The following is a 57,671-nucleotide window of genomic DNA, read 5'->3' as shown; positions in this document are numbered from 1 at the left end:
TCGAGATCCGCCAGACGAAAATGCTGATCAGCCGCCACGGGGGGCAGACCGTCTTCGAGCGCCTGCAGGTGGCTCAGCAGCACACTCAGGGAAATCGGGCAACGGAGTTGATCGGTGCCCGGTACAGGCGCTGGCAGGGGCGGACGCTGGGCCTCGTTGTAGAGGAAAAGCACCGGCACCTGCATGCCGGCATTGCGTACGCCGTGAAACACGTCGCAGCTGGTCATCCCTCCCAGATCCCCCGACTCCAGCACCACCACATCAAAGCGATCACGCTGCAGTTTCTGCATCACCCCCACCCCCGAACTGGCCCGAACAATACACATACCAGCCGCCATCAGCCCCTGCAGGGTATAGATATCAAAACAGCTGTGATTCTCTCCAATCAGTATTTTCATATCAGGTTCCTACAGCGCTTATAAGCCGGGAGGCCAAGGCGCTTACAGGCCGGGAGGCCAAAGCGGGCGGGCTGTTCAGGAGTGAATGACAGCGTCACACAACCACTTACGGCAGAACCAAAAAGGTTTACCTGACGCTGTTATATGCAGCACACATCAGAATGGAGCAAGTTTTCAGACGGGTCGATATTCCTTTATCCCTTCCTACCCTCTGGTTTGCGGAAACATTTCGTTATGCCAAGATAGCCGCTTTCTCACACCCTCCGCGACTCTGCTATGGATCGTCGATATGGATATATTGCAAGCTCTGGTGCTTGGCCTCGTTGAAGGCATCACTGAATTTCTGCCTATTTCTTCGACTGGCCACCTGATTATTGCCAGCCAGTGGCTGGGCATGGATCAGAATGCCGAAAACAAAGCCTTTGAGGTCATTATCCAGCTGGCTGCCATTCTGGCCGTGACCGCCAACTACGCGGACAAGTTCACGTTCAGACACGTTGAGCTGTGGAAGAAGGTGATTCTGGCGTTTATTCCCGTAGGCGCCGTGGGTTTCCTGTTCAGCAAGCAGATCAAGGCCCTGTTCTCGCCCGAGATCGTTGCCATCATGTTTATCGTCGGTGGTATCGTCTTTCTTATCGTTGAACGCTTCTATAAGGAAGAACGTGCCACAGTAACCCTGGCCGAACTCCCTCAAGGATTGCTTATTACCTATAAAGAAGAACGCGCCACGGTGACCGATGTGGAAAACCTCAGCTACAAGCAGGCCCTGTGGATAGGTATTGCGCAGGTGTTTGCCCTGATTCCCGGCACCAGCCGTGCGGGGTCAACCATTATTGGGGCCATGCTGGTGGGCCTGAGCCGCAAGGCCAGCGCCGAGTTTTCTTTCCTGCTGGCCTTGCCGGTGATGCTGGCAGCCAGTGGTTATGATTTGCTCAAGCACTATCATGAGTTTGCCGGCGAGTCCTTTATGCCGTTGATCGTCGGTTTTATTGTGGCCTTTATCAGCGCCTATATCGCAATGAGGCTGTTTATCCGCTTTCTCGCGCACTTCACCTTCGTGGCCTTTGGTATCTACCGCATCCTGTTCGGCGCCCTCCTGCTGCTGGTGATGTAACACTCACCACACAAACAGCAACAGCCTCGCAATGAGGCTGTTGTTGTTTTAACGCCGTATAAATATATCGCGTTAAGACGCCTGAGCGACTGCCGGTGCATAACTGCGGATCACATCCGCATCGGTCAGGAAGCATTGCTTGCTGCCAATCAGCGTGGTGAACCCTGCCCGCTCCAGTCGCTGCCAGACCTGCAGTTTTACCGAGGCCAGCCGCAGCCGAACCTGCCGCTTGTCGAGATAATGGTACAGCTCCGTCAGCATCTCGATGCCAGTGGCATCAATGTCGTTGATCCCGCCACACAGGATCACCACCTCCCGGGTTTCAGCATCAAGATGATCCAGTACAAAACTTTCCAGCGCTGGCGCCGTGGTGTAGATCAGCGCCGAATCGATACGCACCATCAGCACCTGCCGCTGCAACCGGGGCAGATCACAGCGCTGCCTGTCTCTGAACACCCGGTCTTCCGCATGCAGGCCCACTTCCATGATGCGTGGACGGCTGCGACGGTAAACCGAGATAAGCATGGCCAGCAGAAAGCCGGACAGCACACCCCAGTGTAAATGAGGCACAGAGATCAGGGTGGTGACAAAGGTGACGCCTGCCGTCAGCGCATCTTCAGGGCTGCTCTTGCCCAGTTTCAGGAACACAGCAAAATCCAGCAGGTTCAGTACCGGCACAATGATGACCGCGGCCAGCACCGCCTTGGGCAGCAACGCCAGCGGTCCGGTGAAAAACAACAGGCTGACCGCCACACAGACAGCGGCAAAAATCGACGACCAGCCGCTGGTCGCTCCGACGTACAGATTCAGTGCCGAACGGGAGAACGAACCACTGATAGGAAAGGCACCAAAGAAACCACTGGCCACCTTGGCCAGCCCCTGGCCGATCAGCTCCTGATTCTCATCCCAGCGCTCCCCGCGCTTGCGTGACAGGGTGCGGGCACTGGACATGGCTTCGGTAAAGCTTACCAGCGCGACAATCAGGGCCGCCGGCAGCAACATGCGATGCTGATCAAAGGTCAGCGCCTGCGGCATGACCAGCGATGGCAGGCCGCTGGGCAAGACACCGACAATAGCGCCCCCCTCGCCAGCAAAGCCGGTCAGATAACTGATCAGAATGCCCAGCAAACAGACGTAGAGCACCGCTGGCTGCTGCGGCAACCATTTCTTGAAACCCAGCAGAAAGACAAATGACCCTGCGCCGATGGCAAGCGTCGTTATGGTCGTCAGATCCAGCATCAGCAGGCTGGATACCCATTGCTGCACATGAGGCAGGCTCCATCCCCCTTCGATACCCAACAATGCCGGTAACTGGGACGAAATGATGATCAGCGCCGCAGCGTTGATAAACCCTTTCAGCGCCGGGAAGGAGACAAAGTTGGCAATGGCCCCCAGCTTGAAGGCGCCCAGGGCAAACTGAATCAGACCGGAATAGATGGCCAGCCACATGGCTGCCGTCACCCACTCTGCCGAGCCCGGCGTGCCCATATTCTGCAATGAGCCAAAGGTCAGCAGCCCGGTCAGGGCGACCGGCCCCGCCGCCAGTAACGACGAAGAGCCCCACAGCACACCGATGATGGAGGGGATCATGGCCGCATAGAGCCCGGTTTCCGGTGGCATTCCCGCCAGCGTGGCGTAGGCCACCGCCTGCGGCACCAGCACCAGCCCGACACTGAAGCCCGCTCTGGCATCGGCAAACATCGCCCTGGGCGTGGGCCGGGCCCAGCGCAAAAAGGGAAAGTAACGCGCTAACGACATGCTTTTAACCTATGCAGTGGCACGACTGACGGGGAACGGGCTATTACCGGAAGACTCTGGCCATCACTGCCAGATCTATATGGACATAAGGTTATAACCAAAGAGGCAGGGGCAGTATAAACAGCCAGAAAGGAAAATGGTTGAGAAATCCTGATAAGCCTTATCAATCCATCGTGTTTCCATCTTGACCATGAGGCAGTGACCTCACTACCCTTCTGATTCCCCTGAGGAATAGGTAATGCCCATGCTGCTGGAAGGTCTGGAAACACTGGAAGTGCTGGCACGCGAGGGCACCATGAGCCGTGCGGCCACCAGGCTGTTTATCACGCAGTCAGCGGTCAGCAAGCGAATCGCCAACCTGGAACATCGTCTCGGCAAGAAGCTGATTGAGCCGGATGGCCGGCAGGTACGCCTGACGGCGGATGCCCGTGCCCTGCTGCTCACCGTGGCGCCAACACTGGGCGAGCTGAAAGGATTGCTGTTTGATCAGCTCAGCACCGTCGATACCACCGCGCTGCAGATTGCCGCATCGGAGACGATCCTGACGGCCTATATTGGCCCTTTCCTGCAGGATTATATGCAACAGGATGCCCACCTCAGCTTTGCCAGCCATCACACCCCCATCATCGTTGAACGGGTACGCAGTGGCGATGCCGTGGTCGGTATCGGGGCAGGGCAAATCAAGATTCCACCGGGGCTGAGCCATCGTATTCTGATGCAGGAGCCGCTGATTCTGGTGCATCACCAGCCACCGGATTACCGCCAGCGACTGGCCTGTCTGAGCATTGACCTGAGTATTCCCAGCAATCGCCATCTGGAACCGCTGTTGCTGGAAGCAGGGCTGGACCCGGTGATGCAGATGAACTCGTTCTTTGCTGTGGCCCATATGGGTCGGCTGGGCCTGATGCCTGCGGTGATTCCACTGGGAGTGGCCGACATCATGCAGATCCCGGCCAGCCAGCGATTTGCGCTGCCTATTGCGATTGAGCGCCCCATCAATCTGCTGTTTCGACCCAGTGTCTATGAGCGCCCGCGGGTACAACGTCTGATCGATTGTCTGCAGGCCCATTTTGCCCGCAGCCAACCGTCTCAGTTAAAAGAAGGGATATAACAACCAGAATTGACCGCGGAGCGTATAACTGAAGAGCATATGGCTGCAGCAAGTACGCCCCGCCGCAGCCAGTCCCGTTTTCTACACCGGCAGTACTGCTTTCAGACCGGCACCAATCCAGGCAAACCACTCAGGATGTCCCTGCCATAGCAGGCGGGCACACATCACCAGCGACACCGTCACCAGCAACGGGCGAATCAGCTTCACCCCTTTGGCCACTACCATCCGCGACCCCAGACGCGCGCCGAGAATCTGCCCGACCGCCATGGTCAGGCCCACCGTCCACAGCACCTTGCCACCGATAATGAAGAACAGCAGTGAGGCCATGTTGGAGGTGAAGTTAAGCAGCTTGGTATGGGCCGTCGCCTTTGCCATCCCCAGCCCGGCCAGTGCCACAAAGGCCATGGCGAAGAAGGAGCCGGTTCCGGGGCCAAAGAAACCATCGTAGAAACCCACCCCGGTTCCCACCAGCAGTGCAAAGGCGTTGTGGCTCAGGCGGCGATGGCTGTCGCTGTCACTGATACGAGGGGAAAACAGGAAATAGCAGGCAAAGCCCACCAGCAGATAGGGCAGAATCCGGCTCAACTGGCTGGAATCAATCTGCTGCACCAGCAATGTGCCCAGTGCGCTACCGACGAAGGTACAGATGACGGCCCACTTCATCGAGGCCAGATCAATCATGCCGCGTTTGAGGAAGTACAGCGTGGCCGCAAACGAGCCAAAACTGCTTTGCAGTTTGTTGGTCGCCAGCGCCATGGTCGGTGGCACCCCTGCCGCCAGCAATGCCGGAATGGTGATCAGCCCGCCGCCACCAGCCATAGAGTCAATAAAGCCAGCTACCAGAGCAACCAGCGCGAGTACGATCAGGGTGGTAATTTCCAGTTCCATTATTGCCGTCCAGGTTCAGAACGGCGGCAAGCTTAACAACTTGTCCGGGCGGACAAAAACGAAAAGAAGGCACAGGACTGATTCCCTGCAGGAATGATTTTGACTTGCCTCCATACCGGCCTCAGCGCTGAACAACCAACGCAGGAAATGGATCTGTCATCATTGTCTGCAAGACTATTTGCCTGCACGAACACCTGACTTCCCCTGCGTGAGCACTACGCCATGTCTGACTCATCAGCACACTACCAGCCTATCTCCTGTGATCTGCACGACTATCTGGAAATCGCCTGCATGCGCGGCTACGTGCTGCTGGTCGAGCTGACCGATGGCAGCCGTTTTGAGGCAAGGGCCATTACCACCATCGTCAATGCCGACAAGGAAGAGTTCTTGCGCCTGCGCGGCGCTACGGGAGATCAGGATATTCGGCTGGATCGGCTTGCCGCCATCACACCACAGGCTGCCAATGCCGGATTTGGGCGCGTGCGACTGGCAGGCAGTGTCTGCCAGTTTTAGCAGCGGGAAGACTAAACGGCGTCAGGCTGCTGCTCCGGTGCCGCCTGAATAAAAGCATCCAGCTGATTGCAGTGGTGATAGATGTGCTGCATACGCGGGTAGGACGCCATGTCCAGTCCGAACCGGTAAGCGTTGTACAGCTGCGGGATAAGGCAGACGTCTACCATATTGGGCTGTTCACCGCCGGCATAGGTCGTGTCAGATAACTGGGCTTCCAGCACCCTGAATCCCTGATGCAGCCAGTGGTGATACCAGGCCGTTTTTTCTTCATCGCTGCGCCCCAACGGCCCAACCAGATACTTGAGAATGCGCAGGTTGTTCAGCGGATGGATATCACAGCTGATCTCCATACACAGGCTGCGTGCCTGTGCCTGCTGCCAGCTATCGTCGGGATATAACGGTTTCTGCGGATAGCACACCTCCAGCCATTCCAGAATCGCCATGGACTGGGTCAGGATGCGACCATCCCCCAGCCGCAGTGCCGGTACCAGCCCCTGTGGATTGACCTGCAGATAGGCCTCGCTGCGCTGCTCGCCCTTGAGCAGGTTGATCGGGGTGATGCGGTAATCAATGCCTTTCAGATTCAGCGCGATGCGCAGGCGATATGCCGTCGATGAGCGGAAATAGCTGAATAGCTCCAGGTCAGCAGCCACGGTCTGCATGTAACCGATCTCCCTACAATTAGTTTCACTTAAAACTTATTTTTAGTTTCGCGTAAAACTATCTCTAAAGCGGTCAGGGTGCAAACACAACACGCAGCCCGGCAGCTATGGCTTTTTAGTCACGGCAAAATTGTCACGGCAAACCCTGCGATCAGAGTCCGCTGCTTATCGGAGAAGTTATCATCCGAGATCAGCAGCAACAGGTACTGACCATCATCCAGCCTCGGGCCCAGTGCCAGCCCTTCAAAGTTGTCCAGCGGCACGTTGAGATCGTCTGCCAGATCAGCCACCAGCCTCTTACTGGCGGGTACAATTTGCTGGTTGCCCCTGATGCTTTTCAGCGTATTGATGTCGGTCGCCCCCGCCAGAGACACCTCGTACAGACGAATCCGGTTGCCCGCGCCTTTGACGTAAGTGCGTTCCAATGCCAGCAAAGTACCCTGATTGTCCAGTGCCAGCATGTCGGCAAGACCGATGGAGCCACCGGATGCGGAAGCTCCCGTGGGCGGAATCACCGGATCGATGTCGTAACGGAACTGATGTAGCAAACGGCCATCGGCCAGCGCATATTGCAGAATACGCGCCGGGCTGCCATGGGCCTGGGTAGACTCCTCCCCGTCCTGTTTTAGCGCTGTTTCTGTCGCCGAGTAGAGTGTGGTGCGGTCAGGTGTGACCGTCAGGCTTTCAAAGGCGTCATTGTTACGAATTCCCTGATTAAGACGGTCAAACACCGATGCCGGCCAGAACATCGTGGGCATGGGCAGTGACTGTTGCCAGCGCCCCTGCAGGTCGTAACCGTTAATAAAGGGAGCAATCTGGCGGATGCCATCCCCCTCTGAGGACACATAAACGCGATCACTACCGGTCAGCGCAATGCCTTCCGGGTCCAGCGCATTTTCTGCGTAAGGCCTACCGTCACGATCAAGCAAGGTGGTAAAGCGCTGCCACTGCACACTGTCATCCGTCAGCCTGCCATTGAACAGCTGCACCGTGAAGGTATAGAAGCGCGCTGGCTGGCGCTCACTGCGGTCATCACTGATAGCAACAAAATGCTGCTGCTCGGCAGACCAGCTCAGGCCGGACAGCCCTCCGATGGTGGTGCCCTGAAATTGTGTCAGATAAGGCACATGGGCCTGCCCCAACGGCGTGATGGAGGTAATACTGGCCGCCTGTGCAGAGGGGGTGACCATCAATATCAGGCAGAGTGAAAAGCCACTGGCCAATCCTGAGACAACAGGTATCCGTTTAGCGCTGCGCAATTCAAGTCTCATTGAGACACCTCCGTAGTTTCCCCACTCCAACGCTCACCGTTATCAGCAACGTCTATGGCCAATCTAGCAGATCGTGGTAACGGGTGTGTGTCAGCGATTACGCCCCTGCATGCTGAGCTGCAATATTCTGGGCGGCTCAGAGCAACAAGAAAATTCAAAACATTTCCACAAATTACAAAAGACTTACATTTTGACACTATTTATACTCGCGCTACCGAGCTAAGAACCGCTCTCTTTTGACACATGGAAGCTGCAATGACTCAAGATGAATTTGAGCGACGTGTTACCGCGCTGGAAAAGCAGGCTCAAGCCAACCCATCAAGCTACAAACTACGTGTATTTTTGCTGGCACTGGCAGGCAATGCCTACTTGCTGGCCATTTTAGCGTTCCTGCTGGTAATGACTCTGGCTGTGGCCCTGTCAGTTGCCAAACTGCACCTGATCGGAGTGAAGCTGCTGATTATTGTCGTGCCACTGTTATGGCTGACGCTGAAGGCCATGTATATCAAGGTACCTCGCCCTCAGGGAATGGAAATCAGTGCGGCAGATGCACCAGAGCTGTTCGCAATGATTGACAGCATTCGCATCGCGCTGCGAGCACCTCGCTTTGACCACGTGCTGGTCACTGATGACCTGAATGCAGCCGTTGCGCAATCTCCCCGTCTGGGCATTTTTGGCTGGTATCGCAATTACCTGATTCTTGGGCTGCCACTGATGCATGCCCTCACGCCGGAACAATTCAAGGCGGTTCTGGCCCACGAATATGGCCATTTATCAGGTGGCCACGGCCGTCTGGGCAATTGGCTTTATCGGTTACGGTTGCGTTGGAGTCAGCTGCTAAACCAGCTGGAAGATGTGGAAGGCTGGGTAACCTACTTGTTCAAGCCTTTCCTGTCCTGGTTTATCCCCCGCTTCAACGCCTACTCCTTTCCGCTGGCTCGGGCCAATGAGTACGAAGCTGATGCGGTTGCCGCCCGACTAACCTCACCTGCCACCATGGCTCAGGCGCTGACAGGTGTACAAGTCGCCAATAGTTATATGCGTGAACGATTCTGGCCAGACATCCACCGACAGGCTGAGCATACGGCCTATCCTGCCGCACAGCCTTTCAGCGAGTTTGGCTTGAGCATCAGACAGCAGCTGACATCAGACTATGAAGGTTGGATTGCGGACAATTTGCGCCAGCAAACCACGTTCGACGATACCCATCCCAGTCTGCAGGACCGACTTCAGGCATTTCAGGCGACAGCCCAGTGGAGCCCGCCAGCATCCGGAAACAGTGCCCTCGAGCTGCTTGGGGCAATGAAACAGCCGTTACTGGATCACTTTGACCAGCAATGGAGCACCGATGTAGCAGCGCATTGGAAAGAACGCTTTGAGACAGTCCAGGAGGCCAGGCAACAGCTGGCCACACTGAATCAGCGTATGAGTGATGGCGAGGTGCTGAGCCCTCAGGAACTTTATGATCGCGCCCAGCTGACTGCTCATTATGAGAGCGATATGGCAAGTGCGATTGCACAACTGCGTACCCTGAATGAGCAGTTGCCTGATGACCAGCAAGTCGCTTTCGCCCTTGCTCAATGGCTGTTGCGCACTACCGAGGAACAGGGTGTTCAACTGATGCATGAGGTCATCGACAAGGATCCGGAGTACATGATCGGTGGCTACCGACAATTGGCGCAGTACTTCTGGCAACTGGGCCAGCATGAGGTTGCTGCCGATCTGTATGACAAGGTCAGACAGCGTGAGCATGATGAGTATTTCGCCCACAAGGAGCGAAATCAGCTGCATGTCAGCAGCACCTTCCTGCCCCATGAACTGGGGGAGGCCAGCATTGCCGACCTTCAGCAACGACTGCGTGAAATTGAAGGTCTGACCGACGCCTTTCTGGTCCGTAAAAAGGTGTACTTCTTCCCTGAGCGCCCTTGCTTCGTACTGGGATACAAGGTTGCTACCAAGTTTGGCCTCTACGATAAGAAGCTGGCACTGTCGGTACTACAGCATCTGCAAGTCATGGACTTTCCCGGCGAGGCCATCCTGATCCACGTCGAAGGTGACAACAAAGCCTTTGCCAAACAACTCAAAAAAGTCGCGGGCAGTCGTCTCATCTGACTGGCAATGATGACAAAAGGCAGAGAGGTACATATCGGTACGCTTCTCTGCCTGATTTCTTCTCTTCCCTCTCTTCGCGTTTTATAGAATTACTCCCCCTTACGCTCCAGCCCTACATCCTTCCACAACACTCTGGGGATATGCCGACGCAGCAGTAGTTCACTGACCTGCGGCTGAGCCTGTTGTCGCCGCAGTCGCAGAAATCCCAGAGCGCACAGCACACTGCTGATGGCGGCGGCAATAAAGGTAAAACCTACGTCGAACAGCACCAGCGCACTGCCCAGCACAACAGCGAGAATTTCACAGGCCACTGTCAGGCTGCGGTACAGCCCCATGGCCTGCCCCTGCTGCTGTGCTGAAGCGGCTTTGGATACTGCCACCGAAGTGGCCAGCTCGCCGATCGTCATGCCGATGCCAGCGGGCAGAAAGGTCAAGGCCAGACCCCACAGGTGTTCAGGGAAGATAAACAGCAGTACGCCCACCGCCATCACCCCGTGCCCGACAATGCCCAGTGTGGTGTTGTCAAAGCGACTCGCCATACGGCTGCCAAGCCAGGAGCCGAACATCATTGGCAGGCTGACCAGTACCGCACAGTGAGCAAGCTCCACCGGTGAATAGGTGAAGCGGTCAACCAGCCACATGTTGAAGTAGGTGAAATACAGCTGCACGGTGACATAGCTCAGTACCGTGAGGATAAACAGCGGGCGCAGATGCGCGGCGATCAGCAGTTGCCAGTTGCTGTGCTGAATCGCTGGCGGTGTATGCCCGGTGACACAGGCAGCAATATCGCGCGGACCTTGCTGTAATGTCAGCTGCGCAAAGAGCGCATTCAGTAATACCAGCCCGGCGGCAAGCCAGCCCACCATACTGAAATCACCGGTCCAGCTAGCTACATAACCGCCGATGATGGGGCCGACGACCCAGCCCAGATTCATGGCAATACTGAGCAGAGCAAAATGACGCGGCCTTTCCTCATGGCTGCTGATATCCGCCGCCATCGCCTGTGCAATGGCGATATTGCCGCAGAACCAGCCCTCCACCATCCGTCCCAGCAGCATGACAGCCAGCGAATGCTGCGCCATACCCAGCGCCATCACGCCATAACCGGCGGCAACGCCCGTCAGTGACAGCAGCAACATGCGCTTGCGCCCGTAGACGTCCGAAAGGCGCCCTAACCAGGGTGCGCCAAATAACTGCAACAGCGGATAGATACCGATCAGCACCCCGAGCCAGATTTTCCTTTCCACATCCGTCACGGACAGGTCAAAGAAGCCGGATTGCGGCTCCAGCAACAACGGGGCAAACACCGGGGAAGGCAGGCTGAAACCCGCCACAGATAAAAATACCGTGACAAACAACACGGCCATGGTGGGCGAGATCAACAGGCGCCGATACCCGCGTACAAGCTCATTGGCAGGCGATGACGCTGATTGTGGTGCTGGCATGGATGGGCTCCTTCATCCAGTACTGACAGATCATGGTTACCCGCTCATTGTCTGGGCCATTCTGGCCCGACAGCGGAAACCTTCCAATTAAATAAAGCAAATTGTTTATTTAATAGAACCAGCACCCACGATTAAGTAAAGCGTTTTCTTGCTTTAATATTTCCCGATCACCATAATGCCCCCATACGTCATGGCACCGGGAGTCCATCATGTCCGCTACCCTCAAGCTGGAACCCTTACTGAAGATGCTCGATAGTGGCCGTGACTCGCCACTGTTACGCATGAGCATTGCGCTGGCACTGCAGCAGCAAGGTGACCTGAACCTTGCCCGTCAGCATCTGCAGGCGGCACTCGACGCCGATCCGCAGTACGCTGCTGCCTGGCGACTGCTTGGCCTGCTGGCCATGGAACAGCAGGACCATCAGACAGCTGAACAAGCCTTCAGCACCGGGCAGGAGGCAGCCGCACAGCGCGGTGACAAGCAACTGGAAAAAGAACTGACGGTACGCCTGAAACGTGTGCGCAAAGCGATCGCTGATGCTGCTACACCGTCCTGATGCAGCCCCCCCATCACACTGGAAAGCGAGTCCCCATGAGTACAGACCATGCCCTGCCCCCTCAGGCCAGCGACGAAAAAATCATCTATCTGCTGAAAACGCAGGGGGAAATGAGTGCAGCTGAGCTGGCCGAACGGCTGTTGATGACGTCCATGGGCGCACGCCAGCATCTGCAGGCACTGGAGCAACAGGGGCTGGTGACCTATACGGATCGGGCGGAAGGCCGCGGTCGCCCACGTCGCTGCTGGTTTCTGACCGATGCTGCCTGGCAGCGCTTTCCTGACCGGCATGCCCAGCTGACCGTCACCTTGCTGGACAGCATCAGTCAGCTGTTCGGCGAAGCCGGTCTGGATCAGCTGATCAGCCAGCGTGAGAGGGACAGCGAAGCTGATTACATCAGGGCGCTGGCGGAATGCACTGATCTGGAAGCTCGTTTGCAGGCCCTTGCCCAGCGGCGCAGCGAAGAAGGCTATATGGCGCAATGGCAGGCCGAGCAGGACGGCAGCTATCTTCTGACTGAGCATCACTGCCCGATCTGCGCCGCGGCCAGCCGCTGCCAGCAGTTCTGCCGCTCCGAACTGGAGCTGTTCAGACGCCTGCTGGCTCCCGCCCGGGTGGAGCGCAGCCAGCATTTACTGAGTAACGGCAGTCGCTGTATTTACCGTATTACTCCCTGAAGGAAATCATCGCTTGCATCACTCACATTTTTGATAGACCCATCAAAAACATCCGCACAAATTTGATAGTTTTGATAGCGACCAATCTCCTCATATTGCACCTCAGAGCGCACTGATTAGACTCTCAACCCACAACATCAGTGAATAAAAACAGTAAGAAGCTGAACCTCAGCGCTCTGATAGCTGCCCCCTCTCAAAGGCCATTCAGCTATCAAAAATCGATAGACATTGGCTATGGCGACGGCCAAGGTGTGATCTCAGTGCTCATGCTCCATGAGAGCCCGCATTGCCATCAGCACTCACCGCCCTAACGTCAAAGGACGCCAGCAACGATGTCCACAACACCTACCATGACCGATGTCGCCCGCGAGGCAGGTGTCGGTGTCGCTACCGTTGACCGCGTTATCAATAAACGTGCACCGGTCAAGCCCGCCACCATGCAGCGGGTACTGGAAGCGGCGGAACGTATCGGCTTCAGACGCACCAATCTGATCCGGCGACGTGCGGAAGAACCTGCTCAGGGATGCCGGATGGGCATCATTCTGCAGAAGCGTTCAACGCAGTTTTACGCCGATCTGGGGGAAGCCATTGTGACCACGGCGACAGCCCACGAATACCGCAACGACAATGTCAGAGTGGTCTTTCTGGAGGAGCTGGTGCCGCGGCAGATCATTGAACAGATGCACAGGCTGGCACAGGAATGCGACGTACTGGCTATCGTGGCAGCAGACCACCCGCTGATCAGTCAGGCGATCGACCAGCTTTCACAGCAGGGTATTCCGGTGATTGCGCTGATTTCTGACCTGACGGCGGAGCACTGTGCAGGCTATGTCGGACTGGACTACCGCAAGGTGGGCAGGATGGCGGCCTGGACGCTGACCAAGCTTCGCCCGGATAGCGGCAAGATCGGGCTGATGATCGGCAGCCACCGCTATCAGAATCAGGAACAGAACGAGATGAGTTTTCGCGCCTACCTGCGCGAGTTTGCTCCTGAGGTACAGGTACTGGAGACCGTGATCAGTCTGGAAGACATTCCGCTGGCCAAGGCGTCAACAGTGGAAATGCTGGAGATGCATCCTGACCTTGGTGCGATTTATATCGCCGGAGGCGGTATTGAAGGAGTGTGCGAGGCCCTGCGTGAATATCAGCGTCCGCAACAGCTGATTGTGATTTGCATGGAGCTGACGGCAGCAACGCGCGTCGCGCTGGCGGATGGCACCATTGATGTGGTGCTTTCACACCCACTGGAGCTGGCTGCTGGCCGCCTGCTCAAGGCGATGAAAGAAGCCACCAGTCATCAGGGTCAGGGCTCGCTGCAGCATACCTTGCCGTTTTTTACCTACACCGCGGCGAATATCTGACTCTTCGGACAGATGGCACCGCCAGCGGAGGGCAAACTGGATACCTGCCAGCCAGTATCTGACAGGGCAATAACAACAAACTTCAACATCAGGCTTAGCTATCTGAAGGAGCCGCAAATGTCCGATATCGCCATCAAGTTTTCGCTGAACCACATGATCTGCCCCAGCCTGACGGCTGAGCAGCTGATTGACGCCGCCGCAGGTCTCGGTGTGGATGCGGTTGAACTGCGCAACGACGTGCAGGAAAACAGTGTCACCGAACTGCAGCGCGCCACAGTGATCGGCGAATACGCTCGTGCAAGAGGCATCAAGGTACTGAGCATCAATGCGCTGTATCCCTTCAACGTCTGGAATGACGAGATGGCCGCCAAAGCGGAGAAACAGGCGCAGCTGGCCAACGCCGCCGGTGCCATCGGTCTGGTCATGTGCCCATTCAACGAAAATGGCCCGGTCGCCAGCGTGGATGACATCAAGACGGCCCTTACCGGCCTGCAACCCATTCTGGAAAAACACGGCCTGCAGGGCTTTGTCGAAGCACTGGGCTTCCCCTTCTCGTCCATGCGCACCAAGCGTGTTGCCGTGGATGCCATTGAAGGGCTGAAAGCACAGGGCCGCTTTGGTCTGGTGCACGACACCTTCCACCACAAGGGCGCCGCAGAGCAGGAAATGTTCCCCGCCCTGACCGGTCTGGTGCACATTTCCGGTGTTGAGGATCCGGCCATCTCCTTCAACGATATGCTCGACGCTCATCGTATTCTGGTAGGTCCCAAAGACCGTCTGGATAACATTGGCCAGATCAAACAGCTGCTGGCCACCGGCTACACCGGCTACTTCTCGTTCGAGCCGTTCTCTGCCGAAGTCTGGGATCTGCCCGACCCCATCGCCGCCGTCAAGGACAGCATGGACTACATTCGCGCCCGCCTGGCCGAATAACTCCTTCTTCAACAATGATGTAAACGTATTTGCGCTCTCCTCCTGCTCATCACCGATGAGCAGGACAGGGATTGGCTTGCCAGAATTTACTGGCTGCCGGTAGCGGATACCCTGATCTGGCCGTTGCCACAGGTAACAAATAACAGGCAACAGGCCACAGACCGTCGAGTGAGGACTACAACAATGAAAATCGCCATCGACCCCTACATGCACCGTCATCTGTCCCTGCCTGAAATCTGTCGTCTGACGAAAGAACTGGGCTACGACTACATTGAACTCTCACCTCGTGCAGACTTTCTGCAGTGGTGGACACGTCCACGGGTGTATCCGGATCGTCTGCATGCCTTCAAAAAGGCCCTGAAAGATCATGATGTCGGTCTGGCGACCCTGCAGCCCATGTACCGCTGGTCCAGCCCTTACCGTGATGAGTGGGAAATGGCGATGGACAACTGGAAGCGCACTATCGAGATTGCCGTCGACATGGATGCCCCGCTGCTGATTTCCGAATTTGGCCGAGGCGGTTCACCGGAGCGCTCAGCCGCTGACCGCAGCGGCACCCACACCGCAGAAGCCTGCGAGAATGCCTTCTGGCGCAGCATGGATGTACTGGTCCCCATTCTTGAGCGTGAAGGCCTGACACTCAGTGTCGAGCCTCATCCCGAAGACTGGGTGGAACAGATCGACCCGGCGGTCAACATCATCAAGACCATCAACTCCAGCGCAGTGAAGTGCTCCTACATCGCCCCGCACAGCTTTTACTACGGGGATGATCTGGCGCAGACCATTCGCGCCACTCAGGGCGTGCTGGCCCATGCCCGCGTGGCCGACACCTTTAACCACAAGGGATCGTCGCAGCTGCGCTACATCGTCAATCCGCCCGGTTCCACTGCCCGTGTGCACCAGCATCTGGATATGGGCGAAGGTGAAATTGACTGGGATGTGTTCTTCAGGACCCTGCATGAAATCGGCTTTGACGGCGTACTTTCCAGTTGCGTGTTTGCCTGGGAAGAACGTGCCGAGCAGTCCAGCCGCTTTATGCGTCAGGAAATGCAGCGCTATATCGACAAGTACTGGAAATAAGCGACGCACGGCAGATCGTGTTCTCAGCTCAACCTTCTTCCCTATTCAACGCCGCGCTCAGTAGCAGCGCGGCCAGCAAGGAATCCATCATGACCATCAGAATTGGTGTTATCGGAACCGGCGCCATCGGCGCTGACCATGCCCGTCGTATCGCTCAGACCCTGACCGGTGGTCAGATCGTGGCCGTCACCGACGTGAACCTGGAACAGGCCCGCAAGGTCGTCGACAGCCTGAACCTGAATGCCACTGTCTATGACAATGGCCATGAGCTGATCAAGGCCGACAATGTGGATGCCGTTCTGGTGACCTCCTGGGGTCCGACCCATGAAGAGTTCGTACTGGCCGCCATTGCAGCAGGTAAATACGTGTTCTGTGAAAAGCCGCTGGCGACCACCGCCGAAGGCTGCATGCGCATCGTTGAAGCCGAGATCGCCGCTGGCAAACGCATGGTGCAGGTCGGCTTCATGCGCCCGTACGACAGTGGCTATCGTCTGCTGAAACAGGCCATTGATGAAGGCAGCATCGGCCAGCCACTGATGGTTCATGCCGCTCATCGCAATCCGACCGTACCGGAAGCCTATGTGACACCGATGGCCATTGTAGACACCCTGATTCACGAGTTGGATGTGTTCCGCTGGCTGCTGAATGATGACTATGTGTCTGCTCAGGTGCTGTATCCACGCGCTACCCGCCATACCCACAGCAAGCTGAAAGATCCGCAGATTGTGCTGCTGGAAACCGCCCGGGGTATCCGCATCGACGTAGAAATCTTTGTTAACTGCCGCTACGGCTATGACATTCAGTGCTCGGTAGTCGGTGAAGAAGGCGTCGCCAACCTGCCCGAACCGCAGAGCCTGCTGGTACGCAAGGACGCCAAGCTCGCCACCACCATTCTTACCGACTGGAAACAGCGCTTTATCGCCGCCTATGACGTCGAACTGCAGGATTTCCTCGACGGCGTCCAGAGTGGCACGTTGCGCGGCGCTTCCTCATGGGATGGTTACGCTGCCGCCGTCGCAGCAGATGCCTGCGTCAAGGCACAAGAAAGCCAGCAGATCGAAGCCATTACCATGCCCGAGCGCCCAGCGTTCTACGGCTGAGGGGACGTTAACCCTTTACTACGCTCTGTGTTTTCTCTTGCTACCCGTATTGATCAGGCGCGGGCACCTGCCTGGCTGACCGGCCTGATCACTTTCACAACCGGCAGACTGCTGTCTGCCGGTTGTTTTTTCCTTAGCTGCGCAGATCACTGCCATCGGGATGGACGGAACAGCCTGCCCGGTGACACTGCCTGTCCTTTGACAGCATGCATCCTTTGAGAGCATGCGTTCGGTCTGCGACACCTCAGCCACACAATGTGGCTACAATGTGCATTAACGCCCGTTAATCCGGCGCAAGCTCAAAATGAAATATCTATTCTATTTCTACTGATATTCACAGCCAACATCCATCAATTCAGGTCGCACTTTCCCTATAGCCAGCGGGCGTCTATGCTTGCCATGACCCCGACAATGACCTAACCACACTGACCAAAAGTCAGTAATGACGCAGGTTGTAGCCGCTCAAACTGATTCTGAAAAGACGTCATTCGCACAATGGAATAAAAATTCCATTAATCAAAAAAAACATTGACAATTTTCTATTTTGAGCGCACCTTTATCCCTGACAACGGTTGACTGTCTTATTGTCAGCGACGTTGCCATCCAGCAACTTCACTCGCTCGAAGTGACTGCTGGGATCTCCTGGTGAGCATAAATACAACAAAGAACGTAACTGGAGTGACTCGACAATGAATACCAAAAAACTGCTACTGGCGCTTTCCATCTCCGCAATCAGCAGTACCTCAGCCATGGCCAGCACCCTTGGGGTTTCCATGGCGTATTTTGATGACAACTTCCTGACCATCGTTCGCAACAACATGTCCGAAGAGGCGAAAAAGCAAGGTACCGAGATCAACTTTGAAGATGCTCAGGGTGACATCGGCCGTCAGGTCAGTCAGATCCAGAACTTCATTGCTTCAGGTGTGGACGCCATCGTCGTTAACCCTGTAGACAGTGCCGCCACCGGCAAGATGATCAAGCTGGCTACCGAAGCCAAGATCCCGCTGGTATTCGTCAACCGCAAACCCGATTCTGACAAACTGCCTGAAGGTGTTGCCTTTGTTGGCTCCAACGAGCTGGATTCCGGCACCCTGGAAATGCAGGAGCTGGCCAGACTGGCCGGTGAGAAAGGCAACGTGGCCATCATGGTCGGTGAGCTGGGCACCAATGCGGCCCAGTTGCGTACCAAGGACGTTGAAGACGTGGTCGCCAAACACCCTGATATGAAAATCGTTGAGAAGCAGGTGGCCAACTGGTCACGTAACGAGGCCATCGACCTGATGACCAACTGGCTGACCAACGGCACCAAGATCGACGTTATCGCTGCCAACAACGATGAAATGGCCATCGGTGCCATCATGGCGTTGCAGCAGGCCGGCGTAGATCCCAAGCCCTACTTCATCGGTGGCGTTGACGCGACACCCGATGCACTGACCGAAATCGAAAAAGGCAATCTGGATGTGACTGTATTCCAGGATGCTGCCGGTCAGGGCGCTGGCTCAGTAGATGTGGCACTGAAGATGGCTAAGGGTGAGAAGGTGGAGCAGTGGAACTGGATCCCCTTCCAGCTGGTAACGCCCGAGAACTACAAGCAGTTCATGAAGAACTAAGCTTCTGCTGAACTGACATCAGGAGATGTGAAGCAGGCTCTCGCTTCACCCGCCCGGAGCCGGATGACTGGCCGGCTCCGGGCACTTTCAGCCAGTAACTGACTGAATACCGCTTCGCACCTGTTAAGACCTTTACCTCAGATACAAGAAAAAAAGAGGTGACGTACATGCTCAACACTGCGCTCAAAAATGAACCTTCCTCTTTGCACAGCGAATACCTTCTGGAGATCGACGACGTTTCCAAGGCATTCCCTGGGGTAATCGCGCTGAACAAGGTTTCGTTCCAACTCCGTCCCGGTACCGTGCACGCTCTGATGGGCGAAAACGGCGCGGGCAAATCGACCCTGATGAAAATCATCGCGGGTGTACAGGGTCACGACTCCGGCTCTCTGCGGGTTCGTGGTGAGGAGTGCAACTTCAACTCCCCCATCGAAGCCATCAACAAGGGCATCGCCATGATCCATCAGGAATTGAACCTGATGCCTTTCATGACGGTCGCCGAGAATATCTGGATCAGCCGCGAACCGAAAAACGGTCTGGGCCTGATCTCCCATGACAAGCTGATGCAGAAGACGGCAGAGCTGTTTGCCAAGCTGAAAATCAATATCCATCCGGAAACACTGGTACGTGAACTGTCCGTAGCCAACCGTCAGATGGTCGAAATTGCCAAAGCGGTATCCTACAACTCCGACGTGCTGATCATGGATGAACCCACCTCAGCGCTGGCTGAGAAAGAAGTGGAACACCTGTTCGCGATCATTAATACCCTGCGCGCCGAAGGCAAAGGCATTATTTACATCACCCACAAGATGGATGAGCTGTTCGAGATTGCTGATGAAGTCTCGATCTTCCGCGATGGCCAGATGGTGGGTTGTCACCCTGCCTCCGAACTGACCCGCGATAAGGTCATCCAGCTGATGGTCGGGCGTGAAATCACCCAGATGTTCCCTAAACAGGAAGTGGAAATCGGTGATGTAGTGATGTCGGTACGTGGCCTGTCTGATGGCCAGTACTTCTCCGACGTGTCATTTGACCTGCGTGCCGGTGAGATTCTTGGCTTCGCCGGTCTGGTTGGCTCTGGCCGCACCAACGTGGTCGAAACCCTGTTCGGTGTCACACCCGCCGTAGCAGGCACCATCTCCATTTTCGGTAACGATGTACAGATCCACTCACCCCATGACGCCATGGGTCAGGGCATGGCTCTGCTTACCGAAGACCGCAAGGAAACCGGCTGTTTCCTTGGTCTGACTGTGCAGGAAAACATGCAGATGGCGGTGCTGCGTGACCGCTACACCAGCAACGGCTTTGTGAAACAGGGCGAGCTGGAAAAAGTCTGCGAAGAAATGCGCGACATGCTGGCAATCAAGACCCCGAATCTGGAACAGATCATCGGCAACCTGTCTGGTGGTAACCAGCAGAAGGCACTGATCGCCCGCTGGCTGATGACCAACCCCCGTATTCTCTTCCTGGATGAACCCACGCGCGGTATTGACGTGGGTGCCAAGGCGGAAATCCACCGTCTGGTCTCGGCGCTGGCCGCCAAAGGCCTGGCTGTCATCCTGATCTCCTCGGAAATGCCCGAAGTGCTGGGCATGAGCGACCGTATTCTGGTTATGCATGAAGGCAAGGTCACCGGCATCCTCGACCGCGCCGAAGCCAACCAGGTCAAGATTATGGAACTGGCCTCGGGCTGATCGCCCACGGCCCAGAACACCACTGACGACAACAGCTCCGGCTCCCGGATTGAGGGGCTGCTGTCGGGTTCTTCATCTTCGCAAAACTGGACAATAACAATGAGCACGATAAATCAAGCCATGACAACGACAAAAAGCGCATCGTCGCCCTCTCTCCTCAAGAAGTTCCCTGAAGCAGGGATTCTGCTGGTGCTGTTCGGTATCTGCGCCCTGTTCGAGATTCTGGGGTGGATCTACCGCGGCGATACCTTCCTGTTTAACTCTCAGCGCCTGCTGATCATGATTTTGCAGGTGTCGATCATCGGTATCATTGCCATCGGTTCAACTCAGGTCATCATCACCTCCGGGGTGGATCTGTCGCCCGGCTCAGTAGTTGCCGTGGCCGCCATGGTGTCTGCCAGTCTGGCCCAGAGCTCCGAGTTCAGCCGTCTGATCTATCCCTCGATCACTGACATGCCGGTGATTGTGCCGATTGCGATAGCGTTGCTGGTGGGTGCGCTGGCGGGTCTGATCAACGGTAGTCTGATTGCCCTGACCTCCATCCCTCCCTTCATCGCCACTCTGGGGATGATGGTCGCAGCACGCGGTGTTGCCCGTGCCTACACCAACGGCCAGCCTGTATCAGGCCTGACTGACGCCTTCCAGTGGATCGGCTCAGGTGGTCGCCCGGTCATCCTGTTCCTGGTGGTGGCGCTGATTTTCCACATCGCTCTGCGCTACACCCGCTACGGCAAGTTCACCTACGCTATCGGCGCTAACGTACAGGCTGCCCGTGTATCCGGTATCAACGTCAAGGCTCACCTGATCAAGGTTTACGTCGTCGCTGGCCTGCTGGCAGGTCTGGCCGGTCTGGTACTGGCAGCCCGCAGTGGCAGTGGTCAGGCCAACATGGGTATGAGCTATGAGCTGGATGCGATTGCAGCCTGTGTTATCGGTGGCACCAGTCTGGCAGGCGGCGTAGGTCGCATTGCGGGCACCGTTATCGGGGTGCTGATCCTGGGCGTCATGACCAGCGGTTTCACCTTCCTCGGTATCGATGCCTACTATCAGGACATCGTCAAAGGTGCGGTGATTGTCTCCGCGGTGATCGCCGACCAGTATCGTCAGCGCCGTCGCCTGAAAGCCAAAGCCTGATAAGCGTCCTCAGTGACTGTTTAAGATCATCGTACAGGTTGCCAGCACTCACGCTGGCCACCCAACCCGATTCACCAGAGTTGTTTTTCCGCTGTACCGTTTTTTGCTCCATCGTTTTTTGCTGTACCTACCGTTTCGGTTCTCTGCGTGTGGCACGTAGGCTTACCGCCTGGCTTCGGTCAGGCGGTTTTTTTCTGCCTGTTCATCAGGACAGTGCCTGTATCCCACACCATACAAAAGATGCGCTTTGATCAGGTTGGTTACAGACTTTTGACACTTCCCTGCCCGCACCGCTGGCTGTATGTCAGGGCAACAGGTATGCTCTGTCGCAGCTTTCCAATCCCTTACGGAAGATCAGGCCATCCCCTCGTTGCCATGATGAACAGACGCGATTTTCTCAAAACCGCCAGTGTTGCCAGCCTCCTGTCCCTGCCCGTGTCGTCAGTGCTCGCCGCCGCCAGCAGCCCGGCGATCAAGACATTCGGCAAGGCCAAACCCTTCGACCTCGACAGTCTCAAGGAGCAAGCCCGCATTCTGGCGGGGAACCCCTATGACGGCACCGTGCCAATGTTGCCAGAACCCCTGGCAAGACTGACTCAGGAGCAGGCTACCTCCATCCACTTTCGCCGCAACCGGGCACTCTGGAACAACGCAGGCACCCGTTTGCGTACCGAGTTTTTCCATCTGTCCCCGTTGTTTCGCAAACCGGTCATGATCTTTGAAGTGGTTAATGGCAAGGCACAGCAGCTGGCTTATGATCCGGCACTGTTTGATTACGGCATGAGTGGTATCAAGGGCGAAGCGCTGCCACAGGATCTGGGCTTTGCGGGCTTCCGCCTCTATCTGGACAAGGACTGGACCCGCGATGTGGTCAGCTTCCTCGGTGCCAGTTACTTCCGGGCGGTCGGCAGCGAAATGCAGTACGGCCTGTCGGCACGTGGTCTGGCCATCAATACCGCTATGGATCAGCCCGAAGAATTCCCCGATTTCACCCAGTTCTGGCTGGAGCGCCCGGAGGTCAACAGCAAGCACATCAAGGTGTACGCGCTGCTGGACTCAGCCAGCACCACCGGTGCCTATATGTTCGACATTGATGTGGAAAACGTGCTGGTGATGAACGTTGACGTCACCCTGTTCCCACGCAAGGACATCGGCCGTCTGGGCATGGCTCCCATTACCAGCATGTACATGATCGGTGAGAACGATAAGCGTGCCGACTGGGACTGGCGCCCGGAAATTCACGACTCTGACGGTCTGGCCATGCATCGCGGCAACGGCGAATGGGTATGGCGGCCACTGAGCAACCCACGTCACCTGGCTTTCAACGTCTTTACCGACGCCAGCCCGAAGGGTTTTGGTCTGCTCCAGCGTGATCGCCGCTTCGACCATTATCAGGACCCTGACTTCAACTACGAACTGCGCCCCAACCTGTGGATCGAACCAACCAGCGACTGGGGTACCGGTTCCGTGCAGCTGGTGGAAATCCCCACCGATGACGAAACTTTCGATAACGTGGTGGCCTACTGGAACCCGGACCAGCCCGCGAAAGCCGGGGTTCCGGTGCACTTCAGCTATCGCATGAGCTGGGGGACACAACTACCGGCAGAAATGGACCGCGCCTGGTGTGTGTCCACCTATACCGGGCTGGGCGGTGAAATCGGTAAGAAGCGCGCTTATTACAGCAAGCACTTCAGCGTTGATTTTGGCGGTGGCCAACTGCCATCACTGCCTGATGGCGCTCAGGTCGACGCCATTATCACTCTGTCCCGTGGCCGTCTGGAGCGTCTCTCAGTACGTCAGCTGCCGCAAATCAAAGGGTTCCGTGCCATGTTTGATGTGGTCCCGCCCGATGACAGCGAAGATCCGATCACCATTCGCCTGTTCCTCAAGAATGGCGATCAGGCCCTGTCGGAAACCTGGCTATACCAGTGGTCGCCGCCACCCGCTGGTGAGCGTGACCTGCACAACGCGGGTCATCTGACCACCTGAGCAGGTCTATGCCCCTTAAAAACGCAGGTCTATAGCCCGTAAAAACAAAGAAGCCAGCAGTGATGCTGGCTTCTTTATTTCTATAACAAACAGCCCTGCTCGCGGGCAGGGCTGTCAGAACAGGTATTCACCAGCGAGGATTTACTTAGGCTGCAGAATCCACTCGTGATCCGGGTCGTTGTGAAATTTCCAGTCACGGCTGGGGCCTGCCATCACGTTGAGGTAATACAGGTCATAACCATGAGGGGCGCCGACCGGGTGGTAGCCACCGGGCACCAGCACCACTTCGTTGTTATGTACCGACAGCGTCTCATCAATGCTGCGATCATCCGTGTAAACACGCTGGAAGGCGAAGCCCTGCGGCGGATTGACCTTATGGTAGTAGGTCTCTTCCAGATAGGATTCCTGTGGCAGATTATCGCTGTCGTGCTTGTGGGGAGGATAGCTGGACCAGTGACCATTCGGGGTATACACCTCGGTAATCAGCAGGCTCTCGGCGGGGTTCTCACCCATCAGGATATTGTGGATGTAGCGCTCATTGGTGCCCTGACCACGATTCATGGCGGGAACGTTCTCAGGCTTGATCAGCCGTACTGGCATAGTGCCCTTGGCGGGTGCCTTGCAGACGCCAATTTCGATTTCCGTTTCGGCTGTCACCTGATATTCCGCCTGAGCAGGGACATAGACGGCATAGGGAGGAATGCGCTCGAACACGCTCATGCGCTTGCCAATATGCTCAAATACCTGATCCTGTGCTCTGACCGTGGCGATACCACTGATCAGCACCAGACAGACTTCTTCGTCACCACTGGCCTGAGTCAGCACCTGTCCGGGCTGCAGCTTATAGACTTCAAAACCGACATAGCGCCAGCCAGCCGATTCGGGAGTAATTTTCAGTACACAACCCTGATCATCAGGCTGCTGAGAACGCACGAGCAAACGGGACATGGCTAACCTCCGGCTAGTTATTTTTGGAAAAATTATTCCATCTATATTTGGTCATAGCAATAAATTTTCCAAATACATTTTGCAGGTACTTCGGCGGTACTTATCAATAAATCGAAGCCCATTGTGTACAGCCGCCGCTCAGGGCACAGTCATCAGCGGCTTCTGGAAGATGCCGGTCATACCCGCGTTACATCACATCAGGGAAGAGCAGTCAGAAGGCGCTCACGATTCCCCTCTCAAAGGCACGGCAGCATGATTCAGTATCTGCACATTCACACCGCACTGGGTGGCTACATCGCCTGCTCTGAGCAGGAACAACTGCACGGGCTTTACCGGCTTGAGCAGAAATACTTCCCCACTGCATTTGCGCACTGGCAGGAAGACATTAATGCCCCGCTACTACAGGAAACTGCCCACCAGCTGCGGGCCTATCTGGATGGTCAGCTGCGCCAGTTTGATCTGCCGCTGCAACAAAGGGGCACGCCCTTCCAGCAGCGGGTATGGTCAGCACTGCAGCACATCGGTTACGGCGAAACACTGAGCTATCGTGAGCTGGCTGAACGGTTGGGCCAGCCCTCGGCAATACGTGCCGTTGCCAGTGCCAATGGCCGCAACCCCTGGTCCATTGTGGTGCCCTGTCATCGTGTTATCGGCAGTGACGGCAGCCTGACGGGGTATGCAGGCGGGGTGGAATGCAAACGCTGGCTGCTGCAGCTGGAGGCAAACTCCTGATGTTTTACAGCAAGGTGAAATAAACACATATGTGACAAGCTGTTACCTTAAGGAACACCCTTGTCTGCGCCGTTCATTTATATTTTTCGACTGCGTGTTTGCGGCAGATTCTGCCGCTGTCGTGCACCATGTTGGACAAAACAGGTGAAAACCTTTTCCTTTGCCCTCCCCGTCCTTGTGCACTTTTCTCCCACATTCCCCCGCTGATGCCGATCAGTCGCCTTACTCGCACTGGCAAGAGTTTTGCTTGAACAAGGTTCATCAGCACACCTTTGATGCATCGGCTCGCTCCTTGCGAGTGCAGCTGACCGTAAACGGGCATCGCAGGCTGTGTCCTTCTTTCAGGGAAAACACTGACGCGCGGATGGCAGTACACGTCAGGAAAGACCCGACCTTTGCGCCAACGCAAAGGTTCAATCTGCCAACTGGCTAAACTTGCTGCCAGATTCAATCGTAAAGGCGCTATAGCATGATTCATCCCTGCTCCGCAGCTGATTCCACTGCTATAACGGAATACTGTAGTGATGAGCCAGCCAGAGTCGGTACGACTCCCGGCATTGATGCCCAGCGCTCCCATCCAGGCATTTTGATCTGAAAGGTTTCTGGTTCTTATGGTGTTACTACGACCGCTTATTCACCTGATGAACCGCATCTCCTATGCGGCAAAGTTCATTCTGGTCAGCTTGCTGTTCTTTACCCTGATCGCCGTACTCGCCGTACTGGTAATCGACAACTACAACTTCAAAATTGCTGGCACCTCGCAGGAGCTGGCAGGTATCGGCCAGTTGCAGCAGCAGTTCACTCTGTACGAAGAACTCGCACACGTCCGTGATGTGCGCACCGCACTACGCTCTTTCAGCAACAAGCGCCTAACTGAGCTGATGGCGCAGGAAACCGAAAAAACCAAAACCATGATCGCCGGCTTCGATGTCGCGGCGCTGCAGCAGTTCCCCAAATCAGCGGCACTGTGGCAGGAAGTCATGCAGGCCCATGACGAACGTCAGGGCGATCTCAGTGAGTCCAAGGATGCACTCAACCTGCTGTTCTCGGTGGAATCCCTGCCCCTGCAGAAACAGCTGGCAGTGATGAATACCCTGACCTGGGAAAGTGGCCTCAGCCGTGACAGTGATGAATTCACCGCGCTGGGTGTCAGTTATCTGGTCCGCAGCCTGCCAGCCCTGCTCGAATCGCTGTCTGCACTGCGTGCCTACGGTCTGGAAATCACCAGCGAGCGCTATCTGGGTAACGTCAACAAGGATCTGCTCAACGTCGCCCTGTTCCAGCTCAATGCCAACTACGTGGCCTATCAGGCAGCCAGCCAGCCACTACTCGATCAGGGCAGCAGTGATGTCAAAAGTGGCCTGCAGGCATCCGGTGATCACTACCAGACACTGGTCAAACTGGTTACCGACGAAATTCTCACTGCCTCACGCATCAAGCTGAAGGCCGATGAGTTCGATCAGAACTTTACCGGCCTGCAGCAGCAACTGATCAGCAACAGCAATGCGCTGTTCACTCAGCTGCACGGCCAGCTGGCAACTCGCCTGCAGGCCGAAACCCTGCGTCGCAATATCGTGGTGGGGGGTATTGGCATCGTGGTGCTGCTGGCGCTGGGGATGTATCTGGCCTTCTACAGCTCGGTGAAGATCGCTGTCGGCAGTATGCTGAAAGCGGTGACCAGCGTTGCTCAGGGCGACCTGACCGTCACCGTGCAGCTCAATCAGAAGGATGAGATGGGCCGCCTGTCGGATGCGTTCAACCAGATGATCGACCGGGTGCGAGACCTGATCCAGACCACCATGAACAGCTCCACTGCAGTGGCCCAGCAATCCGAGTACATGCAGGAGACGTCCAGACACGCCAAGCATGTGATTGATCAGCAGCGTGAAGACATCCACTCCATCAGTGAAGCCATCGGCCAGGTGTCCGATGCTGCCCATCAGGTCTCAGAACATGCCCATCACGCTGCCGAAGCCGCCTCCAGCGCTCATGGCAATGCCAACAGCGGTCAGCGCCAGCTGAGTGATGCCCTGCATGCGATCCAGACCCTAGCTGAACACATCCGTGAGTCGGCGACCCTAACCACCAAGGTCAGCACCGCCAGCGGCAACATCAGTCAGGTGCTGGACGTGATCAAGAGCATTGCCGAGCAGACCAACCTGCTGGCCCTGAACGCCGCCATCGAAGCGGCCCGTGCCGGTGAGCAGGGCCGTGGTTTTGCGGTGGTCGCCGATGAAGTGCGCCTGCTGGCACAGCGCACTCAGGGCAGTACCGCGGAAATTGAAGGTATGATCCGCGAGCTGCAGCAAGGGGTGAAAGTGGCCGTGACCTTTATGGAAGACAGTCAGAAGCAGGCGGAGCAGACTGTGCAGCAATCTCAGGTAGTTGGCACCACACTGGAGGCCATCACCGAGGCGGTATCGCAGATCATGGCCATGAACCATCAGATTGCCACTGCCGCCGAGGAGCAGACCAACGTGGCAGAAGAAGTGACCGGTCGCATCCGCTCGGTCAGTCAGGGCAGTGAGCAGGCAGCACAGGCCGGGCAAGCCACCTCCGCAGCCAGCGAACAGCTGACCCAGCTGACCCAGCAACTGAACAGTGCCATCAGCAGCTTCCGCGTGTAGGAGATGCATCACGGTAAAGCTCATCAGCGAGATGACGCCTGTATCATACACAAGGAACAGCCAGCCCATTGATTGACACTCAAGCGATAGTACCGACTGAGGACAGATCAATGAGCAGGCTGATTAATAATCATCTGGGGCTGCAGAACACGACTGCCTACGATACACAGCACACGCCCCCCGCTGCAGCCAGTCCACAGCATCATGGACAGATGCAGGCACAAATGCAGCACCTGCTCAGCTTCAATAGTGAAGGCTTTAAAAATACGGTCTACCGTCCCGGCTTGCATTTTATGAGCAGCGATTTGAAGAAGGTGCTTATCGAAGTCAAAAAAACACAAGATATGCCCAGCCATGACAACGTCGCCGCCCTGGAGAAAAGACTGGATAAGTGGCAGGCCCATCATCCCAAAGAGTTTCAGGCGCGAGGTGAACTGGTCCCTCAACTACGTGCCGAAATGCAGACCTACCGCAACAATCCACTGTTAAGTGCCCGTACACATCAGGAGCTTATGCAAGGCATTAAAACAATGCATGGCGAACAAACCTACGCCACATTGCAACGCTGCATTCCCGGCTTGCGCGAAGACGGCCCTCTGCACCATACAACGCTGCATACCATGCTGCAGGTGCTGGACTCACCCTACTTCAAAAGCTTCAAGCTGGCAGAGCCTCTGGTCAAAGGTAATGAGGCCAGTGGCTTTGATCCAGCGGCTCTCAGTCTGGTCACCGCCGAGCTCGCAAAGTTGCCGCCACCTTTACTAAAACAACTGCAGAAGCACGGAACTCAGATCGTCGTTACCCATGACAGCATTGGAACGGTCCCTGATGCAGCGCGTCATGGCCTGAGTGACAAGACACCCAGAGGCTGGACCAGTGGTTCAACAGCGGGGCTGCCAGCCACCTTTGTCGATACCACCAATACGGTATTAATTTCGCTGGTAAAAAATGCCAGCAACGAGTGGTCCATTAATCCAGACCATGGATGCCGCAATCTGGTATTGCATGAAACAGGACATGCGATTGATGTGACGCTCGGCACAAAAGAAACGGGGCAATATCTGAGTAACCATCAAGGCTTTCAGCAAGCATGGCAGAAAGACCTGGGGCTGTTGGATGACTATCACCGCCAGCCTGGCCCCGAGAATGATTTCAAGCCGGGGCGCCAGGAAGGGTTTGCCGAGGGCGTTGCCCGCGCATTCAATGACCCCTCCACCCAGCATGACTGGCCTAATATCTGCCACTATATCGCCAATGTCGGATCCGCCTTGGAGACGGGAAACCACCGCTTCCTTTGAAGACAGAAAGCACGACATCAAAACACGGCAACGGAGCCTACTGGCCATGCCTCCGCAGGCCTTTGGGAAAGATGTGACCGTAGCGCGATAAACTCCGTTTCCCCCTAACTGACCCTTGACCCATCCACACACCCTTCCCTACACTCGCCGGTCAGTTTTTCGCCAGCAGGATGCGGCTCTCTCTCAATGGACTGGCCTCCTGCTTTACCCTGTTTCGCTTCCAATTCCGTTGTATGGATAGCCCTGGCCGCATGGATGATGCCTGCCTATGCTGTATATCTCCTTTCAGGACCGCTCCGGTGCCGTGCTGGCGCTGGTCGATTCCCCCCAGCCGTGTTACCGGGTTGTCCCGCGCGCCGTCTTCCCGCTTACGCAACCTGCCTGATCTGGCCAGCAGTGCCCTGACCGATGTGCTGAGCTACCTCGGCAGCCCTGCGGCCCGCGCGGGTAATATTGCCCAGATGGGGCAGGCCGCCGCCGAGGCGGTCGATCAGGGCAAGCTGCATCTGTTTATTCTGTCGGCGGGCAATGCCCCCAAAGGCCATGGCCGCGGCTATGCCGCCATTACCCCCAAAACCGTGGCCATGCCTGCCGGTATCGGTGCTGACAGTATTATGGGCACCGGCAAGATCGGCGGCTTTGATGCCAATCTGGCTCCCGGCGCCACCTATGGCATCAGTTCCCTCGGCGGCATGGTGGATGTGGCCCAGCAGGTGGCCAGTGTGGCGGAGCATGGTCTGAACCTCGGCAATGCCCTGAGTCTGGTGGGGACGGTGGCGAAAGTCGTGACCGGCGGCAGTCTGGGTACAGCGGGCATGGGCACCTTGCCCGGCCCCATTATGAACCTGACCGAGGCGCCCCTGTCGCACATGGAAGACGGTGTGCTGGTGCTGGATTCGCCGCTGGACATCAGCGCCTGTGACCTGCCCATTGAGGGTCAGGAGGTGCTGGGTGACCCGGTATCACTGGCCACCGGCGAGGAGATTCTGCCACTGGTGGATGCCCGTCTGCCGGGGCAGGAGGGGCTGGTGTGGCAACGGTTGTACCGTTCACGGTTATGTGAGAGTGACGTGGGGCTGGGGCGCGGCTGGCGCACGCCCTTTCATACCCGGATAGAGGAACGAGCGGGCCGTGACGGCCAGCCCGCCTCCTTGCTCTATCACGATGAGCAGGGGCGCAAGGTGTCCTTTGCCCCTGTGCGCAGTGGTGCTTTCAGTGATCAGCTTGCCGAGGGGCTGCGTCTGCACCGGCGCTATCAGCCGCATCGTGGGGATGATGAGATGGTCATCCACTTCCCGGATGGCCACGTTAAAGCCTTCACCCGCGCCGAGCAACGCGGCCCCTGGCGCCTGAGCCTGTGGCTGACGCCCCATCACGGTCATTACCGCTGTGATTATGACGGGTCACGGCTGGTGCGGATTCGCTGTGGCGACCATACGCTGCTGCGGCTGGATTATGACCCGTCGCAGCGGCTGGTGGCTGTCCATCAGTGTCGTGTGGCGCCTGATCCGGCGGAGCAGCACGAGCCGGTATACGAGCAGGCGGTACTGGCCCGCTATGTTTACAACGACCACGGCGAGCTGCTCCGGGCGGTGGATCAGTATGGCCGTGAGGAGCAGTACGACTACGACAACGGCCTGCTGATCTGCCGCACCCTGCCATCCGGCTATCGCCATCATTTGCACTGGAGTGGTAACGGCCCCTTCGCCCGCTGCGTTGAACAGTACGGTGACGACAAGTCATTTCACTATCAGATGCACTACGAAGAACAGGAACCGGAGCCTGGGCAGGTGCACCTGCACACCACCGTGACCTTGCCTGACGGCCATTCGCAGCATTACACCTTCAACCGCCACGGTCGCCTGCTGCACAAGGTGGCCGCCGATGGCAGTGAAGAGCGCTATCACTATGACCCGCACCAGCGCCTGACCCTGCATATTGATGCCGACGGCCACTACCATCGCTACGTCTACGACCCTCACGGCCGCCTCAGCGAAGAGCACCACGGCGACCTGCACCTGCACCATGTGTATAACGACCTGGGGCAGCGCATCGCCACGGCAGACCCACTGGGCTTTCGCTTTGTGCGCGAATTCGATGCCCGTGGCGCGTTGGTGCGCGAACAGCAGGGCGTGAGCTTTGATGATGTTCATCACCCTGATCAGCCGCTGGCCAGCCACTACCACTATCGCGAGGGACAGATCAGTCAGGTGACAGGCCCCGGCCAGCCCGCCCTGCACCTGAGCTACCGGGCTGATAAGGTGGACAGCAGCGTCTCCACCCACCGTCCGGCGGCCTTTACCAATGCCCCCGGTATGCCACTGGTGGCCCGGCACGGTGAACAGCGGTGGCGATACAGCTACAGCGCCACCGGCCAGCTCACCGCCCTGCTCAGCCCGACCCGCGAAGTGATCAGCTGGCTGTACAACGAGCGCGGCCAGATCATCCGTCAGGGCCGCTTTTTACCAGGCCGTGAAGACCAGCGGGAAGAAACCCACTATCAGTACGATACGGCGGGGAGACTGACCCGGCTGACCCTGCCCGATGGCCACACCGAACACCTGGCCTATGCCGGACTGAGCCAGCCCACGGCCCTCACCCAGGCCGATGGCAGCAGCGTGGTGCTCAGCTACAACGCCGAACGCCAGCTCACCGGGCTGCTGCGCAGTGATCAGGCGTTTTTCCGGTTGCGCTACACCGCCGGCCAGCGGCTGCAATCCAGCCAGCACTTTGATGAACGCCAGCGCCACTACCACTGGACCCCCGGTGGCCAGTTACAGGCCATTGAGGAAGGCAGCCCGGAGCAGCCCGGCCCGCGCATCGCCTTAGCCTATGATGCTCAGGGCATGATGACCGAGCGCCACAGCTATGCCCGTCGCCATGATGCCAGCCCCTGCCAGTCAGACCACTACCAGCACGATGTGCGTCAGCGCCTGACCGCCGCCCATAACGAACAGGCCCGGCTGGTATGGCAGTGGCGCCCGGATAACCGTCTGGCCGCCGGTCAGGGCTGGTACAAAGACCCCCGCGGCGACCTGCACGAATGGCAGCTGCGCTACGACTACGACGAGCAGGGCCGACTGGCGGAGCTGCACCTGCCCGATGGCACCACCGTACAGCGCCACTACGACGACCATCACCGCCTGACCGGCCTGAGCCACCAGCACTGCCCCCTGCTGCAACGCACCCTCAACGCGTTTGGCAGCGAAACCCAGCGCACCCTGCCGGGCCGTGAACTGCCGTTACTCAGCCAGACCTTTGACCACCGCGACCGGCTGATCGGCCAGCAGTGGACGCAGCACGACCAGCCGCGCCAGCGCCAGTACCGCTACGGCCTGCACCAGCAGCTGCAGCAACACAGCGACAGCCACCGCGGCACCGTCAACTACCACTACGACGCCTTGCGCCAGTTGCAGGAAGTCCACCTGATCGACGATGCCGGGCATGAGCAGCGCCACGCCTATGTGTTCGACAGTTTCGGCAACCCCAGCCATATTGCCGGTCAGCCTGCTGAAGCCACCTACGACCGCCTGACCCTGCTGGGTGAACGGCGCTACCACTACGACGAACGCGGCAACCAGACCGAAGTGCGCAGCCGCACCGGTGAATTGCTGCAGCGGCGGGTGTTTGATGCCCTTAACCAGCTGCGCGAAGTGCACAGCGACAGCACCAGCGCCTGGTACGACTACGACCCGCTGGGGCGACGCATCAGCAAAACCGTCGCCACCTACCGGCGGGTGCAGGAAGAGGGCGACGGGGATGACCCCGGCGACTGGACCCGTCAGCGGCTCAGCCGTCGCCGCACCCACTATTACTGGCAGGGCCACCACCTGCTGGGCGAACAGACCGACGGCCACTACCGCTGGTATCTGTACGAACCCACCGCGCAAGACAGCCAGCGCGACAGCTACCGCCCGCTGCTGCTGATCGACCACGGCCACGCCTACCACTACGTGCTGGACCAGCGCGGTGCGCCGATGGCCCTGCTCGACCAGCAGGGCCAGCCGGTCTGGCAGGCCGAACCCGATGTCTGGGGCATGGCCACCGTCAGCCTCGACACCGTCGCCAACCCACTGCGCCTGCAAGGCCAGTACTGGGATGAAGAAAGCGGCCTGCACTACAACCGCTATCGCTACTACGACCCGCACAGTGGCCGCTATATCAGCCAGGACCCTATCGGCCTGCTGGGCGGCCTCAACCCCTACCGCTACGGCCCCAACCCGCTCAGCTGGATTGACCCGCTCGGCCTCTGTGCCGAAGCCATCGAAGACATCACCGGGAACGGCACCGAGCCGGGATTGCTGGCCAGCGGTGGCTCCCTGCTGCTGGATATGATCCCCGGCCTTGGCACGCTCAAAGCCGTCGGGCAGGCCATCACCGGCACTGACTGGGTGACAGGTGAAAGTGTGGAGCGCAGTGGTGAACTCATCGGCGCAGCCATGAGCATCATCCCGTTCGGACGGGTGCTGAGCAAAAGCGCCAAAGCGCTGGATCTGGTCGAGGAAGCCGCACGCAAGCTTAAGAATGCCGAAGACTGGTTGAAGGCCGGAGACAAGGTGGCCACCAGAGCCACGCAGCTCATGAAGAAATACAAAGTACCCTGTTTTACCCCCGGCAAAAGCCTGAAAGACAGCTACGGCAACAACACCCAGAAGATGGAGAAAGAGTTTTACCGTCAGCTCAAAGATCAGGAAGCCGGTATCAATAGCATGACGGTGGGGCGCTATCTGGAGAACCGGGAGATACTGAATGAGCTGAGAGAACAATATGGTAGTAAAAAGGCCAGAGAGATTCTGACTTCAGGTAACAAAGCTCAACAAGCGGCAAGAGCCAAACTGGAGAATGAAATCGAAGAATCTGTGCGAACTTCGCTCAGAAAGAAAGGTGTATCGCCTGCTGAAATGCAGGATCTGGTTGACGCAAAAGTTAAAGAACAGATGGATCAATTGGCTGCACTGCATAACCCTGACATGATTGCTGGCGGTGATGACGTTATTGGCCGAGTTGGAAATGCAAACGTCAACTCATCCATTGGTGCGCAATGGCCGGGTAAGGTTTCAGGAATAGATAGTGCCGCTCTGGAGGCAGTGGAAACACTAGGAGCAGAGGCGATGATGAACGTAAGCTTGGAAAGGTGTAAATAGCATGTATCAGGATCTCGACTATTTCCTCTATGAATTCGGTACGCCCACTTCATCTAAATCAGTGCCGAGTACAATCATTGAGAAGTATCGGACAAGATTGCCTGCGGCGCTTATCGAATTCTGGAATACCTATGGTCTTTGCAGCTTCAATAATGGGCTACTGTGGTTCGTTAATCCAGATGACTATGAAGAGCAATTAGAATCTTGGATTGGCGATACTCCCATCATGGAGTTTGATGCGTTCCATGTAATTGCTAGAAATGCTTTTGGTGAACTGTACCTGTGGGGCAAAAAATCAGGTTACAGCTATGAGATAGCAGCACCTATGGGGTGGCTAGTTCAGAAAAAGGGACACGAAGGTGTTATCGCTTCCAAGGGTGAAGATGCTGCTTTCGGTCAGTTTCTTGCTTGCTCACTAAGCAAAAAAATAATAGGAATGAAAAGCACCAACAATACCCCGCTCTTTGATGAGTGTATTCAACGATTCGGCCCGCTCAAAGAAGACGAGTGCTTTGGCTTTGTCCCTGCCCTCTTTGCCGGGGGTGAAAATACCATCGACCATATCCAAAAACTGAATATCTTCACTCACCTTTCTATTCTGGCGCAGATGGCGGACCGCCAGATTATGGATACCAACGCCCTGATCAAAACAGCCTTCTGACACCTGCCATCCCTGACGCCAGCCCGCTGAATTAAAGCGGCTGGCGTGATCTTCTCCCCTGAGCGGGGCCAACCCGCTGGGACTCTGTGCCGAAGCCATCGAAGACATCGCCGGGAACGGCACCGAACCCGGCCTGCTGGCCAGCGGCGGCTCCCTGCTGCTGGATATGATCCCCGGCCTTGGCACGCTCAAAGCCGTCGGTCAGGCCATCACCGGCACTGACTGGGTGACAGGTGAAAGTGTGGAGCGCAGTGGTGAACTCATCGGCGCGGCTCACCACCACGGAAATAACCTTATTATCCCCTCCTTTACCCTTTGGGGATCAACAACCAGCTTATTACTGCAATCTGCGCCGTGAAGGAGCCGAGAATGGATAAAGCTATGAGGTATCATCCCTCGACGATATCAGGCAGCTATGGCTGAAGGGCTGAGGTCGGGGAATATTGTGAAAGTAGACAAGAACACTGGAGGCGTATCCGTTACTTAGAGGAGCTCGGATTTCAGATGCATTTTCTATGAATCCACTAAAAAGACCGTTATCTGATCCTTGAAAAATATGAAAAAACGTATACCTTTTGAATGATCCGTTACCGATTTAAATACCTTTTAATAACTTACTTTCGTGATGATGAAATTACTTTTTTCTCACTGAGATCGGCTAAAACCAGCCACTTAACTAAAGGTTAAATGACCGAAGGCAACTCATGCAAGAATTCAAGCTCGATAAAAAATATGTCACACTAACGAAAGGATGCTTAGTAGTTTTTGTAACATTTTTGGCATTAGGATTTGCTTTACCCTTCCTTCCTGACGAGCACGAAGGCAATCCAAATGACACACTCATGATTTCGGCAATGTGTACAATGGTCTATGGAGTTTTTTCAGCTCTTACATGGCGTTTTTTAAAAAAGCTACCATTCGCAGATATTGCAGCTGATGACGATGGTGTTTGGTATATGCACATCGGAAAAGCTAAAGGGCTAATCGATTGGGAGAAAGTCCATAGAGTAAAAGAAAGGCCGTATATGCAGCGTCTAGATTTACTAGGCACTGACAACCAAGAATTGCTTAAAATTGATTATAAATTACTTGGATTTGAGATACTCCGAGATGTACTAAATGAAAGGGCTGGTGCTCGAAATTCAGATCTTTATCAATCTAAGTTTTCTAAGGGGCCGTTATACCATTTAGTTTATTTGGCTTGTGTAGTCAGCTTTACTGCTTTAGGTATTTATATAGGAGCAGGTAGTAATCCACTATTGGGCTATGGCGTGACAAGTGTTCTAGTTGCTTTCATTATCTATGAATATCTAGTAGCAGCAACGGGTGTCCAAGTCACTGAAAATAGTATTTTGGTGGCGTACCCTCTCACAAAAAAAAACATTCCACTCAATGATGTTGAGAATGTTGTTATTGCTGATGAGTTCCGCAAAGGTAAGCGAATACCAGAAATTTGGATAATTACCAATAATTCAAAAAAATCTTACAAGTTGAAGCAACTTGGTTCTGATTCAGACCTTGTTTATAAAACCTTAAAAAGGGCAGCCAACTTATGAGTCAAAGCATCTTTAACAAAGCACTGCTGTAGGACTGGTTTCCGCAGAGCGCAGAATTAGGCATACGATATAGGAAATTAAAATAGCCCGACAGAAGGAGGTTCCGGGGCAATCCACCCAAGTTAATGAAAAAACCAATATAAATCATTGACCTGTCGCTGATTTTGTGAGGTCGCCGTCCGACTAACCTGCTTTTTATCTCCTGTGTCGGACGGCGACCAATAGGGAACTCACTCCTCTGCGGCTGTGTTCCCATGTCTCTTTCTGCTCTGCTTCAGCGATTTATGACCTTTCTGCACTCTGATGCGTTCGCACAAAAGGCGCGTCACCCTGATCACCCCAATGGCTTCTCACGGCAACGCAAATTGCCACTGACCTCACTGGTTGCCTGCATGTTGCGCTCCATGAGTAAACGCGTGCAGGTGGAACTGGATCAGTTCTTTGCCTCCTGCCAGCATCAGCCCGGCCTCTCTCATTGCGTGTCAGAACAGGCCTTCGCCCAGGCGCGCACCAAACTGTCTCACTCCGCCTTTACCGCACTCAATGATCACCTGCTGGCGCTGCTGGAAAGCCACTCTTTGATACCGCGCTGGCGCGGCCTGCGTCTGGTTGCGGCGGATGCCTCGCACCTGAATCTGGCGGTACGGGCCTGCCACCGATCACGTGCGGCCCGCCCACAGCAGCTGGCCTTTGGCCTCTATCTGGTCGAGGCCGAGATGATGCTAGCCGCCACGCTATACTCCCCCCAGGTGGGTGAACGGCAGATGCTGTTTGAGCATCTGGACCGTCTGCGCGCGGATGACCTGCTGTTGCTGGATCGCGGTTACCCCTGCCGCTGGCTGGTGGCGGCATTAAACCAGCGAGGGATCCCGTTCTGCATGCGGGTCGATGCGCTGGGCTATCGCTGTGTCAGGGAGTTCATGTCCTCCGGTCTGAAAGATCAGGACGTGATGTTGCCCGCTCCCAGCCAGCAGGACGCCGCCTCGTATGAATGCCTGCCCACCCCTCAGCCCGTGCGGCTGGTCAAATATCGAACGCCAAAGGGGAAGGTCCATGTGGTGATGACGAACCTGATGGATCGTCAGCGCTTTCCGGCCAGCGTCTTTATGTCGCTGTACCATCAACGCTGGCGTATTGAAGAGGCGTTCAAACGGTTAAAGCACCGGCTGCAGATAGAGCAGGTATCGGGGTTGTCCCAACGAGCGGTCATGCAGGATTTTGCCGCCAAGATCGTCTGTGACAATCTGGAAAGGGTCGTGGTGATGTTCGCAGAACGGCAACATCGGGTCGGTGTTGATCAGGCGACCAACCGTGCTTACGGTCACATGGCGTTGAGAGATATTTTGCCCGTGGTACTGACCGGATGCGTGAAAGCCATGCAGCGGTTAGCGGAAGCGACAAAACAGATAGCGCGCTGTACATTTCCCCGACGACCGGGCACCTCTAAACCCCGACCAAAGGACCGCGGAAAGCCACGTAAGCATTTGATTCAAAAGACATGTTGAGGCTTAACTTGGGTGGATTGGGTTCCGGGGGGAAGCGTGGGCACTCAAATAGGGAGCACTGGACATATACCGAAGAATTGAAAGAGGCATCAAAAAGTCAGCACAAATTAACAGTAGATCTATAAAAAGAAGCACTCGATAATTTTCGTGAAGGTTGTAAATGTGATGAATGCGGGAGTGGTTTTATTTCAGTTTCTTCCGATTATCAGTCTCTGTGTTCGGAATGTGCTCACTGGATATATGGCACTCTTCGTTGCAAGCACGAATTCGCAGATAACAGTTGCATTAAATGCGGCTGGGATGGCAATACCTCCAAATATATTGAGTCGATAAAAGGGGCAGTAATACCTGATAGTCCCTCGTACACAGTCAGATACGCTCCACAATTCTTGGGGTGTCGCTGTGGGGCTGTTTATCGTTCTGATCCCTGCCTTACGCCAGCTTGTCGTTTCATCGCTGGTGTGACGTTCTTGACCATGTGACCGCCTCCTCCCGGCTGGTCTCTTGTTCCTATCAGACCTGCTCAGCCATCTCTATAATCCGAGCCTGGCCGGCCTCTTCTACCGGCTAGCGTGGGTGTTTCACCTCACTGATTAGCGACATGGACAGCCCATGTTCTGCATAACAAAAAACCGCTGGAGCACAGCCCCAGCGGTTTCAGGTGTAGCTTGGTCAGCCAACACCTCTCTTCATCAGAAGATAAAGTCCGTGGTCAGGAAGCTGGACTCACGGTTGTTGATGATGTCACCAATCAGCTGCTTGCTGCTGTCATCGTACTTGGCCGCAACAATGGTGCGGATGGAGAACACCCGCAGCGCATCGTCCACTGACAGGGTGCCTTCTGCCGAATCCTTGCGCCCGGTAAAGGGGAAGGAGTCCGGGCCACGCTGGCACTGACTGTTGAGGTTGATACGGCCAACCTGAATCGCGAACTCATCCACCAGATGGCCCACTTCCTGACTGTTGGTGCCGAAAATACTCAGCTGCTGACCAAAATTGGACTCCCGCACATAGCTGATGACTTCGCTGATGTCCTTATAGGGCACCACCGGTACCACCGGGCCGAACTGCTCTTCCCGATACACCTTCATCTGCGCACTGACAGGATAGAGCACCGCCGGATAGAAAAAGGCTTCGCGCACCGTCGCCCCACCTTCGTTCATCACGCGGGCACCCAGTGCCTGCGCATCTTCCACCAGACGGGTGAGATAGGCGGTCTTGCCCGGCTCAGGCAGCGGCGTCAGCGCCACTCCCGGCTCCCACGGCATGCCTGCCTTAAGCGTAGCCACCTGTTCACAGAGTTTGGCCACAAAGGTATCGGCGATGGATTCATGCACAAACAGGATCTTCAGTGCGGTGCAGCGCTGGCCATTGAATGACAGTGCGCCGGCGACACACTCTTTGACCGTCGCCTCCAGATCCACTTCCGGCAGTACGATACCGGGGTTCTTGGCATCCAGCCCCAGTGCCGAACGCAGACGGTGCGGTTTGGGGTGCAGTTTTTTCAGGTCATTGGCGCCCTTGTTGGTACCGATAAAGGCAAATACATCGACCTTGCCGCTGGCCATCAGGGCACTGACGGTGTCGCGGCCACGACCATAGATAACGTTGATCACCCCCGCCGGAAAGCAGGAGCGGAATACCTCCAGCAGCGGCTGGATCAGCAGCACACCGAATTTGGCCGGTTTGAAGATGACGGTGTTGCCCATGATCAGAGCAGGAATCAGGGTGGTGAAGGTTTCATTCAGCGGGTAGTTATACGGCCCCATACACAGCGCCACCCCCATGGGTACGCGGCGAATCTGGCCCAGCGTGCCCTGCTCGATCTGGAAGCGGCTGGAGCGGCGGTCCAGTTCCTTCAGTGACAGGATGGTGTCGCGGATATAGTCACAGGTGCGGTCGAACTCCTTCTCGGAGTCTTTCAGGTTCTTGCCGATTTCCCACATCAGCAGCTTAACCACGGCGTCGCGCTGCTCACGCATCTTGCTGAGGAAGTTTTCCACATGGCGAATGCGCTCAGCCACCGGCATCGATGGCCATTCACCGTGGCCCAGGTTATAGGCAGCCACCGCGGCATCCAGTGCTTCCAGCGCGGCAGCCTCGTCCAGCAGCGGTGTTGAGCCCAGTATTACCGGCTTGCAGCGGCCGTCGTCATCGCGCAGATGCACCGGGCTGGTGACCGGCGCCAGATCCCCCTGCCAGCGCCGCAGTTCACCGTTAATCAGGTATTCGCGTTGTTCGATAAAACCGTTGAAGGCGAACTGCTCAGGAATGTCGCCCTTACGTGGGTAAAGCGCATCAAAATTGATCACCTGGCTCATAGTTATGTCCTGATAGGTATGTCCCTGACCCGCACTCTGTGGGACCGGCAAGACCCTGCCTGTCCGGGAGAACAGCGTTGCTGTTCAGCAAAGAATGCGACTACGACATCGCTGGCCTGACCACTGACGGTGGCAGACAGCGACACGGTTTTTACACCTGACCGTACCCCGGTGGATAGCAGTAAGGCAGAGACTTATCAGATGATGCTTTCGGGCTTACTCACCATGCAGTTTTTGTGCAGAGCACACAATAGCCCCGAGCGGATTGGCGTCATTCTTTAGCAGGCTGTTGAAAAACGTTATCGAGGCAGCCGAGACAAGGAAATACCCCGAGGGCACAAGAAGCAGGCGAAAAAGCGGAGTTTAGTGGGCTAAATGAGCATTTTGAGCCTGTTTTTGACGCGGTATTCGGCAACGCAGATAGATTTTCAACGACCTGTTAGGTCAGGCACGGTGGTTACAGCACCACCTGATGTTCCGCCTGCCCCTGAATATCCTGTTCGCCGGCCAGCTCAGCCACAAACACCCTGCCAGCGTCCGGCTCTGCCGCCAGTACCTCGGCGGACATCCCTTCCTGCGCGGAGGTAGCAAACAGAGTGCGCAGTTCTGCACCGCCAAAGCAGGGGCAGGATATCTGGCTGGCACTAAAGCTGACAGCCTGCACAAATGCACCCTGTGGGCTATAGCAGGCCACGCGGGCGGCACCCCACTGGGCGTTCCACAGCCGGCCAGCGCTGTCGACGACAGCACCGTCCGGGTGCACTCCCTCACGAGCGGTATCAATAAATATCTCCGCATCCCCCTGCGGCCAGCCATGCACAGGTTCCAGCGCCTGACGCCAGATCAGATCGCGGGCGGTATCGGCAAAGTAGGCAAAGCGCCGGTCCGGGGAGAAGCAGATGGCATTGGTAATGGTGATTGCCGGGAACAGCTGACGTACCTCTCCGCGATAGTAGCGGTAGATCGCGCCGGCCTGAGGCTGGGCCTGTTTACCCATGGTGCCGATCCAGAAACCGCCCCAGGGGTCGGCGCGGCCATCGTTGGAGCGGGTCTGGGGGTTGTCTGCTTCCAGTGCACAGATCATGTCACCCTGACCCTTTTGCAGATCAAAACGTTGCAGACCGCTTTCGCTGGCGATCAGCAGATGCCGCTCGTCAATCCAGCCGGCTGCCGATACCCGCTCGTCAAACTGCCACTGTAACGGCCTGTCGCCGTCACGACTGAGCAGGCGATTGCCGAGAATGTCGAACCAGAACAACTGCTGGCGCAACGGATGCCACAACGCGCCCTCGCCCAGATGGCAGGCGCGCGGGTCCCAGACCTGACTTGTCATCACTGGCCTCCATGGTACTGGTCGTAGGCGGCGACCATCCGCCGTGCACTGGCAGCCACTTCAGCCACCGTCTTGCCCGGCTTGTACAGGGCCGAACCGATACCGAAACCATCCGCTCCGGCGGCCAGCCACTGGCCAAAATTGCTGTCATCGACGCCGCCGACCATCAGCACCTGTGTGCCGGCAGGTAATACCGCCCGAATGGCCTTGAGCCCCTCAATCCCCATCATCGTGGCCGGAAAAACTTTCAGCGCTGAAGCACCGCAACGCAGTGCCGTGAAACACTCACTGGGCGTCAGTACGCCGGGGTATGAGCCCATGCCACGCATGCGGGTAGCCTCAATCACGGCCTCATAGCAGTTGGGCGAAACCACAAAGGTGCCACCGGCGGCAGACACTTCTCCGACCTGATCCACCGTCAGCACGGTACCGGCACCGATTTGCGCCACAGTGCTGAAGGCCTTCGCCATGATTTCGATACTGTGCAGCGGCTCGGGTGAGTTGAGCGGTACTTCGATACGGCTGATCCCGGCCTCAATAATCGCGGCGGTAATCGCCTCCGCTTCTTCGGGGCGAATCCCCCGCAGGATCGCAATCAGATTGCGTTGCATATTAGAACTCCTGATCGGGTGCTATGCCGATGATGGTCACGATCCGCTGCGCGCAAGCTGCTGCCAGGCAGCACGTAAACCATTCAGCGTAATCTGTTCAGCGCTGACCGTCGCCACTGGTATCCCCTGCGCCTGCAGGGCTTTGGCATACAGGGCTGACAGGCCCTGATCACCGATAATACTGACCGCATGGTCCTGCCACAGCGACGCTGCAGCGGCCAGCTCATTACCGATCAGCAGCCCGGACAACCGGGCACGGGCAGCCGCGGCGCCAAGCCCCTGCAGCAACCCGGCGGCACGCAGACCAAACAGGGCACTGCTCAGCTGCTGAGGCTGCTGGAATGCTTCATTGACGGCCTGCAGGAACACGACTTCATCTATCCCCTGCGCGGCTTCCTGCTGCATACCATGACGCAGCACCGACTGTTGTGACAGCAGGGCAAACAGCTCGCCAGTCATATAGGTGTGAAAGCGCAGGACCTTGCCGTCGCGCAGATCTGCCCACTTGCAGTGGGTACCGGGCAGACAGAGCACACCGACAAAATGGGGATGCTCTGCCATAAAGCCAGCGATCTGGGTTTCCTCACCGCGCATCACATCCGCGGGCCCCTGCTGACACAGACCCGGGATGATATGCACCGCGATTCGCGCGTCATGCACCACCGGCCTGACCATTTTATCGACGGCCAGCGGCGTGCAGGGCACCTGGGTATAAGGCGCCTCGCACCAGCCCTGACGGGCGCCCACCATACCGCAGGCCAGCACCGGCATCAGCGCATCGTCTCTGAGCCAGGGCTCGATCTGCTCCAGCAGTGCCGTTTCAAACTGATCGGGAGACAAGCTACCCATCCCCTTGTCTGAAGCAGCCCGCTGCAGAATATCGCCGCTGGCCGTCATAGCCCAGGCCCGCATATGTGAGGTGCCCCAGTCGACAGCAATCCAGTCGGTCGTGCTCATGCTTGGCGCTCTTGCTTGATGGCTAATAATGGTCGCACTGCGGGGACACAGTGCTGCTGGGTTAATACCGTGATGATGGCTTGTCTGCCGTTCCCCGAAACGCAGCAGATCATAAATACGTTCTTACCCCTGCAAATCCAGCGGCAAGACGTCATGGGGCAAATTCTGATAACACACCGGCCGCAGGAATCGACGGATGGCCATAGTGCCGACAGAGGTTGCGCCAAAGTTAGTGGAGGCAGGATAAGGCCCGCCGTGCACCATGGTGTCACTGACTTCCACCCCCGTGGGGAAACCATTGGCCAGCAGGCGCCCGGCCTTGCGCTCCAGAATCGGCAGCAGCTGGCGGGCCAGCCCGCTGTCATCAGCATCCAGTTGCAATGTGCAGGTCAGCTGACCTTCCAGTGCCGAGGCCAGTGCCAGCATCTCTTCGACACTGTCAGCCACCACCACCAGCCCCAACGGGCCAAAGACTTCCTCGCCCAGTGCGGCGTTGCTCAGCCAGTTGGCCGCGGTGGTCTGGAACAGATACGGCGTGGCACTGCGCTGACTGCACTGGGTACTCAGCAGCGTTTGCACGCCTGCACTTGACTGCACCCGCTCCATCCCATGGCGATAGGCGGCAGCAATGCCGTCCGTCAGCATGGTCTGGGCACCTACCTGCTCCAGCGCAGCGGTAGCGCTGGCGATAAAGGCATCGGCGTCCTGCCCTTTCAGCAGTACGGCAATGCCGGGGTTAGTGCAGAACTGCCCGGCGCCCATGGTCAGTGAAGCCGCCCAGCCTTTGCCGATGGCATCACCACGCGCGGCTACCGCAGCAGGCAGCACAAACATCGGGTTGACCGAGCCCAGCTCACCAAAGAACGGAATGGGATCATGACGCTGTGCACAGAGATCAAACAGGGCACGCCCACCGGCCAGACTGCCGGTAAAGCCCACCGCCCGGATCAGCGGATGCTGCACCAGGGTTTGACCGACTTCACGGTTGCCACCCTGAATCAGGGAAAACACACCGGGATGAACGCCACAGGCCTCGATGGCAGCGGCAATCGCCTGTGCCACGATTTCGCCGGTACCGGGGTGGGCGGAATGGCCTTTCACCACCACCGGACAGCCCGCCGCCAGCGCAGAGGCGGTATCGCCACCGGCTACGGAAAACGCCAGCGGAAAGTTGGAGGCACCAAATACCGCAACAGGGCCAATAGGCCGCTGCATCAGAAACAGCTCAGGGCGCGGCAAGGGCTGACGATCAGGCAGAGCGGCATCATGGCGGCGATCAAGATAATCACCGGCCTCGATATGCTCAGCGAACAGCCGCAGCTGGCCTACCGTACGGCCCCGCTCCCCCACCAGACGGGCGGTGGGCAGACCGGTTTCCTGCGTGCCAATCTCGGTGATGGCATCACCGCGGGCATCAATTTCATCAGTAATACGGCGCAGCAGCGCTGCCCGCTCGGCACGGCTGGAATAGCCAAAATGGGTGAAGGCCTGTTCCGCCGCTTCACACGCAGCGCGAACATGGTCAGGTGTACCCACCGCAAAATGATGTACCGGCCCGACTGCCGGTGATGAAGCAAAGGTGGTCTCCCCTGCTACCCAGTTGCCTGCAATCAGATGTTTTCCGGTCAAGCTGGTCACGGTGTGGTTCCTCCTGCTGAATCTGTACGACGGATAACGTCAACAATGTGCTCACGCGCCCTCTACCCGGTTCCTCTCCCCAGTGCCTCTCCCGGCGAAGGAGAGGAACGGTGAAAAAGGTGGGAAGGAAGGCGCGTTACTCGGCCTTAGTGGCTGTCCTTGGGAATAGGCGCACCGCGGCAGCCCTTGAGGAAGTCGAAGTCAGCGCCGGTGTCAGCGCCTTCGACATGCTCATGGAACAGCTTGATGTAGCCGCTCTTCGGTGCTTCCACCGTGGGCTGCCAGGCGGCCAGACGGCGGGCCAGCTCCTCCTCGGGAATATCCAGATGAATACGACGTGCGGCCACGTCCAGCTCAATCATGTCACCGTTCTGTACCACTGCCAGCGGGCCACCGGCCGCTGCTTCCGGCGTGGTATGCAGAACCACGGTGCCGTAGGCCGTGCCGGACATACGGGCATCGGAAATCCGCACCATGTCGGTAATGCCCTTGCGCAGCACCTTGGGCGGCAGGCCCATGTTGCCGACTTCGGCCATGCCGGGATAACCCCGTGGGCCGCAGTTTTTCAGCACCATCACGCAGGTTTCGTCGATATCCAGACTCTCGTCGTTGATCTTGGCCTTGTAGTCATCGATGTCTTCAAACACCACCGCACGGCCACGATGCTGCATCAGATGCGGGCTGGCAGCGGAGGGTTTCAGCACCGCGCCCCGGGGTGCCAGATTGCCACGCAGCACCGCAATGCCACCGCTCTGGGTCAGTGCCTTGTCGACCGGCAGAATGACATCCGGGTTCCAGTTACGAACCTCTTTCACTTCGTCCCAGATGCTCTCACCGGAGACGGTCACAGCATCCTTGTGCAGCTTACCGCCCTCGCCCAGATGACGAATCACCACCGGCAGACCACCGGCGTAGAAGAACTCCTCCATCAGGTATTTACCCGACGGCATCAGGTTAACGATGGTGGGAATATCACGACCAAGGCGATCCCAGTCATCCAGTGTCAGGTCAATGCCCACCCGCCCGGCAATGGCCAGCAGGTGAATTACCGCATTGGTTGAACCACCGATGGCACCATTAACCCGGATGGCATTCTCGAACGCCTGACGGGTCATGATGTCAGAGGGCTTGAGATCATCTTTGACCATCTGCACGATACGGCGGCCAGTCAGGTGCGCCATCACCCGGCGACGGCTGTCGACCGCCGGAATGGCGGCATTGCCCGACAGGGCCATGCCCAGTGCTTCGGCCATGCTGGCCATGGTGCTGGCGGTGCCCATGGTGTTGCAGGAACCGGGCGAGCGAGACATCGACTGCTCGGCTTCGAGGAAGTCTTCACGGCTCATCTTGCCGGCCTTGATGTCTTCCGACATTTGCCACAGCGCGGTGCCCGAACCGACCCGTTCGCCACGGAACCAGCCGTTGAGCATGGGTCCGCCGGACACAACAATCGCGGGAATATCGACACTGGCCGCGCCCATCAGCAGGGCCGGAGTGGTCTTGTCACAGCCTGCCAGCAGCACTACGCCGTCCAGCGGGTTGGCACGCAGGGCTTCTTCCACATCCATTGCGGCCATATTGCGGTACATCATGGCAGTAGGACGCAGGGAACTTTCACCGGGCGAAAACACCGGGAATTCCAGCGGCAGACCGCCCGCTTCATAAATGCCGTGCTTGACCCGCTCTGCCAGATCACGCAGGTGAGCATTACAGGGCGTCAGCTGCGACCAGGTGTTACAGATCCCGATGACCGGACGGCCGTCGAACAGATCAGCAGGCAGGCCCTGATTCTTCATCCAGCTGCGGTGGTAGATATGATCCCGGGAATCGCCACCGAACCACTCGGTGGAGCGCAATTTACGCGGCCATTTTGCGGGTTTGAAGTTGCTCATACCCAGCCTCCATCAACAATAAAATTCTGTGCCGTGCACATGGCAGACGCATCCGAGGCCAGAAACAGCGCCATATCGGCGATATGTTCCGGCAGCAGTTGACCGGGCATGCACTGGCTGCGTTTGATCAGATCTCTGGCGGCCTCATCGACCCACAGGGACAGTTGTTTTTCCGTCATGACCCAGCCGGGCACCAGCGTATTGACGCGGATATGGTCCTTGCCCAGATCACGGGCCAGCCCGCGGGTCATGCCGTGTACCGCCGCCTTACTGGCGGCGTACACCGGATAGCCCGCCGAGGCCATCATCCAGCCCACCGAACCGAAGTTGACGATGGAGCCGCCACCGGCCTGACGCATCATCGGTGCCACCGCCTGAGCGGCAAACATGGCGTGACGCAGGTTGACCGAGATCAGCTCGTCGAAGCGTTCGGCACTGATGGAATCCAGTGAATGACGCACGTCGTTGGCGGCATTGTTGACCAGTACGGTAATCGGGCCAAAATGCTCGGCAGCCTTGAAGATGGTGCTCTGATAGGCCTTGATGTCAGTGATGTCACAGCGCTGGAACAGGGTTTCACAGCCTTCGGCATTGAGCTGCCGGGACAGGGCTTCACCTTCCTCAGCGGCGATATCCACAAATGCGGTGCAGGCGCCCTGGCGGGCAAAGGCTTCCACCAGCGCCCGGCCAATGCCGGTGGCACCGCCGGAGATCAGCACGGTACGGCCACGCAGGCCGGGATAACTGGCTTTGCCGTTGCTGACGGCGGGGTCAGATGCAGGAGAATGTTGACCGGTCATAGTCCGACTACCTCAGTCGCGGGGCGCTCACCCCGTTGCAGCGGGTTACGCAGGGGCAGGCCCAGCTGCGGTGCATCGATTTCAAACACGTCGCCCTCTTCCACCCTGATGCCATCGGCAAACGACAGGGTAGCGGTGCCAAACATATGCACATGCAGATCACCCGGCTGACGGAACAGGGCATATTTGAAGTGGTGGTGCTCCAGATTGGCGATGGTGTGCGACATATTGGCCTCCCCGGACAGGAAGGGCTTCTGCCACAGCACTTCGCCGTTACGCAGAATGCGCGACGTGCCCTGAATGTCATCGGGCAGCTCGCCGATCAGCAGCTCCGCGCCGAAAGACGCCGGACGCAGTTTGGAGTGCGCCAGATACAGATAGTTGATGCGTTCGGTCACATGATCAGAAAACTCATTGGCCACGGTAAAGCCCAGACGATAGGGCTTGCCGTCAGCACCGATGACATAGAACCCGGCAATCTCCGGCTCCTCGCCACCATCAAGAGCAAAGGCCGGTGACTCCAGCGCATCGCCAGAGGCCACAGCGGCGACGCCGGTGCCCTTGTAGAACCATTCGGGCTGCACCCCTTCCTGACCGGCAGCGGGCTTACCCCCTTCCAGCCCCATGCGGAACATCTTCATGGAATCGGTCAGCTGTTCTTCATCACCGCTTTTGGCCTTGGCATGCATGGCATCACGGGTGGCCGCCGAGCCCAGATGGGTCAGGCCGGTACCGGTCAGGTGCATGTGCGCCGGGTCAGGGTGGCGCACCGGGCAATCGAGTTTGCCAGCGGCAGCCAGCGCGTTCAGGTCCACCGCGTCCCCCAGACCATGGGTTTCAATCACGGCAGCCAGCGATGTGCCTGCGGCGATGGCTTCCTGCGCCAGGGCATAGGTTGAGGTTGCATTGAGTACCCGGCGGGCATCATCGCCACGCCGGCAGATCACACCACCTTCTTTCAACTGGGACAGATACAGGGCAGCTTGCATGACAGAAGGCTCCTTAGCGTGACTTATTCTTGTTGACCACATCGAAGATCACCGCGGCCAGCAGGACCAGACCTTTAATCACCTGCTGCCATTCGATGCCGATACCGAGGATGGACATACCGTTGTTCATCACCCCCATGATCAGGGCGCCGATGACCGCACCGATGATCTTGCCGACACCGCCGGACATGGACGCACCACCGATAAAGACAGCGGCAATCACATCCAGCTCGAATGCCAGACCGGCCTTGGGCGTGGCGGTATTCAGACGGGCGGCGAAAATCAGGCCCGCGAGGGCGGCGAGCATGCCCATGTTGACGAAGGTGAGGAAAGTCAGGCGTTCCGTGTTGATACCCGACAGCTTGGCGGCTTTAACGTTGCCGCCGATGGCATAGATACGACGGCCCAGCGTGGTACGGTTGGTCAGGAAGGTATAAGCGCACATCAGCACACCCATGGTGATCAGCACGTTGGGCAGGCCACGGTAGGTCGACAGCAGATAGGAGATATAGATGATGGCCGCCGCAATCAGGCCATTTTTCACCACGTAGAAGGTGAAGGGTTCATCTTCAATACCGAACTGCAGCGAACGGGCACGGGCACGGGCTGCCAGAAACACGATGGTGGCGGCAGCAATCACGCCCAGCACGATGGCGGTGATATTGGGTCGGTCATCGCTGAACACATCAGGGATAAAACCGGTGCTCATCAGCTGGAAGCTGGGCGAGAAAGGTCCGACTGACTGACCTTCCAGCACGGCCAGGGTCAAGCCACGGAACACCAGCATACCGGCCAGGGTGACGATAAAGGACGGTATCTTCCAGTAGGCAATCCAGTAGCCCTGCGCAGCGCCGATCGCACAACCAAGCAGCAGACAGACCGGCACAACCAGCGCCATCGACCAGCCCCAGTGCACCATCATCACTGCCGCTGCGGCACCGACGAAGCCCACCACCGAGCCCACCGACAGATCAATATGACCGGCCACGATCACCAGCAACATGCCGAAGGCCATGATGATGATGTAGCTGTTCTGCAGGAACAGGTTGGTCAGGTTGATGGGACGCATCAGCGTGCCATCGGTCAGTACCTGAAACAGCCCCATGATCACCACCAGTGCCAGCAGCATGCCGTAATCACGGAAGTGGTGCTTCATGTACGCCAGGGCACTGGGTTTGCTGGCAGCCGCGCTGCTGTCAGACACAGAAGAAGAGTTATTGGACATGGATGAGGTCCCCTGCCCGGCCACGACAGCCTGGGCCTGCATATTTTTTAGCGTTTTTGTCTGGTCCATCGTCATTACCTCGCTTACGCCGTGACGATCATCGACATGATCTTTTCCTGACTCGCTTCATGACGGGCCAGTTCGCCGACAAAGGCGCCTTCGTTCATTACGTAGATGCGGTCACACATCCCCAGCAGCTCAGGCATTTCCGACGAAATCATGATCACGCCCTTACCTTCATCAGCGAGCTGATTGATGATGCTGTAGATCTCGAACTTGGCCCCGACGTCGATACCGCGAGTCGGTTCATCCAGAATCAGCACCTCGGGCTGGGCAAACAGCCACTTCGACAGCACCACCTTCTGCTGGTTGCCGCCGGACAGGTTGACCGTTTTCTGGAACACGCCGGGGGTACGGATACGCAGTGCGGCACGGTAGTCTTCGGAGATCTTGCGTTCCTGGTTGTCATCGATCACGCCGTGGCTGGAAACCCCTTCGAGGTTCGCCAGGGTGGTATTGCAAAGAATGGTTTCATCGAGAATCAGCCCCAGTTCCTTGCGGTCTTCGGTGACATAGGCCAGGCCACTGTCAACAGCGCGGCGCACGGTAGAGACATCGATCTCCTTGCCACGCAGCTGCACGGAGCCGGAAATATTGCGGCCATAGCTGCGGCCAAACACGCTCATGGCCAGCTCGGTGCGACCCGCGCCCATCAGGCCCGCAATGCCCACCACCTCACCGGCAGCCACGTTAAGACTGACGTTGCGGATCATCTGCCGCTCGGCGCTTTCCGGATGCCAGACGTTCCAGTCGCGAATTTGCAGCAGGGTGTCGCCAATCTTGGGGGTACGGGTGGGATAACGGTGCGCCATATCGCGCCCGACCATGCCGCGGATAATGTGTTCTTCGCTGATGCTGTCGGCGTGACAATCCATGGTTTCCACCGAGGTGCCATCACGCAGCACGGTGATGCTGTCCGCCACGCGGCTGACTTCATTCAGCTTGTGGGAAATCAGGATCGACGAGATGCCCTGTGCACGGAACTCCAGCAGCAGATCCAGCAGCTTCTGGCTGTCGTTCTCCTGCAGGGCGGCGGTAGGTTCGTCGAGAATCAGCAACTTGACGTCTTTGGCCAGCGCCTTGGCGATCTCCACCAGCTGCTGTTTACCTACGCCCAGTTTTTCCACCAGCGTGGACGGGGTTTCACTCAGGCCGACTTTTTTCAGCAGCGCTTCGGTGCGCTTGAATACCGACGGCCAGTCGATGATGCCATGGCTGGCAATTTCGTTACCCAGAAACAGGTTTTCGGCAATGGACAGCAAGGGCACCAGTGCCAGTTCCTGGTGAATGATGATGATGCCTTCCCGCTCGCTGTCGGCGATGCCGCCGAAGCTCATGGTGCGGCCTTCATAGACGATGTCGCCGTCGTAGCTGCCATGGGGATAGACGCCACTCAGGACTTTCATCAGGGTGGACTTGCCTGCACCGTTCTCGCCGCACAGAGCGTGGATTTCACCACGACGTACCTTGAGATTGACATTGTCCAGCGCCTTCACGCCGGGGAATGTCTTGGTGATGCCACGCATCTCCAGAATGATATCTTGCATAGGAGTGTCCGCTCAGGCGGATGCGCCCACCGTCAGCGGCGGCGCATCGTATTACCGAGAAATCGTGATAGTGCTGCACAGAGGACGGAGGCCAGTACACCTGCCCAACCAGTCAGAGACAGGGCCAGGCCGTCCGTCCGGGCAGGCCGTTGCCAGCCTGTTCAGCAGAGGTGGGTTACTGGATCTGATCCTTTTTGTAGTAACCGCTGTCGATCAGCACTTTCTCCCAGTTGCTCTTGTCGACGGTCATCGGCTCAAGCAGGTAGGAAGGCACCACTTTCACCCCGTTGTTGTAGGTGGTGGTGTCGTTGATTTCGGGAGTACTGCCGTTCAGCAGCGCCTTGACCATACCCACAGTGACGCCTGCCAGCTGACGGGTATCCTTGAAGATGGTGGAATACTGCTCGCCCGCCAGAATGGATTTCACTGAGGGCACTTCAGCATCCTGACCCGTCACGATGGGCATGGGCAGATCGCCTGAGCCGTAGCCCACGCCTTTCAGAGAGGACAGGATACCGATGGAGATACCGTCATAGGGTGACAGCACGCCATCGACGTGTTTCTTGGTGTAGTTGGCAGACAGCAGGTTATCCATACGTGCCTGAGCGGTAGCACCGTCCCAGCGCAGGGTACCGACCTTGTCCATGCCCATCTGACCAGACACCACGCTGATCTCGCCTTTATCGATCATCGGCTGCAGCACAGACATGGCGCCGTTGTAGAAGAAGTAAGCGTTGTTGTCGTCAGGAGAGCCGCCGAACAGTTCAATGTTGTAGGGGCCTTTACCACGGGCTTCCATCCCTTTCACCAGCGACTGCGCCTGCAGTACACCGACCTTGAAGTTATCGAAGGTGGCGTAGTAGTCGACGTATTTGCTGTCACGAATCAGACGGTCATAAGCAATCACCTTGATACCGGCGGCATGGGCATTTTCCAGCGCGTTGGTCAGGGTGGTGCCATCGATGGCGGCGATGACCAGTACATCAACCCCTTTGGTCATCATGTTTTCGATCTGCGCCACCTGGTTGGGAATATCATCCTCGGCGTATTGCAGATCGGTTTTGAAGCCTGCTTTTTCGAACTGATCGACCATGTTGTTGCCATCGGCGATCCAGCGTGCTGACGACTTGGTCGGCATGGAAATCCCAACCACTCCGGCAGCCTGTACAGCAGAGGTAAGCATCGCGGTTCCCAGAGCCATTGCGGCTATGAGTTTTTTGACGTGTTTCATTAGCTTCTCCTGATTGCGACCCCGGCAGCGTATCGTTGTACGTACGCTGGTTACCTGAGCCGCCGTTATTTTTATCGTTCAGCCAAAGAGCCTGTGATGAACCTGACCGCCAGCAGACAGTGCGAATATGCCAGCCATGGCAAGTTCAGTTATAGGCACTGAATGAAGATAGGCGCCCTTTCCATACCAATCAAATGCAATTTTTGTAGAAATGCATAGCAAATTTGTTATGCACAAATCTCGACAACTTGCCACCAACCAGCCACCATTAGTCAGCGCCTTTTGAGACCCTGGGTATCAAGGCGCAGATCATGCTCCAGCTCTGTCCCCCAACAACCATAACAACAGGCAAAGACATGGACATCGGCATTGCTAAACATCTTAAAATCAATCAGTTACGCCTTATCTCCGCCATTGCCGAGCACGGCCAGCTCGGCCTCGCTGCCGATGAGCTGACACTCACGCAGCCCGCCGCCTCCCGTATGCTGTCGGAGATTGAAAATGCCCTCGGCGCGAAATTATTCGAGCGCCATGCCAAAGGCATGGTGCCGACCCTGATTGGCCGCGCACTTGCCCAGCGTTCACATAACCTGCTGGTGGAACTGCGCGACCTGTCACGGGATGTGGAAGAACTGAAAGGCGGTGAAGGCGGGATCACCACGGTAGGGGCCGTGACCGGGGCAGCGGTCGGTTTCGTTATTCCGGCTATCCGCCAGCTGAAAGCCATCTCCCCCAAGGCGGAAATTCATATCAATGTCGAATCCAGCGAAGTGCTGGTGCATGATCTGGCCGCTGGCAAGAACGACTTTGTTCTGGCCCGTCTGCCACGAGGCGTCGACCCGTCAGACTTTGAGATTTATCCGGCGCGGACCGAAGTGGTCAATCTGGTGGTCCGAGAGGATCATCCGCTGGCCCATGTCGATCAGGTCGCCATTGGTGATCTGTCCAACTACGAATGGGTAATGCAGAGCCACCGCGCGCCCATCCGCGAGGCCGTCGAAGGCGCCTTTCTCAGTGCAGGAGCTGCCCTGCCCACCAACATCACCAACACCACCTCGCTGCTGGCGATGATCGCTATTCTGGTGTCATCCTCCGCTATCGCGCCGCTGGCCAGTGAAGTGCCGGACCTGCTGCTGGGTGATAAAGTCGGCGCCCGGTTGCGGGTACTGCCGCTGAAAACCCGTATTGTGATGTCGCCCTACTACCTGCTGCTGGTCAAAGGCCGCCAGCTGTCCCCTATCGCCAACCGGCTAAAAGCACTGGTGACGATGGAGCTGAGTAAGAGTGGTCGGTGAAGGTCAGGGGGCGGTAAGGCAGGTGCTATCAATTCCCTGAGATAAGTGATCACCCGCACTGATATAACTGCCAGTGCTGAGACAATGCTGCCCGTCAGCCAGCACCACGCGCAGGGTGTATCCGCTATCGCCATACAGCGGCAGTACCAGCCGCAGAGGATTGCTGGGGGCAGTCATGGTCACCGTGCTGGACATCCCGCTGCTGACAAATTCCACGCGACTGACAGGAGATGCAGTCAGATTGTGGATAACAAGCTCAATGGTAGGCGCCTCATCCATCCAGCACACTAACTGGGCCACCAAAAACGCAGCGGCACCAGCAACGGCACCTCCCGTCATCCACACCAAAGAAATTAACTTCATATCGCACTCCTTTTCCCTGTACTTATTTCTGCCAGTCTCCATAGCTGGCCATCTCTCTATACACCAGTGCTCAGTGCTGCCGCCAGACCGATCACCCAGGCTTTCTGCTCCTCGGTATCAGGCACCTCCACACCCCGTTTGGCCGACACCAGCGCAAAGGCATCCCCGGTCGAATAGCCAGCGGCTATCAGCAGGCTGGCGGCCACGATACCAGTACGGCCAATCCCAGCACGGCAGTGCACGACGACTTGTGCTCCGGCGCTGATCTGCCCCAGCAGATCATGAATAAACCCCACAAACTGAGCCTTATCCGCGGGCAAACCGCGGTCTGCAACAGGATAAGACTGGAAACGCATACCATGCTTCTGTGCCAGTGATGCTTCCTGCTCCAGCCCCACCTCATAGGCTTCATGCCACTCCAGCAGCGATACCATCAGGCTGATCCCGGAACGGGCAATACTGGCAAACTCCTCGTCAACCCATTCACCGGCAACAGGTTTGGCCATCACATACAGCCGCCCCTGACCGAGAGCAGCAACGAAATAGGGAATTGAGTTCATAGGACAAGTCCAACAAAGGATTTAAATACCACGGGTTTGATCATCACAGTGGCGGTGGGACGCACAGCTGGCTAACCTTGTCTCACACCCTTTTTTATCGGCCCTCTGTTGAGCCTATAAAAATCAAAGGGTTAGGACACACCACAAAAAAAGGGTTGTGCGCCTGACTTCAGGCTTTGCTCTTTAACAATCAGAAGGTTAGCTTAGACAGGCTCTAGTTCACTGCCGAATAGGCAGCTCAGAAAATTCAAGAGCAGCTCACCTGGCTGGTACAGCAGTTCACTGCCGAATAGGCAGCTCAGAAAGCCAATGAGCGGCTGGATATGAAGCAAGACGGGTTCACTGCCGAATAGGCAGCTCAGAAAAGTTGAGATAAGTACCCCTGTCTGGCCGGGACGTTCACTGCCGAATAGGCAGCTCAGAAACTACATCGAGGCATTTGAAGCTACCGACGACCGTTCACTGCCGAATAGGCAGCTCAGAAAGGGTTGTCCGTGGCACAGATGGTAGACAAAACGTTCACTGCCGAATAGGCAGCTCAGAAAAATAGTGCCCTATGGTTTGTCAGAAGTTTACAGTTCACTGCCGAATAGGCAGCTCAGAAATTGACAGACCAGCGTTCATGGAGACTGCAGCATGTTCACTGCCGAATAGGCAGCTCAGAAAGAACAGATCGGCGCGTCTAATCTGGCTGATTCGTTCACTGCCGAATAGGCAGCTCAGAAATGATCGAAGATGGCTTTTGCCTGCATGCTGTCGTTCACTGCCGAATAGGCAGCTCAGAAAATCTGAGTCCTCGTCTTCTGTTGATGTCACGTGTTCACTGCCGAATAGGCAGCTCAGAAAACAATAATACGAACCGTTTGCAGAATACGAAAGTTCACTGCCGAATAGGCAGCTCAGAAAGTCTGAGCAAACCATGGCCGACTGGAAAAAACGTTCACTGCCGAATAGGCAGCTCAGAAATGATCTTCGCTCACGCCTGACGCGGAAATAATGTTCACTGCCGAATAGGCAGCTCAGAAATGATCATCAGAAAAGCAGTAAGCCAATGGATCGTTCACTGCCGAATAGGCAGCTCAGAAAGTGCAATGGGCAGCCTGTTCTGCCCTTTGCGCGTTCACTGCCGAATAGGCAGCTCAGAAAACCAAAAACTTCTTCACTGCCCTGCAGAGTCATGTTCACTGCCGAATAGGCAGCTCAGAAATGCAGTTGGGCGCGCGTGAACTTGTCCAGATCGTTCACTGCCGAATAGGCAGCTCAGAAATATCAAGCATGGTAAACCGTCTAGATAGCAATGTTCACTGCCGAATAGGCAGCTCAGAAACGATAAAAAGACGACTTTGACATGGCATCTTTAGTTCACTGCCGAATAGGCAGCTCAGAAATTCTCCAGCAGTCTGACCAGTAGAGCTATATTGTTCACTGCCGAATAGGCAGCTCAGAAATTGCCCGACCTGACAAAACCATAAACGGTGTCGTTCACTGCCGAATAGGCAGCTCAGAAATGCTGGAGCAACTGATACTATCACCGATGGTCGTTCACTGCCGAATAGGCAGCTCAGAAATGACTCGGCGCAGTCTGTTGTTCGTATTCCTGGTTCACTGCCGAATAGGCAGCTCAGAAACTCTGGTAATGATGTGTTAGCGCCTGCATAGTGTTCACTGCCGAATAGGCAGCTCAGAAAATACGCAGCTTCAATCGCTGCCATCGTCCACTGTTCACTGCCGAATAGGCAGCTCAGAAATCGTCGTAAATATAAAAAGTCGTTGGGGTATGGTTCACTGCCGAATAGGCAGCTCAGAAAGCAAAGCAGGCATATGACTGGGGGAAGGGGGAGTTCACTGCCGAATAGGCAGCTCAGAAAGTCTGTTTTTGGCATATCGCAAACGATGTAATGTTCACTGCCGAATAGGCAGCTCAGAAAGCCTCAGATTAATGATTCCGTTTGACCCTGCATGTTCACTGCCGAATAGGCAGCTCAGAAAAGAGGGTAACAGTCACATAGTTGTCAACATTGGTTCACTGCCGAATAGGCAGCTCAGAAAAAAGTCAACGTGCTGAGTGGGATAGTCTTCACGTTCACTGCCGAATAGGCAGCTCAGAAAACAGAAGCAACCGGAGCCGCCCCACAGGTAGGGTTCACTGCCGAATAGGCAGCTCAGAAACAGCGGATAGAGATCACGACTATAGAAATCAAGTTCACTGCCGAATAGGCAGCTCAGAAAATAGCCCTCAGAAGTGGGTTACTGTGCAGCTTGTTCACTGCCGAATAGGCAGCTCAGAAAATGTTGGAGAGTAACTTTTTTGTCACCCTTGGGTTCACTGCCGAATAGGCAGCTCAGAAATTATCAATGTGCATCAGCTCTTTACCGTCTAGGTTCACTGCCGAATAGGCAGCTCAGAAAGTTGACACGCCAGATATTATTGGCCTTATCAAGTTCACTGCCGAATAGGCAGCTCAGAAATGGTCGGCCACCTGGCGGAAAACGCCCTGCGCGTTCACTGCCGAATAGGCAGCTCAGAAAGCCCAAGAACATCACTGGCTTCTTTTTCCTTGGTTCACTGCCGAATAGGCAGCTCAGAAACAACCCAGCTGGTATCGTCCTGTCCAAATCAAGTTCACTGCCGAATAGGCAGCTCAGAAAATTCCGGGGATCTGGTGCTGTAGTTAATCCAGGTTCACTGCCGAATAGGCAGCTTCAACTCCCATGGATAACCATTTTGTAATATCTATGGGTAGCTTGATTCAGTTAAACGAACAGGGTAACTGGCATGACTTGCCAGACAGAACCTGGCCCTTTTGATCAATCTGGAAATGTATTCGGAAAGCTGTGTCAGCGGCAAAGGGGCGCGCACCAATCCAGTCTACCGGACGAATCGCAGCCCCCTCATCGCTTGATGCTGACCTGAATACGATCAAACCTATCTCACTACCAGCAGACTCACCGGGATATATACGCGCGGCCT

Annotated in this window: 45 protein-coding genes and 1 CRISPR repeat array (2 of these 46 cut by a window edge); of the genes, 22 read left to right on the top strand and 23 right to left on the bottom strand. The window is 56.7% G+C overall.

Translation table 11 applies throughout. The features are described 5' to 3' along the window. Positions 1 to 398, bottom strand: partial view of a winged helix-turn-helix domain-containing protein gene (locus QCD60_RS17725; protein WP_279787584.1) — the 5' portion only. Its footprint begins 274 nt before the window's first position; the window shows 398 of its 672 coding nt (coding positions 1-398); it begins with the start codon at positions 396 to 398; its stop codon lies off the left edge, out of view. 289 nt (positions 399 to 687) lie between these two features. Between QCD60_RS17725 and QCD60_RS17720 the strand changes: the two genes are divergently transcribed. Further along, positions 688 to 1,512 (top strand): undecaprenyl-diphosphate phosphatase, encoded by an 825-nt coding sequence (locus QCD60_RS17720; protein WP_279787583.1) that lies wholly within the window; start codon positions 688 to 690, stop codon positions 1,510 to 1,512. A gap of 72 nt (positions 1,513 to 1,584) precedes the next feature. On the opposite strand, the gene QCD60_RS17715 is transcribed toward QCD60_RS17720, so the two are convergent. Further along, a complete protein-coding gene (locus QCD60_RS17715) occupies positions 1,585 to 3,270 on the bottom strand; it encodes a SulP family inorganic anion transporter (RefSeq protein ID WP_279787582.1) in 1,686 nt (561 codons plus the stop codon). Positions 3,271 to 3,508: 238 nt separating this feature from the next. On the opposite strand from QCD60_RS17715, the gene QCD60_RS17710 reads away from it, so the two are divergent. After that, positions 3,509 to 4,381: a LysR family transcriptional regulator gene (locus QCD60_RS17710; RefSeq protein WP_279787581.1), complete on the top strand. Its 873-nt coding sequence runs from the start codon at positions 3,509 to 3,511 to the stop codon at positions 4,379 to 4,381. A gap of 81 nt (positions 4,382 to 4,462) precedes the next feature. Here QCD60_RS17710 and QCD60_RS17705 read toward each other — a convergent pair whose 3' ends face one another. Beyond that, positions 4,463 to 5,269, bottom strand: a complete 807-nt coding sequence (locus QCD60_RS17705; protein WP_279787580.1) for a TSUP family transporter — start codon at positions 5,267 to 5,269, stop codon at positions 4,463 to 4,465. Between the two features lie 222 nt (positions 5,270 to 5,491). Here QCD60_RS17705 and QCD60_RS17700 point away from each other — a divergent pair, with 222 nt between their 5' ends. Continuing rightward, positions 5,492 to 5,782, top strand: coding sequence for a Rho-binding antiterminator (locus QCD60_RS17700; protein WP_279787579.1), 291 nt, complete (start codon positions 5,492 to 5,494; stop codon positions 5,780 to 5,782). A gap of 11 nt (positions 5,783 to 5,793) precedes the next feature. On the opposite strand, the gene maiA is transcribed toward QCD60_RS17700, so the two are convergent. Continuing rightward, the gene (maiA, locus tag QCD60_RS17695; protein WP_279787578.1) at positions 5,794 to 6,444 is read right to left on the bottom strand and encodes a maleylacetoacetate isomerase; all 651 of its coding nucleotides are present in this window, start codon (positions 6,442 to 6,444) and stop codon (positions 5,794 to 5,796) included. 119 nt (positions 6,445 to 6,563) lie between these two features. Beyond that, positions 6,564 to 7,715, bottom strand: coding sequence for an esterase-like activity of phytase family protein (locus QCD60_RS17690; protein WP_279787577.1), 1,152 nt, complete (start codon positions 7,713 to 7,715; stop codon positions 6,564 to 6,566). A 255-nt stretch (positions 7,716 to 7,970) separates the two neighbouring features. Here QCD60_RS17690 and QCD60_RS17685 point away from each other — a divergent pair, with 255 nt between their 5' ends. Next, positions 7,971 to 9,827 carry a M48 family metallopeptidase gene (locus tag QCD60_RS17685; protein WP_279787575.1) on the top strand — a complete coding sequence of 619 codons (1,857 nt, stop codon included), beginning with the start codon at positions 7,971 to 7,973 and terminating at the stop codon, positions 9,825 to 9,827. Positions 9,828 to 9,916: 89 nt separating this feature from the next. On the opposite strand, the gene QCD60_RS17680 is transcribed toward QCD60_RS17685, so the two are convergent. After that, entirely contained in the window at positions 9,917 to 11,272 is a 1,356-nt protein-coding gene (locus tag QCD60_RS17680) for an MFS transporter (RefSeq protein ID WP_279787573.1), read from the bottom strand. A gap of 209 nt (positions 11,273 to 11,481) precedes the next feature. Here QCD60_RS17680 and QCD60_RS17675 point away from each other — a divergent pair, with 209 nt between their 5' ends. The 10 genes from QCD60_RS17675 to QCD60_RS17630 all read left to right on the top strand — a co-directional run bounded on the left by QCD60_RS17675 (position 11,482) and on the right by QCD60_RS17630 (position 23,407). Then, entirely contained in the window at positions 11,482 to 11,829 is a 348-nt protein-coding gene (locus QCD60_RS17675; protein WP_279787571.1) for a tetratricopeptide repeat protein, read from the top strand. Positions 11,830 to 11,864: 35 nt separating this feature from the next. Then, complete coding sequence (locus QCD60_RS17670; protein ID WP_279787569.1) at positions 11,865 to 12,506, top strand: transcriptional regulator; 642 nt, start codon at positions 11,865 to 11,867, stop codon at positions 12,504 to 12,506. A gap of 332 nt (positions 12,507 to 12,838) precedes the next feature. Beyond that, entirely contained in the window at positions 12,839 to 13,867 is a 1,029-nt protein-coding gene (locus QCD60_RS17665) for a LacI family DNA-binding transcriptional regulator (RefSeq protein ID WP_279787567.1), read from the top strand. A 117-nt stretch (positions 13,868 to 13,984) separates the two neighbouring features. Continuing rightward, positions 13,985 to 14,800 (top strand): TIM barrel protein, encoded by an 816-nt coding sequence (locus tag QCD60_RS17660; protein WP_279787565.1) that lies wholly within the window; start codon positions 13,985 to 13,987, stop codon positions 14,798 to 14,800. 183 nt (positions 14,801 to 14,983) lie between these two features. Next, positions 14,984 to 15,880: a sugar phosphate isomerase/epimerase gene (locus QCD60_RS17655; protein ID WP_279787563.1), complete on the top strand. Its 897-nt coding sequence runs from the start codon at positions 14,984 to 14,986 to the stop codon at positions 15,878 to 15,880. An 89-nt stretch (positions 15,881 to 15,969) separates the two neighbouring features. Continuing rightward, positions 15,970 to 16,980, top strand: coding sequence for a Gfo/Idh/MocA family oxidoreductase (locus tag QCD60_RS17650; RefSeq protein WP_279787561.1), 1,011 nt, complete (start codon positions 15,970 to 15,972; stop codon positions 16,978 to 16,980). 689 nt (positions 16,981 to 17,669) lie between these two features. Beyond that, positions 17,670 to 18,590, top strand: a complete 921-nt coding sequence (locus QCD60_RS17645; protein ID WP_279787559.1) for a sugar ABC transporter substrate-binding protein — start codon at positions 17,670 to 17,672, stop codon at positions 18,588 to 18,590. Positions 18,591 to 18,757: 167 nt separating this feature from the next. Beyond that, positions 18,758 to 20,284 (top strand): sugar ABC transporter ATP-binding protein, encoded by a 1,527-nt coding sequence (locus QCD60_RS17640; RefSeq protein WP_279787557.1) that lies wholly within the window; start codon positions 18,758 to 18,760, stop codon positions 20,282 to 20,284. A 99-nt stretch (positions 20,285 to 20,383) separates the two neighbouring features. Beyond that, positions 20,384 to 21,418 carry an ABC transporter permease gene (locus QCD60_RS17635; RefSeq protein WP_279787555.1) on the top strand — a complete coding sequence of 345 codons (1,035 nt, stop codon included), beginning with the start codon at positions 20,384 to 20,386 and terminating at the stop codon, positions 21,416 to 21,418. Positions 21,419 to 21,793: 375 nt separating this feature from the next. Beyond that, on the top strand, positions 21,794 to 23,407 hold the full coding sequence (locus tag QCD60_RS17630) for a glucan biosynthesis protein D (protein ID WP_279787553.1): 1,614 nt from the start codon (positions 21,794 to 21,796) through the stop codon (positions 23,405 to 23,407). A gap of 141 nt (positions 23,408 to 23,548) precedes the next feature. Here the strand turns inward: QCD60_RS17630 and iolB are convergent, their stop codons facing one another. Continuing rightward, complete coding sequence (gene iolB, locus QCD60_RS17625) at positions 23,549 to 24,355, bottom strand: 5-deoxy-glucuronate isomerase (protein ID WP_279787551.1); 807 nt, start codon at positions 24,353 to 24,355, stop codon at positions 23,549 to 23,551. Positions 24,356 to 24,607: 252 nt separating this feature from the next. Between iolB and QCD60_RS17620 the strand changes: the two genes are divergently transcribed. Next, the gene (locus QCD60_RS17620) at positions 24,608 to 25,087 is read left to right on the top strand and encodes a methylated-DNA--[protein]-cysteine S-methyltransferase (protein ID WP_279787549.1); all 480 of its coding nucleotides are present in this window, start codon (positions 24,608 to 24,610) and stop codon (positions 25,085 to 25,087) included. Between the two features lie 73 nt (positions 25,088 to 25,160). On the opposite strand, the gene QCD60_RS17615 is transcribed toward QCD60_RS17620, so the two are convergent. After that, positions 25,161 to 25,565 (bottom strand): hypothetical protein, encoded by a 405-nt coding sequence (locus QCD60_RS17615; RefSeq protein ID WP_279787547.1) that lies wholly within the window; start codon positions 25,563 to 25,565, stop codon positions 25,161 to 25,163. Between the two features lie 133 nt (positions 25,566 to 25,698). Between QCD60_RS17615 and QCD60_RS17610 the strand changes: the two genes are divergently transcribed. From QCD60_RS17610 to QCD60_RS17595, 4 genes are all read left to right on the top strand, one after another. Beyond that, positions 25,699 to 27,714 (top strand): methyl-accepting chemotaxis protein, encoded by a 2,016-nt coding sequence (locus QCD60_RS17610; RefSeq protein WP_279787545.1) that lies wholly within the window; start codon positions 25,699 to 25,701, stop codon positions 27,712 to 27,714. A gap of 110 nt (positions 27,715 to 27,824) precedes the next feature. Next, complete coding sequence (locus QCD60_RS17605; RefSeq protein WP_279787543.1) at positions 27,825 to 29,012, top strand: hypothetical protein; 1,188 nt, start codon at positions 27,825 to 27,827, stop codon at positions 29,010 to 29,012. Between the two features lie 299 nt (positions 29,013 to 29,311). Beyond that, positions 29,312 to 34,156, top strand: a complete 4,845-nt coding sequence (locus tag QCD60_RS17600) for a polymorphic toxin type 15 domain-containing protein (protein ID WP_279787541.1) — start codon at positions 29,312 to 29,314, stop codon at positions 34,154 to 34,156. 1 nt (position 34,157) lies between these two features. Beyond that, the gene (locus QCD60_RS17595) at positions 34,158 to 34,817 is read left to right on the top strand and encodes a GAD-like domain-containing protein (RefSeq protein ID WP_279787539.1); all 660 of its coding nucleotides are present in this window, start codon (positions 34,158 to 34,160) and stop codon (positions 34,815 to 34,817) included. Positions 34,818 to 34,848: 31 nt separating this feature from the next. Here QCD60_RS17595 and QCD60_RS17590 read toward each other — a convergent pair whose 3' ends face one another. Continuing rightward, positions 34,849 to 35,100 carry a hypothetical protein gene (locus QCD60_RS17590; RefSeq protein WP_279787538.1) on the bottom strand — a complete coding sequence of 84 codons (252 nt, stop codon included), beginning with the start codon at positions 35,098 to 35,100 and terminating at the stop codon, positions 34,849 to 34,851. A 421-nt stretch (positions 35,101 to 35,521) separates the two neighbouring features. Here QCD60_RS17590 and QCD60_RS17585 point away from each other — a divergent pair, with 421 nt between their 5' ends. Then, positions 35,522 to 36,373 (top strand): hypothetical protein, encoded by an 852-nt coding sequence (locus QCD60_RS17585; protein ID WP_279787537.1) that lies wholly within the window; start codon positions 35,522 to 35,524, stop codon positions 36,371 to 36,373. A 254-nt stretch (positions 36,374 to 36,627) separates the two neighbouring features. Next, positions 36,628 to 37,878 carry an IS4 family transposase gene (locus tag QCD60_RS17580; protein ID WP_279782765.1) on the top strand — a complete coding sequence of 417 codons (1,251 nt, stop codon included), beginning with the start codon at positions 36,628 to 36,630 and terminating at the stop codon, positions 37,876 to 37,878. A gap of 692 nt (positions 37,879 to 38,570) precedes the next feature. On the opposite strand, the gene QCD60_RS17575 is transcribed toward QCD60_RS17580, so the two are convergent. The 11 genes from QCD60_RS17575 to chvE all read right to left on the bottom strand — a co-directional run bounded on the left by QCD60_RS17575 (position 38,571) and on the right by chvE (position 52,482). Then, positions 38,571 to 40,199: an NADP-dependent glyceraldehyde-3-phosphate dehydrogenase gene (locus QCD60_RS17575; protein ID WP_279787536.1), complete on the bottom strand. Its 1,629-nt coding sequence runs from the start codon at positions 40,197 to 40,199 to the stop codon at positions 38,571 to 38,573. A gap of 457 nt (positions 40,200 to 40,656) precedes the next feature. Next, on the bottom strand, positions 40,657 to 41,532 hold the full coding sequence (locus QCD60_RS17570; protein WP_279787535.1) for an SMP-30/gluconolactonase/LRE family protein: 876 nt from the start codon (positions 41,530 to 41,532) through the stop codon (positions 40,657 to 40,659). Continuing rightward, complete coding sequence (locus tag QCD60_RS17565; RefSeq protein ID WP_279787534.1) at positions 41,532 to 42,143, bottom strand: 2-dehydro-3-deoxy-6-phosphogalactonate aldolase; 612 nt, start codon at positions 42,141 to 42,143, stop codon at positions 41,532 to 41,534. Before QCD60_RS17565 ends, QCD60_RS17570 begins: the two co-directional genes overlap by 1 nt. 36 nt (positions 42,144 to 42,179) lie before the next feature. After that, complete coding sequence (locus QCD60_RS17560) at positions 42,180 to 43,100, bottom strand: 2-dehydro-3-deoxygalactonokinase (protein ID WP_279787533.1); 921 nt, start codon at positions 43,098 to 43,100, stop codon at positions 42,180 to 42,182. 123 nt (positions 43,101 to 43,223) lie between these two features. Beyond that, complete coding sequence (locus QCD60_RS17555) at positions 43,224 to 44,738, bottom strand: aldehyde dehydrogenase (NADP(+)) (RefSeq protein ID WP_279787532.1); 1,515 nt, start codon at positions 44,736 to 44,738, stop codon at positions 43,224 to 43,226. A 146-nt stretch (positions 44,739 to 44,884) separates the two neighbouring features. After that, positions 44,885 to 46,630 carry an L-arabinonate dehydratase gene (gene araD, locus QCD60_RS17550; protein WP_279787531.1) on the bottom strand — a complete coding sequence of 582 codons (1,746 nt, stop codon included), beginning with the start codon at positions 46,628 to 46,630 and terminating at the stop codon, positions 44,885 to 44,887. Further along, positions 46,627 to 47,430 (bottom strand): SDR family NAD(P)-dependent oxidoreductase, encoded by an 804-nt coding sequence (locus tag QCD60_RS17545; RefSeq protein ID WP_279787529.1) that lies wholly within the window; start codon positions 47,428 to 47,430, stop codon positions 46,627 to 46,629. Before QCD60_RS17545 ends, araD begins: the two co-directional genes overlap by 4 nt. Beyond that, positions 47,427 to 48,419, bottom strand: a complete 993-nt coding sequence (araD1, locus tag QCD60_RS17540) for an AraD1 family protein (RefSeq protein WP_279787527.1) — start codon at positions 48,417 to 48,419, stop codon at positions 47,427 to 47,429. The genes QCD60_RS17545 and araD1 overlap by 4 nt, the downstream gene beginning before the upstream one ends. Positions 48,420 to 48,432: 13 nt before the next feature. Further along, positions 48,433 to 49,713: a multiple monosaccharide ABC transporter permease gene (gene mmsB, locus QCD60_RS17535; RefSeq protein WP_279787525.1), complete on the bottom strand. Its 1,281-nt coding sequence runs from the start codon at positions 49,711 to 49,713 to the stop codon at positions 48,433 to 48,435. Positions 49,714 to 49,727: 14 nt separating this feature from the next. Next, entirely contained in the window at positions 49,728 to 51,251 is a 1,524-nt protein-coding gene (gene mmsA, locus QCD60_RS17530; protein ID WP_279787523.1) for a multiple monosaccharide ABC transporter ATP-binding protein, read from the bottom strand. A gap of 175 nt (positions 51,252 to 51,426) precedes the next feature. Further along, the gene (chvE, locus tag QCD60_RS17525; RefSeq protein WP_279787521.1) at positions 51,427 to 52,482 is read right to left on the bottom strand and encodes a multiple monosaccharide ABC transporter substrate-binding protein; all 1,056 of its coding nucleotides are present in this window, start codon (positions 52,480 to 52,482) and stop codon (positions 51,427 to 51,429) included. A gap of 311 nt (positions 52,483 to 52,793) precedes the next feature. Here chvE and QCD60_RS17520 point away from each other — a divergent pair, with 311 nt between their 5' ends. Next, entirely contained in the window at positions 52,794 to 53,777 is a 984-nt protein-coding gene (locus QCD60_RS17520) for a LysR family transcriptional regulator (protein ID WP_279787519.1), read from the top strand. Between the two features lie 3 nt (positions 53,778 to 53,780). Here the strand turns inward: QCD60_RS17520 and QCD60_RS17515 are convergent, their stop codons facing one another. The 3 genes from QCD60_RS17515 to QCD60_RS17505 all read right to left on the bottom strand — a co-directional run. Next, the gene (locus QCD60_RS17515; RefSeq protein WP_279787517.1) at positions 53,781 to 54,140 is read right to left on the bottom strand and encodes a hypothetical protein; all 360 of its coding nucleotides are present in this window, start codon (positions 54,138 to 54,140) and stop codon (positions 53,781 to 53,783) included. A gap of 56 nt (positions 54,141 to 54,196) precedes the next feature. Continuing rightward, the gene (locus QCD60_RS17510; RefSeq protein ID WP_279787515.1) at positions 54,197 to 54,700 is read right to left on the bottom strand and encodes a protein-tyrosine phosphatase family protein; all 504 of its coding nucleotides are present in this window, start codon (positions 54,698 to 54,700) and stop codon (positions 54,197 to 54,199) included. Between the two features lie 217 nt (positions 54,701 to 54,917). Next, positions 54,918 to 57,409: a CRISPR direct-repeat array (repeat unit 28 nt; unit sequence GTTCACTGCCGAATAGGCAGCTCAGAAA). 41 nt (positions 57,410 to 57,450) lie between these two features. Next, positions 57,451 to 57,671: the 3' portion of a hypothetical protein gene (locus QCD60_RS17505; protein ID WP_279787513.1), read on the bottom strand. Its footprint extends 190 nt past the window's final position; 221 of the gene's 411 nt are visible here — the last part of the coding sequence; its start codon lies off the right edge, out of view; the stop codon is at positions 57,451 to 57,453.

The sequence above is a fragment of the Pokkaliibacter sp. MBI-7 genome (assembly GCF_029846635.1).
Lineage (GTDB): Bacteria > Pseudomonadota > Gammaproteobacteria > Pseudomonadales > Balneatricaceae > Pokkaliibacter.
The sequence above is the reverse complement of the archived record's forward strand: the minus strand, read 5'-3'. Positions and strand labels throughout refer to the sequence as shown.

What these genes read in the sequence shown, in the direction of transcription:
- QCD60_RS17635 (WP_279787555.1), top strand. Translation starts at nt 20,384, where the DNA reads ATGAGCACGATAAATCAAGCCATGACAACGACAAAAAGCGCATCGTCG.
- QCD60_RS17710 (WP_279787581.1), top strand. Translation starts at nt 3,509, where the DNA reads ATGCCCATGCTGCTGGAAGGTCTGGAAACACTGGAAGTGCTGGCACGC.
- QCD60_RS17620 (WP_279787549.1), top strand. Translation starts at nt 24,608, where the DNA reads ATGATTCAGTATCTGCACATTCACACCGCACTGGGTGGCTACATCGCC.
- QCD60_RS17630 (WP_279787553.1), top strand. Translation starts at nt 21,794, where the DNA reads ATGATGAACAGACGCGATTTTCTCAAAACCGCCAGTGTTGCCAGCCTC.
- mmsB (WP_279787525.1), bottom strand. Translation starts at nt 49,713, where the DNA reads ATGGACCAGACAAAAACGCTAAAAAATATGCAGGCCCAGGCTGTCGTG.
- QCD60_RS17650 (WP_279787561.1), top strand. Translation starts at nt 15,970, where the DNA reads ATGACCATCAGAATTGGTGTTATCGGAACCGGCGCCATCGGCGCTGAC.
- QCD60_RS17585 (WP_279787537.1), top strand. Translation starts at nt 35,522, where the DNA reads ATGCAAGAATTCAAGCTCGATAAAAAATATGTCACACTAACGAAAGGA.
- QCD60_RS17670 (WP_279787569.1), top strand. Translation starts at nt 11,865, where the DNA reads ATGAGTACAGACCATGCCCTGCCCCCTCAGGCCAGCGACGAAAAAATC.
- QCD60_RS17575 (WP_279787536.1), bottom strand. Translation starts at nt 40,199, where the DNA reads ATGAGCCAGGTGATCAATTTTGATGCGCTTTACCCACGTAAGGGCGAC.
- araD (WP_279787531.1), bottom strand. Translation starts at nt 46,630, where the DNA reads ATGAGCAACTTCAAACCCGCAAAATGGCCGCGTAAATTGCGCTCCACC.
- QCD60_RS17705 (WP_279787580.1), bottom strand. Translation starts at nt 5,269, where the DNA reads ATGGAACTGGAAATTACCACCCTGATCGTACTCGCGCTGGTTGCTCTG.
- QCD60_RS17665 (WP_279787567.1), top strand. Translation starts at nt 12,839, where the DNA reads ATGTCCACAACACCTACCATGACCGATGTCGCCCGCGAGGCAGGTGTC.
- QCD60_RS17655 (WP_279787563.1), top strand. Translation starts at nt 14,984, where the DNA reads ATGAAAATCGCCATCGACCCCTACATGCACCGTCATCTGTCCCTGCCT.
- mmsA (WP_279787523.1), bottom strand. Translation starts at nt 51,251, where the DNA reads ATGCAAGATATCATTCTGGAGATGCGTGGCATCACCAAGACATTCCCC.
- QCD60_RS17545 (WP_279787529.1), bottom strand. Translation starts at nt 47,430, where the DNA reads ATGACCGGTCAACATTCTCCTGCATCTGACCCCGCCGTCAGCAACGGC.
- maiA (WP_279787578.1), bottom strand. Translation starts at nt 6,444, where the DNA reads ATGCAGACCGTGGCTGCTGACCTGGAGCTATTCAGCTATTTCCGCTCA.
- QCD60_RS17565 (WP_279787534.1), bottom strand. Translation starts at nt 42,143, where the DNA reads ATGCAACGCAATCTGATTGCGATCCTGCGGGGGATTCGCCCCGAAGAA.
- QCD60_RS17640 (WP_279787557.1), top strand. Translation starts at nt 18,758, where the DNA reads ATGCTCAACACTGCGCTCAAAAATGAACCTTCCTCTTTGCACAGCGAA.
- QCD60_RS17680 (WP_279787573.1), bottom strand. Translation starts at nt 11,272, where the DNA reads ATGCCAGCACCACAATCAGCGTCATCGCCTGCCAATGAGCTTGTACGC.
- QCD60_RS17720 (WP_279787583.1), top strand. Translation starts at nt 688, where the DNA reads ATGGATATATTGCAAGCTCTGGTGCTTGGCCTCGTTGAAGGCATCACT.
- QCD60_RS17645 (WP_279787559.1), top strand. Translation starts at nt 17,670, where the DNA reads ATGAATACCAAAAAACTGCTACTGGCGCTTTCCATCTCCGCAATCAGC.
- QCD60_RS17690 (WP_279787577.1), bottom strand. Translation starts at nt 7,715, where the DNA reads ATGAGACTTGAATTGCGCAGCGCTAAACGGATACCTGTTGTCTCAGGA.
- QCD60_RS17570 (WP_279787535.1), bottom strand. Translation starts at nt 41,532, where the DNA reads ATGACAAGTCAGGTCTGGGACCCGCGCGCCTGCCATCTGGGCGAGGGC.
- QCD60_RS17595 (WP_279787539.1), top strand. Translation starts at nt 34,158, where the DNA reads ATGTATCAGGATCTCGACTATTTCCTCTATGAATTCGGTACGCCCACT.
- QCD60_RS17615 (WP_279787547.1), bottom strand. Translation starts at nt 25,565, where the DNA reads ATGAATCATGCTATAGCGCCTTTACGATTGAATCTGGCAGCAAGTTTA.
- QCD60_RS17675 (WP_279787571.1), top strand. Translation starts at nt 11,482, where the DNA reads ATGTCCGCTACCCTCAAGCTGGAACCCTTACTGAAGATGCTCGATAGT.
- araD1 (WP_279787527.1), bottom strand. Translation starts at nt 48,419, where the DNA reads ATGCAAGCTGCCCTGTATCTGTCCCAGTTGAAAGAAGGTGGTGTGATC.
- QCD60_RS17685 (WP_279787575.1), top strand. Translation starts at nt 7,971, where the DNA reads ATGACTCAAGATGAATTTGAGCGACGTGTTACCGCGCTGGAAAAGCAG.
- QCD60_RS17660 (WP_279787565.1), top strand. Translation starts at nt 13,985, where the DNA reads ATGTCCGATATCGCCATCAAGTTTTCGCTGAACCACATGATCTGCCCC.
- QCD60_RS17510 (WP_279787515.1), bottom strand. Translation starts at nt 54,700, where the DNA reads ATGAACTCAATTCCCTATTTCGTTGCTGCTCTCGGTCAGGGGCGGCTG.
- chvE (WP_279787521.1), bottom strand. Translation starts at nt 52,482, where the DNA reads ATGAAACACGTCAAAAAACTCATAGCCGCAATGGCTCTGGGAACCGCG.
- iolB (WP_279787551.1), bottom strand. Translation starts at nt 24,355, where the DNA reads ATGTCCCGTTTGCTCGTGCGTTCTCAGCAGCCTGATGATCAGGGTTGT.
- QCD60_RS17605 (WP_279787543.1), top strand. Translation starts at nt 27,825, where the DNA reads ATGAGCAGGCTGATTAATAATCATCTGGGGCTGCAGAACACGACTGCC.
- QCD60_RS17560 (WP_279787533.1), bottom strand. Translation starts at nt 43,100, where the DNA reads ATGAGCACGACCGACTGGATTGCTGTCGACTGGGGCACCTCACATATG.
- QCD60_RS17715 (WP_279787582.1), bottom strand. Translation starts at nt 3,270, where the DNA reads ATGTCGTTAGCGCGTTACTTTCCCTTTTTGCGCTGGGCCCGGCCCACG.
- QCD60_RS17520 (WP_279787519.1), top strand. Translation starts at nt 52,794, where the DNA reads ATGCTCCAGCTCTGTCCCCCAACAACCATAACAACAGGCAAAGACATG.
- QCD60_RS17515 (WP_279787517.1), bottom strand. Translation starts at nt 54,140, where the DNA reads ATGAAGTTAATTTCTTTGGTGTGGATGACGGGAGGTGCCGTTGCTGGT.
- QCD60_RS17700 (WP_279787579.1), top strand. Translation starts at nt 5,492, where the DNA reads ATGTCTGACTCATCAGCACACTACCAGCCTATCTCCTGTGATCTGCAC.
- QCD60_RS17580 (WP_279782765.1), top strand. Translation starts at nt 36,628, where the DNA reads ATGTCTCTTTCTGCTCTGCTTCAGCGATTTATGACCTTTCTGCACTCT.
- QCD60_RS17610 (WP_279787545.1), top strand. Translation starts at nt 25,699, where the DNA reads ATGGTGTTACTACGACCGCTTATTCACCTGATGAACCGCATCTCCTAT.